This is a genomic window from Streptomyces sp. NPDC003248 (genome assembly GCF_055563235.1).
On sequence record NZ_JBVHDT010000005.1, the window covers coordinates 340,344 to 398,014 of the forward strand.

General features: G+C 71.6%; 54 protein-coding genes (2 of these 54 cut by a window edge). 51 read left to right on the plus strand and 3 right to left on the minus strand.

Annotated elements, in window-relative coordinates; genetic code table 11:
• The 18 genes from pgsA to ACZ3KJ_RS15585 form a co-directional block, all read left to right on the plus strand.
• Positions 1-170, plus strand: partial view of a phosphatidylinositol phosphate synthase gene (gene pgsA / locus ACZ3KJ_RS15500; RefSeq protein WP_467527246.1) — the 3' portion only. 583 nt of this gene lie to the left of the window's left edge; 170 of the gene's 753 nt are visible here — the last part of the coding sequence; its start codon lies off the left edge, out of view; its stop codon occupies positions 168-170.
• A complete protein-coding gene (locus tag ACZ3KJ_RS15505; RefSeq protein ID WP_467527248.1) occupies positions 167-1,102 on the plus strand; it encodes a phosphatidylinositol mannoside acyltransferase in 936 nt (311 codons plus the stop codon). The genes pgsA and ACZ3KJ_RS15505 overlap by 4 nt, the downstream gene beginning before the upstream one ends.
• Complete coding sequence (locus ACZ3KJ_RS15510; protein WP_467527250.1) at positions 1,099-2,286, plus strand: glycosyltransferase family 4 protein; 1,188 nt, start codon at positions 1,099-1,101, stop codon at positions 2,284-2,286. Before ACZ3KJ_RS15505 ends, ACZ3KJ_RS15510 begins: the two co-directional genes overlap by 4 nt.
• 254 nt (positions 2,287-2,540) lie before the next feature.
• The gene (locus ACZ3KJ_RS15515) at positions 2,541-3,083 is read left to right on the plus strand and encodes a LemA family protein (RefSeq protein ID WP_389519650.1); all 543 of its coding nucleotides are present in this window, start codon (positions 2,541-2,543) and stop codon (positions 3,081-3,083) included.
• 256 nt (positions 3,084-3,339) lie between these two features.
• Complete coding sequence (gene pdxS, locus ACZ3KJ_RS15520; RefSeq protein WP_389519648.1) at positions 3,340-4,245, plus strand: pyridoxal 5'-phosphate synthase lyase subunit PdxS; 906 nt, start codon at positions 3,340-3,342, stop codon at positions 4,243-4,245.
• Between the two features lie 7 nt (positions 4,246-4,252).
• A complete protein-coding gene (pdxT, locus tag ACZ3KJ_RS15525; RefSeq protein WP_467527252.1) occupies positions 4,253-4,864 on the plus strand; it encodes a pyridoxal 5'-phosphate synthase glutaminase subunit PdxT in 612 nt (203 codons plus the stop codon).
• A 74-nt stretch (positions 4,865-4,938) separates the two neighbouring features.
• Positions 4,939-5,691 carry a YebC/PmpR family DNA-binding transcriptional regulator gene (locus tag ACZ3KJ_RS15530; RefSeq protein ID WP_467527254.1) on the plus strand — a complete coding sequence of 251 codons (753 nt, stop codon included), beginning with the start codon at positions 4,939-4,941 and terminating at the stop codon, positions 5,689-5,691.
• 137 nt (positions 5,692-5,828) lie between these two features.
• Positions 5,829-6,377, plus strand: a complete 549-nt coding sequence (ruvC, locus tag ACZ3KJ_RS15535) for a crossover junction endodeoxyribonuclease RuvC (protein ID WP_467527256.1) — start codon at positions 5,829-5,831, stop codon at positions 6,375-6,377.
• Positions 6,374-6,979 (plus strand): Holliday junction branch migration protein RuvA, encoded by a 606-nt coding sequence (ruvA, locus tag ACZ3KJ_RS15540; RefSeq protein WP_467527258.1) that lies wholly within the window; start codon positions 6,374-6,376, stop codon positions 6,977-6,979. Before ruvC ends, ruvA begins: the two co-directional genes overlap by 4 nt.
• A gap of 52 nt (positions 6,980-7,031) precedes the next feature.
• The gene (gene ruvB / locus ACZ3KJ_RS15545; RefSeq protein WP_467527260.1) at positions 7,032-8,105 is read left to right on the plus strand and encodes a Holliday junction branch migration DNA helicase RuvB; all 1,074 of its coding nucleotides are present in this window, start codon (positions 7,032-7,034) and stop codon (positions 8,103-8,105) included.
• A 242-nt stretch (positions 8,106-8,347) separates the two neighbouring features.
• Complete coding sequence (gene yajC / locus ACZ3KJ_RS15550; RefSeq protein ID WP_389519636.1) at positions 8,348-8,830, plus strand: preprotein translocase subunit YajC; 483 nt, start codon at positions 8,348-8,350, stop codon at positions 8,828-8,830.
• Positions 8,831-8,967: 137 nt separating this feature from the next.
• Positions 8,968-10,749: a protein translocase subunit SecD gene (gene secD, locus ACZ3KJ_RS15555; protein WP_467527262.1), complete on the plus strand. Its 1,782-nt coding sequence runs from the start codon at positions 8,968-8,970 to the stop codon at positions 10,747-10,749.
• A 3-nt stretch (positions 10,750-10,752) separates the two neighbouring features.
• Positions 10,753-11,865, plus strand: a complete 1,113-nt coding sequence (gene secF, locus ACZ3KJ_RS15560; protein ID WP_467527263.1) for a protein translocase subunit SecF — start codon at positions 10,753-10,755, stop codon at positions 11,863-11,865.
• Positions 11,862-12,401, plus strand: a complete 540-nt coding sequence (locus ACZ3KJ_RS15565; RefSeq protein WP_467527265.1) for an adenine phosphoribosyltransferase — start codon at positions 11,862-11,864, stop codon at positions 12,399-12,401. Before secF ends, ACZ3KJ_RS15565 begins: the two co-directional genes overlap by 4 nt.
• 480 nt (positions 12,402-12,881) lie before the next feature.
• Entirely contained in the window at positions 12,882-15,413 is a 2,532-nt protein-coding gene (locus ACZ3KJ_RS15570) for a RelA/SpoT family protein (protein WP_467527267.1), read from the plus strand.
• Positions 15,414-15,503: 90 nt separating this feature from the next.
• Positions 15,504-16,814: a serine/threonine-protein kinase gene (locus ACZ3KJ_RS15575; RefSeq protein WP_467527269.1), complete on the plus strand. Its 1,311-nt coding sequence runs from the start codon at positions 15,504-15,506 to the stop codon at positions 16,812-16,814.
• Positions 16,807-17,232: an effector-associated constant component EACC1 gene (locus ACZ3KJ_RS15580; RefSeq protein ID WP_467527271.1), complete on the plus strand. Its 426-nt coding sequence runs from the start codon at positions 16,807-16,809 to the stop codon at positions 17,230-17,232. Before ACZ3KJ_RS15575 ends, ACZ3KJ_RS15580 begins: the two co-directional genes overlap by 8 nt.
• Positions 17,216-18,358 carry a caspase family protein gene (locus ACZ3KJ_RS15585; RefSeq protein WP_467527273.1) on the plus strand — a complete coding sequence of 381 codons (1,143 nt, stop codon included), beginning with the start codon at positions 17,216-17,218 and terminating at the stop codon, positions 18,356-18,358. Before ACZ3KJ_RS15580 ends, ACZ3KJ_RS15585 begins: the two co-directional genes overlap by 17 nt.
• A gap of 332 nt (positions 18,359-18,690) precedes the next feature.
• On the opposite strand, the gene ACZ3KJ_RS15590 is transcribed toward ACZ3KJ_RS15585, so the two are convergent.
• Together ACZ3KJ_RS15590 and ACZ3KJ_RS15595 are read right to left on the minus strand one after the other, a co-directional pair.
• A complete protein-coding gene (locus ACZ3KJ_RS15590) occupies positions 18,691-19,920 on the minus strand; it encodes a DUF349 domain-containing protein (protein ID WP_467527275.1) in 1,230 nt (409 codons plus the stop codon).
• Between the two features lie 143 nt (positions 19,921-20,063).
• Positions 20,064-20,879, minus strand: a complete 816-nt coding sequence (locus ACZ3KJ_RS15595) for a peptidylprolyl isomerase (RefSeq protein ID WP_467527277.1) — start codon at positions 20,877-20,879, stop codon at positions 20,064-20,066.
• 179 nt (positions 20,880-21,058) lie between these two features.
• On the opposite strand from ACZ3KJ_RS15595, the gene ACZ3KJ_RS15600 reads away from it, so the two are divergent.
• The 18 genes from ACZ3KJ_RS15600 (at position 21,059) to nusB (ending at position 40,295) form a co-directional block, all read left to right on the plus strand.
• Positions 21,059-21,775: an MBL fold metallo-hydrolase gene (locus tag ACZ3KJ_RS15600; protein ID WP_467527279.1), complete on the plus strand. Its 717-nt coding sequence runs from the start codon at positions 21,059-21,061 to the stop codon at positions 21,773-21,775.
• A gap of 13 nt (positions 21,776-21,788) precedes the next feature.
• Positions 21,789-23,051 (plus strand): histidine--tRNA ligase, encoded by a 1,263-nt coding sequence (gene hisS, locus ACZ3KJ_RS15605; protein ID WP_467527280.1) that lies wholly within the window; start codon positions 21,789-21,791, stop codon positions 23,049-23,051.
• A 184-nt stretch (positions 23,052-23,235) separates the two neighbouring features.
• Positions 23,236-23,895 (plus strand): vitamin K epoxide reductase family protein, encoded by a 660-nt coding sequence (locus ACZ3KJ_RS15610; protein ID WP_467527282.1) that lies wholly within the window; start codon positions 23,236-23,238, stop codon positions 23,893-23,895.
• Positions 23,896-24,019: 124 nt separating this feature from the next.
• A complete protein-coding gene (locus tag ACZ3KJ_RS15615) occupies positions 24,020-25,375 on the plus strand; it encodes a replication-associated recombination protein A (RefSeq protein WP_467527284.1) in 1,356 nt (451 codons plus the stop codon).
• Positions 25,376-25,674: 299 nt separating this feature from the next.
• Positions 25,675-26,289 carry a 30S ribosomal protein S4 gene (rpsD, locus tag ACZ3KJ_RS15620; protein WP_129796831.1) on the plus strand — a complete coding sequence of 205 codons (615 nt, stop codon included), beginning with the start codon at positions 25,675-25,677 and terminating at the stop codon, positions 26,287-26,289.
• 389 nt (positions 26,290-26,678) lie between these two features.
• Positions 26,679-27,125: a DUF948 domain-containing protein gene (locus ACZ3KJ_RS15625; protein WP_389519607.1), complete on the plus strand. Its 447-nt coding sequence runs from the start codon at positions 26,679-26,681 to the stop codon at positions 27,123-27,125.
• A gap of 6 nt (positions 27,126-27,131) precedes the next feature.
• Positions 27,132-27,500, plus strand: a complete 369-nt coding sequence (locus tag ACZ3KJ_RS15630; protein ID WP_389519605.1) for a hypothetical protein — start codon at positions 27,132-27,134, stop codon at positions 27,498-27,500.
• The gene (alaS, locus tag ACZ3KJ_RS15635) at positions 27,500-30,172 is read left to right on the plus strand and encodes an alanine--tRNA ligase (RefSeq protein ID WP_467527287.1); all 2,673 of its coding nucleotides are present in this window, start codon (positions 27,500-27,502) and stop codon (positions 30,170-30,172) included. The genes ACZ3KJ_RS15630 and alaS overlap by 1 nt, the downstream gene beginning before the upstream one ends.
• A 35-nt stretch (positions 30,173-30,207) precedes the next feature.
• Entirely contained in the window at positions 30,208-30,672 is a 465-nt protein-coding gene (gene ruvX / locus ACZ3KJ_RS15640; RefSeq protein ID WP_467527444.1) for a Holliday junction resolvase RuvX, read from the plus strand.
• Between the two features lie 124 nt (positions 30,673-30,796).
• Positions 30,797-32,596, plus strand: coding sequence for an endolytic transglycosylase MltG (gene mltG, locus ACZ3KJ_RS15645; RefSeq protein ID WP_467527289.1), 1,800 nt, complete (start codon positions 30,797-30,799; stop codon positions 32,594-32,596).
• A gap of 4 nt (positions 32,597-32,600) precedes the next feature.
• Positions 32,601-33,452, plus strand: a complete 852-nt coding sequence (locus tag ACZ3KJ_RS15650) for a shikimate dehydrogenase (RefSeq protein WP_467527291.1) — start codon at positions 32,601-32,603, stop codon at positions 33,450-33,452.
• A gap of 644 nt (positions 33,453-34,096) precedes the next feature.
• On the plus strand, positions 34,097-35,281 hold the full coding sequence (gene aroC, locus ACZ3KJ_RS15655) for a chorismate synthase (RefSeq protein WP_467527292.1): 1,185 nt from the start codon (positions 34,097-34,099) through the stop codon (positions 35,279-35,281).
• The gene (locus tag ACZ3KJ_RS15660) at positions 35,278-35,793 is read left to right on the plus strand and encodes a shikimate kinase (RefSeq protein WP_467527294.1); all 516 of its coding nucleotides are present in this window, start codon (positions 35,278-35,280) and stop codon (positions 35,791-35,793) included. Before aroC ends, ACZ3KJ_RS15660 begins: the two co-directional genes overlap by 4 nt.
• Positions 35,790-36,881 carry a 3-dehydroquinate synthase gene (gene aroB, locus ACZ3KJ_RS15665; RefSeq protein ID WP_467527295.1) on the plus strand — a complete coding sequence of 364 codons (1,092 nt, stop codon included), beginning with the start codon at positions 35,790-35,792 and terminating at the stop codon, positions 36,879-36,881. Before ACZ3KJ_RS15660 ends, aroB begins: the two co-directional genes overlap by 4 nt.
• 258 nt (positions 36,882-37,139) lie before the next feature.
• Complete coding sequence (locus tag ACZ3KJ_RS15670; RefSeq protein ID WP_467527296.1) at positions 37,140-38,051, plus strand: Pro-rich N-terminal domain-containing protein; 912 nt, start codon at positions 37,140-37,142, stop codon at positions 38,049-38,051.
• Positions 38,052-38,127: 76 nt separating this feature from the next.
• The gene (locus ACZ3KJ_RS15675; RefSeq protein WP_389519589.1) at positions 38,128-39,234 is read left to right on the plus strand and encodes an aminopeptidase P family protein; all 1,107 of its coding nucleotides are present in this window, start codon (positions 38,128-38,130) and stop codon (positions 39,232-39,234) included.
• A 57-nt stretch (positions 39,235-39,291) separates the two neighbouring features.
• Complete coding sequence (gene efp / locus ACZ3KJ_RS15680; RefSeq protein ID WP_020117452.1) at positions 39,292-39,858, plus strand: elongation factor P; 567 nt, start codon at positions 39,292-39,294, stop codon at positions 39,856-39,858.
• Between the two features lie 2 nt (positions 39,859-39,860).
• Complete coding sequence (gene nusB, locus ACZ3KJ_RS15685; protein ID WP_467527299.1) at positions 39,861-40,295, plus strand: transcription antitermination factor NusB; 435 nt, start codon at positions 39,861-39,863, stop codon at positions 40,293-40,295.
• A 222-nt stretch (positions 40,296-40,517) separates the two neighbouring features.
• On the opposite strand, the gene bldD is transcribed toward nusB, so the two are convergent.
• Entirely contained in the window at positions 40,518-41,018 is a 501-nt protein-coding gene (bldD, locus tag ACZ3KJ_RS15690; protein WP_385067049.1) for a transcriptional regulator BldD, read from the minus strand.
• A 251-nt stretch (positions 41,019-41,269) separates the two neighbouring features.
• On the opposite strand from bldD, the gene pyrR reads away from it, so the two are divergent.
• From pyrR to ACZ3KJ_RS15765, 15 genes are all read left to right on the plus strand, one after another.
• Positions 41,270-41,863 (plus strand): bifunctional pyr operon transcriptional regulator/uracil phosphoribosyltransferase PyrR, encoded by a 594-nt coding sequence (gene pyrR, locus ACZ3KJ_RS15695; protein ID WP_389519582.1) that lies wholly within the window; start codon positions 41,270-41,272, stop codon positions 41,861-41,863.
• Positions 41,864-41,945: 82 nt separating this feature from the next.
• Positions 41,946-42,935, plus strand: coding sequence for an aspartate carbamoyltransferase catalytic subunit (locus ACZ3KJ_RS15700; RefSeq protein WP_467527308.1), 990 nt, complete (start codon positions 41,946-41,948; stop codon positions 42,933-42,935).
• A gap of 6 nt (positions 42,936-42,941) precedes the next feature.
• On the plus strand, positions 42,942-44,228 hold the full coding sequence (locus tag ACZ3KJ_RS15705; protein ID WP_467527309.1) for a dihydroorotase: 1,287 nt from the start codon (positions 42,942-42,944) through the stop codon (positions 44,226-44,228).
• Positions 44,225-44,803 carry a PH-like domain-containing protein gene (locus tag ACZ3KJ_RS15710; protein WP_467527310.1) on the plus strand — a complete coding sequence of 193 codons (579 nt, stop codon included), beginning with the start codon at positions 44,225-44,227 and terminating at the stop codon, positions 44,801-44,803. Before ACZ3KJ_RS15705 ends, ACZ3KJ_RS15710 begins: the two co-directional genes overlap by 4 nt.
• Entirely contained in the window at positions 44,800-45,942 is a 1,143-nt protein-coding gene (gene carA / locus ACZ3KJ_RS15715) for a glutamine-hydrolyzing carbamoyl-phosphate synthase small subunit (RefSeq protein ID WP_467527312.1), read from the plus strand. The genes ACZ3KJ_RS15710 and carA overlap by 4 nt, the downstream gene beginning before the upstream one ends.
• Positions 45,935-49,243: a carbamoyl-phosphate synthase large subunit gene (carB, locus tag ACZ3KJ_RS15720; protein ID WP_467527314.1), complete on the plus strand. Its 3,309-nt coding sequence runs from the start codon at positions 45,935-45,937 to the stop codon at positions 49,241-49,243. Before carA ends, carB begins: the two co-directional genes overlap by 8 nt.
• 61 nt (positions 49,244-49,304) lie before the next feature.
• Complete coding sequence (locus ACZ3KJ_RS15725; protein ID WP_467527315.1) at positions 49,305-50,411, plus strand: quinone-dependent dihydroorotate dehydrogenase; 1,107 nt, start codon at positions 49,305-49,307, stop codon at positions 50,409-50,411.
• Complete coding sequence (gene pyrF, locus ACZ3KJ_RS15730) at positions 50,408-51,250, plus strand: orotidine-5'-phosphate decarboxylase (RefSeq protein WP_467527316.1); 843 nt, start codon at positions 50,408-50,410, stop codon at positions 51,248-51,250. Before ACZ3KJ_RS15725 ends, pyrF begins: the two co-directional genes overlap by 4 nt.
• 278 nt (positions 51,251-51,528) lie before the next feature.
• Entirely contained in the window at positions 51,529-51,852 is a 324-nt protein-coding gene (locus ACZ3KJ_RS15735; RefSeq protein WP_130444535.1) for an integration host factor, read from the plus strand.
• Between the two features lie 60 nt (positions 51,853-51,912).
• Positions 51,913-52,470, plus strand: a complete 558-nt coding sequence (gene gmk, locus ACZ3KJ_RS15740; protein ID WP_385067076.1) for a guanylate kinase — start codon at positions 51,913-51,915, stop codon at positions 52,468-52,470.
• Positions 52,471-52,521: 51 nt separating this feature from the next.
• Positions 52,522-52,794, plus strand: a complete 273-nt coding sequence (rpoZ, locus tag ACZ3KJ_RS15745; RefSeq protein WP_003977348.1) for a DNA-directed RNA polymerase subunit omega — start codon at positions 52,522-52,524, stop codon at positions 52,792-52,794.
• A 120-nt stretch (positions 52,795-52,914) separates the two neighbouring features.
• Positions 52,915-54,117 (plus strand): bifunctional phosphopantothenoylcysteine decarboxylase/phosphopantothenate--cysteine ligase CoaBC, encoded by a 1,203-nt coding sequence (gene coaBC / locus ACZ3KJ_RS15750; RefSeq protein ID WP_467527318.1) that lies wholly within the window; start codon positions 52,915-52,917, stop codon positions 54,115-54,117.
• Positions 54,118-54,356: 239 nt separating this feature from the next.
• Entirely contained in the window at positions 54,357-55,565 is a 1,209-nt protein-coding gene (metK, locus tag ACZ3KJ_RS15755) for a methionine adenosyltransferase (RefSeq protein ID WP_389519561.1), read from the plus strand.
• A 301-nt stretch (positions 55,566-55,866) separates the two neighbouring features.
• Positions 55,867-57,495: a nuclease/transposase family protein gene (locus tag ACZ3KJ_RS15760; protein ID WP_467527320.1), complete on the plus strand. Its 1,629-nt coding sequence runs from the start codon at positions 55,867-55,869 to the stop codon at positions 57,493-57,495.
• A gap of 24 nt (positions 57,496-57,519) precedes the next feature.
• On the plus strand, positions 57,520-57,671 hold the 5' portion of the coding sequence (locus tag ACZ3KJ_RS15765) for a primosomal protein N' (protein ID WP_467527322.1). It continues 2,017 nt past the right edge of the window; 152 of the gene's 2,169 nt are visible here — the first part of the coding sequence; the start codon lies at positions 57,520-57,522; the stop codon falls past the right edge of the window.

The window sequence follows — 57,671 nt, forward strand, 5'->3', positions numbered from 1 at the left end:
TCCAGCGCGTCGTCACCGTACGGCGCGAGTCGGCGGAGGCCGAGGCGGCTGCGGCTGCGGCGGCGGAGGCGGAGGCCGGGGCGGGGGCGGAGGCCGGGGCGGCGGACGCCGGGTCCGGGTCCGGGGCCTCCGACCGGCCGGAGACCGAGGGGCACGAGGCGGCCAAGTGAACCCCCGGGACCAGGTCAGCGACGCCCTGTACGGCCTCGGCTGGAGCACCGTCAAGCGGCTCCCCGAGCCCGTGGCGCTCCGCCTCGGCCGCACCATCGCCGACCTCGCCTGGAAACAGCGCGGCAAGGGCGTGCTGCGCCTGGAGAGCAACTACGCGCGCGTGGTGCCCGACGCGAGCCCCGAGCGCCTGGCCGAGCTGTCCCGCGCGGGCATGCGTTCCTACCTGCGGTACTGGATGGAGTCCTTCCGGCTCCCGGCCTTCAGCGCCGAGCGCATCAGGGACGGCTTCGCCGTCAAGGACCTGCACCACCTGACCGACGGACTCGCCGCCGGCCGGGGCGTCGTCCTCGCGCTGCCCCACCTGGCCAACTGGGACCTCGCCGGTGCCTGGGTCACCACCGAGCTGAAGATCCCGTTCACGACGGTCGCCGAGCGGCTGAAGCCGGAAACCCTCTACGACCGTTTCGTCGCCTACCGCGAGGGCCTCGGCATGGAGGTCCTGCCGCACAGCGGCGGCACCGCCTTCGGCACCCTCGCCCGGCGGCTGCGCGACGGAGGCCTGGTCTGCCTGGTCGCCGACCGGGACCTGTCCGCGTCCGGCGTCGAGGTCGACTTCTTCGGCGACACCGCCCGCATGCCCGCGGGACCGGCCCTGCTCGCCCAGCAGACCGGCGCCCTGCTGCTCCCCGTCACGCTCTGGTACGACGACTCGCCCGTCATGCGGGGCCGGATCCATCCCCCGATCGAGGTGCCCGAGGCAGGTAACCGGGCCGAGAAGACGTCTGTCATGACACAGGCGCTGGCGAACGCCTTCGCCACGGGCATCGCCGACCACCCGGAGGACTGGCACATGCTGCAGCGGCTTTGGCTCGCGGACCTCGACCCGGCGCGTCCCGCCCCTCCCTCTCGTCCTTCCGGAGGGGCCGCGTGAGGATCGGCATCGTCTGCCCGTACTCCTGGGACGTGCCGGGCGGCGTCCAGTTCCACATCCGCGACCTCGCCGAGTACTTCATCCGGCTCGGCCACGAGGTCTCCGTCCTGGCCCCGGCCGACGACGACACCCCGGTGCCGCCGTACGTCGTCCCGGCGGGCCGCGCGGTGCCGGTGCCGTACAACGGCTCGGTGGCCCGCCTGAACTTCGGCTTCCTGAGCGCCGCCCGGGTCCGCCGCTGGCTGCACGACGGAGCGTTCGACGTCATCCACATCCACGAGCCGACCTCGCCCTCGCTGGGCCTGCTGGCCTGCTGGGCGGCGCAGGGCCCCATCGTGGCGACCTTCCACACGTCCAACCCGCGCTCGCGCGCGATGATCGCCGCGTACTCGATCCTCCAGGCCGCCCTGGAGAAGATCAGCGCCCGGATCGCGGTGAGCGAGTACGCCCGGCGGACGCTGGTGGAGCACCTCGGCGGGGACGCGGTCGTGATCCCCAACGGCGTCGACGTCGACTTCTTCGCCAAGGCCGAGCCCAGACCCGAGTGGCAGGGCCGGACCATCGGCTTCATGGGCCGCATCGACGAGCCGCGCAAGGGCCTGCCCGTCCTGATGCGGGCGCTGCCGACGATCTTCGCGGAGCGGCCGGAGGCCCGCCTCCTCATCGCCGGGCGCGGCGACGAGGAGGAGGCGGTGGCCGGCCTGCCGGAGGAACTGCGCTCCCGCGTGGAGTTCCTCGGCATGATCAGCGACGAGGACAAGGCCCGCTTCCTGCGCAGCGTCGACCTGTACGTCGCCCCCAACACCGGCGGCGAGAGCTTCGGCATCATCCTGGTCGAGGCACTGTCCGCCGGCGCCCCCGTCCTCGCCTCCGACCTGGACGCCTTCGCCCAGGTGCTGGACCAGGGAGCGGCGGGCGAACTCTTCGCCAACGAGGACGCCGACGCCCTCGCCGACGCCGCCGTACGCCTCCTCGGGGACCCCGCCCGCCTGGCGGAACTGCGGGAACGCGGCAGCGCCCACGTACGGCGCTTCGACTGGTCCACCGTCGGCGCCGACATCCTCTCCGTCTACGAGACGGTGACGGCGGGCGCCGCCGCGGTGGCCGCCGACGAACGCACCCCGGGCGGCGGGGGCGGCGGAAGCGGCGGACTGCGGGCGCGACTGGGGCTGGCGCGGGACTGAGGGGCGGCTGGACGGCACGGGGGCGGTGACAGGGGCGGCCGGGCCGGTTGGCGCGGTGGTGCTGTGACGGGGGCTGTTCCTGGTGCGGTGCCGCCAGTGGCTGGGCGGGAGCCGGGGGACCCGGCGGAAGCCGGAGGCCGGCCCGAAGGCGGAGGCCGGCCCGCAACCGGGGTCCTGGGCGTCGCCTCGCGGGCCGGCGGCCTCGCCGCGGGACCCGGCCGGCCCGCCGGACGTCCCCGGTAGCCTTGCGGCCCGTGACCGCAACCCTCATCTGGATCCTCGTCGTCCTCGTCGCGATCGGCCTGTACCTGAGCTGGACCGCGGGGCGGCTGGACCGGCTGCACGCCCGTATCGACGCCGCCCGCGCCGCGCTGGACGCGCAACTGCTGCGCAGGGCCTCCGTCGCCCAGGAACTGGCCACCTCAGGGGTGCTCGACCCGGCCGCGTCGATCGTGCTGTACGAGGCGGCGCACGCCGCCCGGCAGGCCGAGGAGGAGCAGCGGGAGGTCGCCGAGAGCGAACTCAGCCAGGCGCTGCGCGCCGTCTTCGCCGACCCGCGGCAGGTGGAGGCCGTCCGCGAGGTGCCCGGCGGAGAGGCCGCGGCCCTGGAGCTGACGGAGGCCGTCCGCCGGGTCCCGATGGCCCGCCGCTTCCACAACGACGCCGTGGGCGCGGCCCGCAGACTGCGCGAGCACCGCAAGGTGCGCTGGTTCCGGCTGGCCGGCCACGCCCCGTTCCCGATGGCCTTCGAGATGGACGACGAACCGCCGACGACCTTGACCGACCGCGCGGCGTGAGCCGGGACCGCGCGAGACGGACCGCCTGAGCCGGGACGGCGCGAGACGGACCGCCTGAGCCGGAACCGCGCGAGACGGGACCGCGCGGCGTGAGCCGGAACCGCGCGAGACGGGACCGAGTGAGACGGCGTCCCCCTCGACGGGCCACCGGCCCAAAAGGATCCACCGCCTTCCCATTGGCCCTTGCTGTGGACTGGTCCCATCACGTTTCCTCGGTGCTCGAAGCGAACCCGTCTCCACCCAGTGAGGTCATCCCGTGTCCATCACCGACAACCAGGCTCCCGAGACCGGCACCGCGCGCGTGAAGCGCGGCATGGCCGAGCAGCTCAAGGGCGGCGTGATCATGGACGTCGTCACGCCGGAGCAGGCGAAGATCGCCGAGGACGCCGGAGCCGTGGCCGTCATGGCGCTGGAGCGGGTCCCGGCCGACATCCGCAAGGACGGCGGCGTGGCCCGCATGTCCGACCCGGACATGATCGAGGGCATCATCGAAGCCGTCTCGATCCCGGTCATGGCCAAGTCCCGCATCGGCCACTTCGTCGAGGCCCAGGTCCTCCAGTCCCTCGGCGTCGACTACATCGACGAGTCCGAGGTCCTCACCCCGGCCGACGAGGTCAACCACTCCGACAAGTGGGCGTTCACGACCCCGTTCGTCTGCGGCGCCACCAACCTCGGCGAGGCCCTGCGCCGTATCGCCGAGGGAGCTGCGATGATCCGCTCCAAGGGCGAGGCCGGCACCGGCAACGTCGTCGAGGCCGTCCGTCACCTGCGCCAGATCAAGAACGAGATCGCCAGGCTGCGCGGCTACGACAACCACGAGCTGTACGCCGCCGCCAAGGAGCTGCGCGCCCCGTACGAGCTGGTCAAGGAGGTCGCCGAGCTGGGCAAGCTGCCGGTGGTGCTGTTCTCCGCCGGCGGCGTCGCCACCCCGGCCGACGCCGCCCTGATGCGCCAGCTCGGCGCCGAGGGCGTCTTCGTCGGCTCCGGCATCTTCAAGTCGGGCGACCCGGCCAAGCGCGCCGCCGCCATCGTCAAGGCGACCACCTTCTACGACGACCCGAAGATCATCGCGGACGCGTCCCGCAACCTCGGCGAGGCCATGGTCGGCATCAACTGCGACACCCTCCCCGAGGCCGAGCGCTACGCCAACCGCGGCTGGTAAGCACCCCATGTCCCACGAAGCCCCTGTCATCGGCGTCCTGGCCCTCCAGGGCGACGTACGGGAGCACCTCATCGCCCTGGCCGCGGCCGACGCCGTGGCCAGGCCGGTGCGGCGCCCCGAGGAACTCGCCGGAGTCGACGGCCTCGTCATCCCCGGCGGCGAGTCCACCACCATCTCCAAGCTGGCCGTCCTGTTCGGCGTGATGGAACCGCTCCGCGCGCGCGTGCGCGGCGGCATGCCCGTCTACGGCACCTGCGCGGGCATGATCATGCTCGCCGACAAGATCCTCGACCCGCGCTCGGGCCAGGAGACCGTCGGCGGCATCGACATGATCGTGCGCCGCAACGCCTTCGGACGGCAGAACGAGTCCTTCGAGGCCGCCGTCGACGTCAAGGGCGTCGAGGGCGACCCGGTCGAGGGCGTCTTCATCCGCGCCCCCTGGGTGGAGTCGGTCGGCGCCGGGACCGAGGTGCTCGCCGAGCACGACGGCCACATCGTCGCCGTGCGCCAGGGCGACGCGCTCGCCACGTCGTTCCACCCGGAGCTGACCGGCGACCACCGCGTTCACGCCCTGTTCGTCGAGATGGTGCGCGCGAAGCGGGTGACGGAGTCCTTGTAGGATCTCCTGGGGTCCCCCGGGCTTCAGGGCCGGGGGCGTACGTACCAGATGGGTTACGCGAAGGAGACAGGCAGATGTCCGGCCACTCTAAATGGGCTACGACGAAGCACAAGAAGGCCGTGATCGACGCCAAGCGCGGCAAGCTCTTCGCGAAGCTGATCAAGAACATCGAGGTCGCGGCGCGCATGGGCGGCGTCGACCTGGACGGCAACCCGACGCTCTACGACGCCGTCCAGAAGGCCAAGAAGCAGTCGGTCCCGAACAAGAACATCGACTCCGCGATCAAGCGCGGCGGCGGTCTCGAGGCCGGCGGCGCCGACTACGAGACGATCATGTACGAGGGCTACGGGCCGAACGGCGTCGCGGTGCTCATCGAGTGCCTCACCGACAACCGCAACCGCGCCGCCTCCGACGTCCGCGTCGCCATGACCCGCAACGGCGGCTCCATGGCCGACCCGGGATCCGTGTCGTACCTGTTCAACCGCAAGGGCGTCGTCATCGTCCCCAAGGGCGAGCTGAGCGAGGACGACGTCCTCGGGGCGGTCCTGGACGCGGGTGCCGAGGAAGTCAACGACCTCGGTGAGAACTTCGAGGTCCTCAGCGAGGCCACCGACCTGGTCGCGGTCCGCACCGCCCTCCAGGACGCCGGCATCGACTACGACTCCGCCGAGGCCAACTTCGTCCCGACCATGCAGGTCGAGCTGGACGAGGAGGGCGCCAAGAAGATCTTCAAGCTGATCGACGCGCTGGAGGACAGCGACGACGTGCAGAACGTCTTCGCCAACTTCGACGTCAGCGACGAGGTCATGGAGAAGGTCGACGCGTAACCCCACCGCGGGCCGCACCGGTCGACGGGCCGACGGGACACACCCGTCGGCCCGTCGCCGTGCCGGGCGTCGCCGGCCGTCGTTGTCGGTGGCACCCGATAGCCTGCACGAACAGGCTGTCGACGGGAGGGGCGGGCGTGCGGGTACTCGGGGTGGACCCCGGTCTGACACGGTGCGGTGTCGGTGTGGTCGAGGGGGTCGCGGGCCGTCCGCTCACCATGCTCGGCGTGGGCGTCGTCCGCACGCCGGCCGACGCCGAGCTGGGGCAGCGCCTCGTCGCCGTAGAACAGGGCATCGAGCACTGGCTCGACGAGCACCGGCCCGAGTACGTCGCCGTGGAGCGGGTCTTCAGCCAGCACAACGTCCGGACGGTCATGGGCACCGCCCAGGCCAGCGCCGTCGCCATGCTCTGCGCCGCCCGCCGCGGCATCCCCGTCGCCCTGCACACGCCCAGCGAGGTCAAGGCCGCCGTCACCGGCAGCGGCCGCGCCGACAAGGCACAGGTCGGCGCCATGGTCACCCGCCTGCTGCGGCTCAGCGCGCCGCCCAGGCCCGCCGACGCCGCCGACGCCCTGGCCCTCGCCATCTGCCACATCTGGCGCGCCCCCGCGCAGAACCGCCTCCAGCAGGCCGTCGCCCTGCACACCGCCACCGCACCCACCCCCTCGAAAGGCCGTACGGCATGATCGCCTTCGTGAGCGGCACCGTCGCCGCACTCGCTCCCGACGCCGCCGTGGTCGAGGTGGGCGGGGTCGGCATGGCCGTGCAGTGCACGCCCAACACCCTCTCCACGCTCCGGCTCGGCCAGCCCGCCCGGCTCGCCACCTCCCTCGTCGTCCGCGAGGACTCGCTCACCCTGTACGGCTTCGCCGACGACGACGAGCGGCAGGTCTTCGAACTGCTCCAGACGGCCAGCGGCGTCGGCCCCCGCCTCGCCCAGGCCATGCTCGCCGTGCACACCCCGGACGCCCTGCGCCGGGCCGTCGCCACCGCAGACGAGAAGGCCCTCACCGCGGTCCCCGGCATCGGCAAAAAGGGCGCCCAGAAGCTGCTGCTGGAGCTGAAGGACCGCCTGGGCGAGCCGATCGGCGCCCCCGCGGCCGGCGCCCCGGTCACCCAGGGCTGGCGGGACCAGCTGCACGCCGCCCTGATCGGCCTCGGATACGCGACCCGCGAGGCCGACGAGGCGGTGTCCGCGGTCGCGCCCCAGGCGGAGGCGGCCGAGGGCACACCCCAGGTGGGCCAGTTGCTGAGGGCGGCCCTGCAGACCCTCAACAGGGCGCGCTGAGCCCGGCCGACCCGCCCGCGCCGAACGACCCCGAGACCCCGAGGCACACTTCATGAACTGGGACGACACGACCGACACCGGCGCCGCCGCCGACCGGCTGGTGGGCTCTGTCGCCGACCGCGAGGACCAGGCCGTCGAGGCCGCCCTGCGCCCCAAGGACCTGGGCGAGTTCATCGGCCAGGAGAAGGTCCGCGAACAGCTCGACCTCGTGCTGCGCGCGGCACGCGCGCGCGGCGCCACCGCCGACCACGTGCTGCTCTCCGGCGCCCCCGGCCTCGGCAAGACCACCCTCTCGATGATCATCGCCGCCGAGATGGGCGCCCCGATCCGCATCACGTCCGGCCCCGCCATCCAGCACGCCGGCGACCTCGCCGCGATCCTCTCCTCCCTCCAGGAGGGCGAGGTCCTCTTCCTCGACGAGATCCACCGCATGTCCCGGCCCGCCGAGGAGATGCTCTACATGGCGATGGAGGACTTCCGCGTCGACGTCATCGTCGGCAAGGGCCCCGGCGCCACCGCCATCCCGCTGGAGCTGCCCCCGTTCACCCTGGTCGGCGCCACCACCCGCGCGGGCCTGCTGCCGCCCCCGCTGCGCGACCGCTTCGGCTTCACCGCCCACATGGAGTTCTACGAACCGGCCGAACTCCGCCGCGTCGTCCACCGCTCGGCGAACCTCCTGGACGTCGAGATCGACCCCGACGGCGCCGCCGAGATCGCCGGCCGCTCCCGTGGCACGCCCCGCATCGCCAACCGCCTGCTGCGCCGCGTCCGCGACTACGCGCAGGTCAAGGCGGACGGCGTCATCACACGCGAGATCGCCGCGGCGGCCCTCGCGGTCTACGAGGTCGACGCCCGCGGCCTCGACCGCCTCGACCGCGCGGTCCTGGAGGCCCTGCTGAAACTGTTCGGCGGCGGTCCGGTCGGCCTGTCCACGCTGGCCGTCGCGGTGGGGGAGGAGCGCGAGACCGTCGAGGAGGTCGCCGAACCCTTCCTGGTCCGGGAGGGCCTGCTCGCCCGCACCCCGCGCGGCCGCGTCGCCACCCCCGCGGCCTGGACCCACCTGGGCCTCACCCCGCCCGCCTCCACGACCGGGGGCAACGGACAGCAGAACCTGTTCGGGGGGTGACCCCAGGTGACCCCAGGTGACGGCACGTACGGCGCACCCGGGAGGCGGACCGGCACCCGCCGTAGCCCGGCAGGGTGACGGCCAGGGCATTGGCGGCCGGAGGAACCCAGGTGCCATGCTGAACGTTGTTCCCTGTGCGCGGACTCGCTTAGACTCCGCCGATGCCGCCGTTGTCGGCGGCGCACACACCCCCAACCAGTAGGCCGCTCACCATCGCGGTCGTGCGAAGGAAGTACCGACCCGTGAGTCTCGTGACCCTCCTCCCGTTCATCGTGCTCATCGGGGCCATGTTCCTGATGACCCGGTCGGCCAAGAAGAAGCAGCAGCAGGCCGCCGACATGCGGAACGCCATGCAGCCCGGCAGTGGTGTCCGCACCATCGGGGGCATGTACGCGACCGTCAAGGAGGTCAACGAGGACACGGTCCTCCTCGACGCCGGCCCGGGGGTGGAACTGCTCTTCGCGAAGAACGCCATCGGTGCCGTCCTGACCGACGACGAGTACAACCGCATCGTCCACGGCATCGAGCACGACCTGAAGTCCGACGTCGTCCCGGACGACGCCTCCTCCCTCACCGGGTCCGACGAGACCGCCGACGCTGCCGCCGCCTCCGACGACAAGCCCGTCGACCTCGGCAAGAAGGACGAGACCGAGGAGCGGGCCGCCGACACGGAGACCGACGCGGAGCCGAAGAAGACCGACGGCGACTCCGACGCGAAGAAGTAGCCACGCCCCCCGGGGCACGCGGGTGCGCCCCGCGTGCCCCGGGGCGCGCGCATCTCGCACCAGGGGATCCCGACACCATGTCATGGCCGCCGCCGCGCTGACCCGGCGCGAGGCGGCCCGAGAGGGAGTACGAGAAGGTGGCAGCACCTAAAAAGGGCCGGAGCGCGAGCGCCCAGAGCAAGCCGGGGCGCTCGCTGGCCCTGATCCTGATCGCGATCGTGGCGCTCACCGGAGGCATGTTCCTCTCCGGACACACCACTCCGCGTCTGGGCATCGACCTGGCCGGCGGCACCAGCATCACGCTGGAGGCGAAAGCCGACCAGGGGTCCGCGATCAACAAGGCCAACATGGACACCGCGGTCGAGATCATGAACCGCCGTGTCAACGGTCTGGGCGTCTCCGAGGCGGAGGTGCAGACCCAGGGCGACAGCAACATCATCGTGAACATCCCCAAGGGCACCAACTCCAAGGAAGCCCGGGAACAGGTCGGCACCACCGCCAAGCTGTACTTCCGTCCGGTCCTGGCCAGCGAGGCCAGCGGCACCGCCGCGAGCGCCTCGCCGAGCCCGTCCGCCAGCGGTTCGTCCACCGCCTCGCCGAGCGCGTCCGCGAGCGCCTCCGCGAGTGCCTCCGCCGATGAGGAGGCCTCCTCCTCCGCGTCCCCGTCGGCCTCCGCCACCTCGCAGGGCCGCGCCGTCACCGACGCGCTGAAGGCCGACTCCACCCCGTCGGCCTCCGCCTCCGCGAGCGCCTCCGCCTCCGCGAGCCCGTCGGCCTCCGCGAGCGCCTCCGACACCGACGACGCCGCGCTCGAAGCCGAGTACGCGGACCTGGACTGCTCCAAGGCCTCGGCCCGCGCCACCGCCGGCGAGGGCGCCAAGCCCGCCGACTCCACCGTGGGCTGCGGCCAGATCCAGGGCGTCTGGTACAAGTACCTGCTCGGCCCGGCCGCCGTCGACGGCACCGAGGTCGACAAGGCCCAGGCGGTCTACGACACCCAGACCGCCGCCGGCTGGCAGGTCACGATGGACTTCAACTCCGCGGGCGCCAAGAAGTTCGCCGACATCACCGCGGAGCTCGCCCAGAACAGCGCCCCGCAGAACGAGTTCGGCATCGTCCTCGACGGCGAGGTCGTCTCCAGCCCGTACGTCAGCTCCTCCATCACCGGCGGCCAGGCCCAGATCTCCGGCAGCTTCACGCAGGACGAGGCCCAGAACCTCGCCAACATGCTGTCCTACGGCGCGCTGCCGCTCTCCTTCCAGGAGCAGAGCGTGACCACGGTGACCGCCGCGCTCGGCGGTGACCAGCTGCACGCCGGTCTGCTCGCCGGCGCCATCGGCCTCGCCCTGGTGGTCATCTACCTGGTGGCCTACTACCGCGGCCTGTCCCTCATCGCGATCGCCTCGCTGCTGGTCTCCGCGGCCCTGACCTACGTGCTCATGTCGCTGCTCGGCCCGGCCATCGGCTTCGCGCTGAACCTGCCGGCCGTCTGCGGCGCCATCGTCGCCATCGGCATCACCGCGGACTCGTTCATCGTCTACTTCGAACGCGTCCGGGACGAGATCCGCGAGGGCCGCTCACTGCGTCCCGCGGTCGAGCGGGGCTGGCCGCGCGCCCGGCGCACCATCCTGGTCTCCGACTTCGTGTCCTTCCTCGCCGCCGCGGTGCTTTTCATCGTCTCCGTCGGCAAGGTCCAGGGCTTCGCGTTCACGCTGGGGCTGACCACCGTCCTCGACGTGGTCGTGGTCTTCTTCTTCACCAAGCCGCTGATGACACTGATCGCCCGCCGCAAGTTCTTCGCGAACGGCCACAAGTGGTCCGGCCTCGACCCGAAGAGCCTGGGCGCCAAGCCGCCGCTGCGCCGCACCCGTCGTCCCGCCGGTCCCGCCGCCGGCCCCGCCGAGCCGAAGGAGGCGTGAGCGATGTCGAAACTCGGTAACCTCGGCGCCCGACTGCACCGTGGCGAGATCAGCTACGACTTCATCGGGCACCGCAAGATCTGGTACGGCATCTCGATCCTGATCACCATCACGGCCATCCTCGGCCTGGGCGTCCGCGGCCTGAACATGGGCATCGACTTCCAGGGCGGCGCCGTCTTCACCACCGCGAAGAACAGCTCCGTCTCGGTCTCGCAGGCCGAGACCGCCGCGGAGGAGGCGGCCGGTCACGAGGCGCTCGTGCAGAAGCTCGGCGACGGCTCGCTGCGCATCCAGATCGCCGGCATGGACACCCAGCAGTCCGACAAGGTCAAGAACGCCCTCGCCGAGGACTTCGACGTCGACCCGGAGACCATCGCCGCCGACCTGGTCGGCCCCAGCTGGGGCGACCAGATCGCGAACAAGGCCTGGCAGGGCCTGGCGATCTTCATGGTCCTCGTCGTGATCTACCTGGCGATCGCCTTCGAGTGGCGCATGGCCGTCGCCGCGCTCGTCGCCCTGGTCCACGACATCACCATCACCGTCGGCATCTACGCCCTCGTCGGCTTCGAGGTCACGCCGGGCACGGTGATCGGCCTGCTGACCATCCTCGGCTACTCGCTGTACGACACCGTCGTCGTCTTCGACTCCCTCAAGGAGCAGACGAAGGACCTCACCAAGCAGACCCGCTTCACCTACAGCGAGATCGCCAACCGCTCGATCAACAGCACCCTGGTGCGTTCCATCAACACCACGGTCGTCGCGCTGCTCCCGGTCGCCGGCCTGCTGTTCATCGGCGGCGGCGTGCTCGGCGCGGGCACGCTCAACGACATCTCGCTGTCGCTGTTCGTCGGCCTCGCGGCCGGTGCGTACTCCTCGATCTTCATCGCCACGCCGCTCGTCGCCGACCTCAAGGAGCGCGAGCCGCAGTACAAGGCGCTGAAGAAGCGTGTCCTGGCCAAGCGCGCCCAGGCCTCCGCCGAGGAGGAGTACACCGAGTCCCGCGGCACCGACCTCCGCGAGGACCTGCCGGAGGACGCGGCCGCCGTCGTCGGCCCGCGCACCCAGCCCGCCTCCCGCGGCCGCGGCCGTGGCCGACCCTCGGGGAAGCGCCGATGACCGGCATCGAGGAGCTGCTGCTCAGCCGTATCCGTGACGTGGCCGACTACCCGGAGCCGGGGGTGATGTTCAAGGACATCACCCCGCTGCTCGCGGACCCGGCGGCGTTCACCGCCCTCACCGACACGTTCGCCCAGGTCGCCGAGCGCACCGGCGCCACCAAGATCGTCGGCCTGGAGGCCCGGGGCTTCATCCTCGGCGCCCCCGTCGCCGTCCGCGCCGGCCTCGGCTTCGTCCCCGTGCGCAAGGCGGGCAAGCTCCCCGGAGCCACCCTCGCCCAGGCCTATGACCTGGAGTACGGCTCGGCCGAGATCGAGATCCACGCCGAGGACCTCACCACCGACGACCGCATACTGATCGTCGACGACGTCCTCGCCACCGGCGGCACCGCCGAGGCGTCGATCCAGCTGATCCACCGCGCGGGCGCCGAGGTCGCGGGCGTCGCCGTCCTGATGGAACTCGGCTTCCTGGCCGGCCGGCCCCGCCTGGAGGCGGCACTGCGGGGAGCGCCGCTGGAGGCGCTGCTCACGGTCTAGGGCCTGTTGCGAAAGTCCCGTCGTCCGCCCGGAGGGCGGGCCTGGCGGCGTCAGGTGCGTGCTCTGGGGGTCCCCCCGGCCGAAGGCTGGGGGAGTGCCGGCCCCTGGCCCTCGTACTGGATGTACTTGGGTCAGGGGCCGGTGCGGCGAGTGGGGGTCCCCCCGGCCGGAGGCTGGGGGAGCGTGCATGGCGTCGTCGGGCAGGCGGGACTTGCGCAACAGGCCCTAGGACCGGGCGCCGTCGCCCCGCACCGGGCTGACGGGAAGGACACTCACGGCACCCTCGTACGGCTGTCGTACGGATCAGGGGCGGGCCCGGAGGAATCCGGTGCCCGCCCCTGGTGTTTCCCGGGTACACCCCCGGTGTTTCCCGGGTACACGGCCATCACATCGGCCTGAAGGCGATCCGGGAGCCCGGCATCGCTACGATGGGTGCTCCGGAGCCTGACCGGGGACCCGGATCGCGCACGAGGAGTCCTCTTGCCAGACGAGGCCCAGCACCTGACCGCCGCCAAGCCCGAGTCCGCCTCGGCGCCCGCGGCCAAGCCCGCGTCGGGGACGCAAGCCGACGCCCGCGGGCCGGTCGAGCACGACCGCTCCGCCCCCGTCGACAAGCCGGACGAGCAGCCCCGCCCCAAGCCGGCCCCGCCCGAGCGCTCCGAGACCGCCCCCGCAGCCCGCCCGGCCGCCGCGCAGCCGCCCGCCCGCTCCGGCTCCTCCAACCGCGTCCGCGCCCGTCTCGCCCGCCTCGGCGTCCAGCGCGCCAACCCGTACAACCCGGTCCTGGAGCCGCTGCTGCGGATAGTGCGCAGCAACGACCCCAAGATCGAGACGTCGACGCTGCGCCAGATCGAGCGCGCCTACCAGGTCGCCGAGCGCTGGCACCGCGGCCAGAAGCGCAAGAGCGGCGACCCGTACATCACCCACCCCCTCGCGGTGACCACGATCCTCGCCGAACTCGGCATGGACCCGGCCACCCTCATGGCGGGCCTGCTCCACGACACCGTCGAGGACACCGAGTACGGCCTCGACGACCTGCGCCGCGACTTCGGCGACCAGGTCGCCCTCCTCGTCGACGGCGTCACCAAGCTGGACAAGGTCAAGTTCGGCGAGGCCGCGCAGGCCGAGACCGTGCGCAAGATGGTCGTCGCCATGGCCAAGGATCCGCGCGTCCTGGTCATCAAGCTCGCCGACCGCCTGCACAACATGCGCACCATGCGCTACCTGAAGCGCGAGAAGCAGGAGAAGAAGGCGCGCGAGACCCTCGAGATCTACGCGCCGCTCGCCCACCGCCTGGGCATGAACACCATCAAGTGGGAACTGGAGGACCTCGCCTTCGCGATCCTCTACCCCAAGATGTACGACGAAATCGTCCGCCTCGTCGCCGAGCGCGCCCCCAAGCGCGACGAGTACCTCGCCATAGTGACCGACGAGGTCCAGGCCGACCTGCGGGCCGCCCGTATCAAGGCGACCGTCACGGGCCGGCCGAAGCACTACTACAGCGTCTACCAGAAGATGATCGTCCGCGGCCGTGACTTCGCGGAGATCTACGACCTGGTGGGCATCCGCGTCCTCGTGGACACCGTCCGCGACTGCTACGCGGCCCTCGGCACGGTGCACGCGCGGTGGAACCCGGTCCCCGGCCGGTTCAAGGACTACATCGCGATGCCCAAGTTCAACATGTACCAGTCGCTGCACACGACGGTCATCGGCCCCAACGGCAAGCCGGTCGAGCTCCAGATCCGCACGTTCGACATGCACCGCCGCGCCGAGTACGGCATCGCCGCGCACTGGAAGTACAAGCAGGAGGCGGTCGCCGGCGCCTCCAAGGTCCGCACCGACGCGCCCAGGTCGTCCGGCAAGGGCAAGGACGACCACCTCAACGACATGGCGTGGCTGCGCCAGCTGCTCGACTGGCAGAAGGAGACCGAGGACCCGGGCGAGTTCCTGGAGTCCCTGCGCTTCGACCTCTCCCGCAACGAGGTCTTCGTCTTCACGCCCAAGGGCGACGTCATCGCGCTCCCGGCCGGGGCCACCCCGGTGGACTTCGCCTACGCCGTCCACACGGAGGTCGGCCACCGCACCATAGGAGCCCGGGTCAACGGCAGGCTCGTACCGCTGGAGTCGACCCTGGACAACGGCGACCTGGTGGAGGTCTTCACCTCCAAGGCCCCCGGCGCGGGCCCGTCCCGCGACTGGCTCGGTTTCGTCAAGTCGCCGCGCGCCCGCAACAAGATCCGGGGGTGGTTCTCCAAGGAGCGCCGCGACGAGGCGATCGAGCAGGGCAAGGACGCCATCGCCCGCGCGATGCGCAAGCAGAACCTGCCGATCCAGCGCATCCTCACCGGCGACTCGCTGGTCACCCTGGCGCACGAGATGCGCTACCCGGACATCTCCTCGCTGTACGCGGCGATCGGCGAGGGCCATGTGGCCGCGCAGAACGTCGTGCAGAAGCTGGTGCAGGCCCTCGGCGGCGAGGAGGCCGCGACCGAGGAGATCGACGAGGCGGTCCCGCCGTCCCGCGGCCGCGGCCGCAAGCGGCGCACCAGCAACGACCCCGGTGTCGTGGTCAAGGGCGTCGACGACGTCTGGGTGAAACTGGCCCGCTGTTGTACGCCCGTCCCCGGCGATCCGATCATCGGTTTCGTCACGCGCGGTAGTGGCGTATCGGTTCACCGCAGCGACTGCGTCAACGTGGAGTCACTGTCCCGCGAGCCGGAGCGCATCCTCGGCGTCGAGTGGGCGCCGACGCAGTCCTCGGTCTTCCTGGTCGCCATCCAGGTCGAGGCGCTGGACCGGTCCCGGCTGCTGTCGGACGTCACCCGCGTCCTGTCCGACCAGCACGTCAACATCCTCTCGGCCGCCGTCCAGACCTCCCGGGACCGGGTCGCCACCTCCCGTTTCACCTTCGAGATGGGCGACCCCAAGCACCTCGGACACGTCCTGAAGGCCGTCCGCGGGGTGGAGGGCGTGTACGACGTCTACCGGGTGACGTCGGCGCGGAGACCGTAACCTACGGGATGACCTGAGCGGCGGAGACGGGGGAGCGGGATGGGCGGGCCGGGGCGCGAGGGATTACCGGGCGGGGCGCCGCCGCCCCCGGTGCCGGTCCTGGTCGCCGGCCGCTACCGGCCGGTCCGCTTCCTCGGCCGCGGCGGCATGGGCGTCGTCCACGAGGCGGAGGACACCCGGCTCGACCGGCGCGTCGCCCTGAAGATGCTCACCACCGTCGAGGGGCTGACCGGGGACAGCGAGGCCTGGGACCGCTTCCAGCGCGAGGCCCGCGCCCTGGCCAGGATCGACCACCCCGGCGTCGTCACGCTCTACGACAGCGGCGTGCACGACGGCACCCCCTACCTCGTGATGCAGGTGCTCGACGGCACCACCCTCGCCGACCTGGCGTCGGCGGCGGGGCCGCTGCCGACGACCGTGGTGTGCACGGTGGCCCTGGGCATCACCGAGGCCCTGGAGGCCGCCCACACGGCCGGCGTGCTGCACCGCGACGTCAAGCCCACGAACGTCGGCCTCACCCGGAACGGGCGTGTCGTCCTCCAGGACTTCGGACTGGCCCGGCTGGCCGGCGAGGCCGCGATCACCCGCACCGGAGCCATTGTCGGCACCCCCCAGTTCATGGCCCCCGAGGCCATGCGGGGCGCCCTGCCGGAGCGGGCGGCGGACTGGTACGGCCTGGGCGCCTGCATGTACCTGATGATCACGGGCGAGCTGCCGTTCGGCCCGACCGTCGACTACGGCGCCATCATCCACCGCGCCCTCGGCGACGGTGTCCCGCCGCTCACGGGCCGCCGCCCGGACTGCCCGCCGGACCTGTGCCGGCTCGTCGACGACCTGTGCCGGCAGGACCCCGCCCTGCGCCGCCAGAACGCCGAGTCCCTCCGCGAGACCCTGCTGCCCCTGTCCTACGGCGGCACGGAACGGCTGGTCGACCTGGTGACGGACCGGGCGCGCGACGACGCCGTGCGCGACGCGTGGGTGGTGCCCGACGTCCCCGAGCCGGTGTCCCGCGCCGAGGAGATGCCCGAGTACCTCTGGGACGAGGCGGCCGCCCTGCCCGACCGGCGCGGGCCGGCCACCGACCCCTTCCGGCCCGCCACCCTGAGCGACACCACCCGCCGGATCGTGCTCGGCACCATGACCCCGCAGAGCGCGCTCGCCCGGCAGCGCGAGGCGGTCAACCTGGTGCTGCGCGGCCGGCTGGAGGAGGCCGCGCAGATGCTGTCCGTCGTGGTCCCGGTCTGCCTCACCACACTCGGACCCGACCATCCGACCACCTTGACCAGCCAGTACTGGCATGCCGTGTGCCTGGCCAGGCTCGACGCCGGGCGCCCCGCGCTGGAGCTGTTCTCCAGCGTCAACCGACGTGTGGCACGACGAACGGACGGACACGATGACTGACTCCGGCGCGGGCATCTCGGCCGCCCTGGACCCCACCGGGACCGAGGACGACCTGCGGTCCCTGCTGCGCTGGCTGCGGGAGGACGAGAGCGTCCACCTGCCCGTCCGGCCCGCCGGCGCCGCCCCGCACCCGCCCGGCGGCATGGGCACCGGCTTCGACGTCCTCCAGTTCGCTGTCTCCGGCGGGCTGTCGGCGGCCTCGCTCGTCGTCTCCGTCCTCCAGTGGCAGACCTCCCGGCGCCGCGCCCCGGCCGTCACCCTGCGCCGCGGCGACGTGGAGGTCCTGCTCACCGCCCGCGCGGCCCGCGACGAGGAGACCGTACGCCGTCTCGTCGTCCTCCTCGACGGCGACACCGCGCCCGCCACCCTGCCCGGACCTCGCACCGAAGGAAGCGGAGGCGATGACGGCACTGCCTGACCCGGCGCGCTCGCGGGCCGTCCTCATCGGCACCGCCTCCTACCGCCACCTGCCCCAGCTGCCCGCCGTCGAGACGGGCGTCGTCGACCTCGCCGCCGAACTGTGCGACGCCACCGTCTGGGGGCTGCCCGTACAGCACTGCACGGTCGTCACCGACCCGTTGAGCGCCCACACGATCCTCGACCCCGTCCACCAGGCCGGCGAGGAGGCCACCGACACCCTCCTCGTCTACTTCGCGGGCCACGGCCTGCGCGACGCCGACTCCGCCGACCTCTACCTCGCCCTGGGCGACTCCCGCGAACACCTCGGCTACACGGCCGTCGCCTACCAGCACCTGCGCTCCGCCCTGCGGTCCGCCCGGGCCCGCCGCAAGGTCGTCGTCCTCGACTGCTGTTTCAGCGGCCGCGCCGCCCGCGCCCTGGCCGGAGGCGACGTCCTCGCCGCCGAGGCCGCCGTGGACGGCGCCTATGTCCTCACCGCCTCACCCCGCGACCGGATCGCCCTGGCACCCGACGGCGAGCGCTACACCGCCTTCACCGGCGAACTGCTGGGCGTGCTGCGCCACGGCGTCGACAACGGCCCGGAGCTGCTCGACCTCGACACGCTCTACCGCGTCCTGCTGGAGCGGCTGCGCGCCAAGAACCGCCCGCTGCCCCAGCACTCCCAGGAGAACGGCGTCGGACGCCTCCCCCTGGCCCGCAACAAGGCCCGTGCCGGTCTGCGCGCCCCTGCGGGCCCCGTCCTGCCCGCCGACGTCCGCACCGCCATGGTCTCCACCGGACTGGCCGTCGCCCGGCTCCTGCGCGCCGAGGGCAACACCCGCGACGCCCTGCCCGTCCTGCGCCTCGCCCTCCAGGAACAGCAGACCGCCGGCAGCGAGGGCGACCTGCTCGCCGTCCAGCTCGAACTCTCCGAGCTGCTCGCCGAGACCGGCCAGGTCAAGGAGGCCATCGAGGTACTGGAACTCGCCTTCCACCAGGTCCACAAGGTGTACGGGCCCGAGGCCGTCCTCGTCTGCCGGCGGCTGGCCGACCTGCTCCAGGAGTCCGGCAACCACGTCCAGGCCTGCGAGGTGCTCAAGCACGCCCTGGACATCAGCGAGCGGGGCGCGCCGGGGCCGGCCTGACGCGGGCGCCGCGACCCCAGCCGCCGATCGCGCCACCGCCCGCGTGCAGCCGCCCGCACGGGCCCGCCGAAGTCGCCGGGCCGCCGAAGGCGCGGGGCACCGGAAGGTACGAGGTCACCGGAGCGCGCGAGGTCACCGTAAGCCACTGGCTCACCGGAACGCGCGAGGTCGCCGTAAGCCACTGGCCACCGGAGCGCGCGAGGTCACCGGAAGCCACCGGCTCACCGGAACGTGCGAGTCCCCGGAAGGCACCGGCTCACCGGAACGTGCGACGGCCCGGCCGTGGGGTCTCCCACGGCCGGGCCGCTACGGCATCGACGGGTGTCGGCGGCTCAGCCGCCGAACTCGTGCAGGCCCTTCAGCGCCTGGTCCAGCAGCGCCTGACGGCCCTGGAGCTCCCGCTCCAGCTTGTCGGCCTTGGCGGTGTTGCCCTGGGCACGCGCCTGCTCGATCTGGGACGTCAGCTTGTCCACGGCCGCCTGGAGCTGACCGGTCAGACCCTCGGCACGCGCCCGCGCCTCCGGGTTGGTCCGGCGCCACTCGGCCTCCTCGGCCTCCTGGATCGCCCGCTCCACGGTGTGCATCCGGCCCTCGACCTTCGGCCGGGCGTCCCGCGGCACATGGCCGATGGCCTCCCAGCGCTCGTTGACCGAGCGGAACGCGGCCCGCGCCGCCTTCAGATCCGTGACCGGGAGGATCTTCTCGGCCTCCTCGGCCAGCTCCTCCTTCAGCTTCAGGTTCTCCGCCTGCTCCGCGTCCCGCTCCGCGAAGACCGAGCTGCGGGCCGCGAAGAAGACGTCCTGCGCGCCGCGGAAGCGGTTCCACAGGTCGTCCTCGTGCTCGCGCTGCGCCCGGCCCGCGGCCTTCCACTCCGTCATCAGCTCGCGGTAGCGCGCCGCCGTCGGACCCCAGTCCACCGAGCCCGACAGCGCCTCGGCCTCGGCGACCAGCCGCTCCTTGGCCCGGCGGGCCTCCTCGCGCTGTGCGTCCAGCTGCGCGAAGTGCGCCTTGCGCCGCTTGGAGAACGCCGAGCGCGCGTGCGAGAACCGGTGCCACAGCTCGTCGTCCGACTTGCGGTCCAGACGCGGCAGACCCTTCCAGGTGTCCACCAGCGACCGCAGCCGTTCACCGGCCGCCCGCCACTGGTCGGACTGCGCCAGCTGCTCCGCCTCCGTGACCAGGTCCTCCTTGGCCTTGCGGGCCTCGTCGGACTGCTTGGCGCGCTGCTGCCTGCGCTCCTCGCGGCGCGCCTCGACGGTCGCGACCAGCTTGTCCAGCCGGGCCCGCAACGCGTCCAGGTCGCCGACCGCGTGGTGCGCGTCCACCTGCTCGCGGATGTGGTCGATGGCGACCTGGGCGTCCTTGGCGGACAGGTCCGTGGTCCGGACCCGCTTCTCGAGGAGGCCGATCTCGACCACCAGGCCCTCGTACTTGCGCTCGAAGTAGGCCAGTGCCTCCTCGGGGGAGCCGGCCTGCCAGGAACCGACGACCTGCTCGCCATCGGCCGTCCGCACGTACACGGTCCCCGTCTCGTCGACGCGGCCCCACGGGTCGCTGCTCACAGCGCCTCCTCCACATGATGCCGGCGGGGAGTTTCGGAGCCCCGGGCATCGTCCACAGTTTCGTCACGGCCAACATAGGCGAACGGCGGGTCGCCTGTCCGCATCCAGCGCGACCGAAATTGCGCAGTTGACCGCCCCTGCCGTCAGGACTTGGTGACCGTCGCCTTGTTGATCACGACCGTCGCGTTCGGGGCACCGTCACCGGCGCCCGTGTTCTCACCCGCGGCGGCGATCTTCTTCAGGACCGTCATGCCGTCGGCCGACACCGTACCGAACGGGGTGTAGCTCGGCGGGAGCGAACTGTCCTGGTAGACGAGGAAGAACTGGCTGCCGCCGGTGTCCGCCTCACCGGTGTTGGCCATCGCGACCGTGCCCGCCGGGTAGATGTCGTCCTTCAGGCTCGTGTCCTTCAGGTTCTCGTCAGGGATGGTGTAGCCCGGTCCGCCGCTGCCGCTGCCCGTCGGGTCGCCGCACTGGAGCACGTAGATCCCGTTGGTGGTGAGCCGGTGGCACTTGGTGTGGTCGAAGTAGCCCTTGCCCGCGAGGAAGTCGAAGGAGTTCACGGTGTGCGGGGCCGCCGACGCCTTCAGCGCGATGTCTATGTCGCCGCACGTCGTCGCCAGCGTCATCGTGTACTTCGCCGACTTGTCGATCGTGATCGCCGGCTCCTTCTTCCAGGTCGCCGTCTTGACGGAGCCCGCCGCGGCCTTCTCGCACGGGTCCTCGACCGCGCTGGGAGTGGCGGACGCGGACGCCTCCGCGCTCGCGCTCGCCTTGTCGTCGTCCTTCATGACGCCCGTGGTGTACAGCGCCAGGCTGCCCACCAGGACCACGCCGAGCACCGACGCGATCACCGAGTTGCGCACGCGCGCCTTGCGCCGCGCGGCCGTGCGGCGCTGCTGCTGCCGCAAGAACTTCTCCCGGGCTAGCTGACGCTTGCGCTGTTCCTGGGTGACCACCGGGTTCTCTCCTCATGCGTCTCGTACGACGGCCGGTACGCGAGCGCCCGGTGAGCCGACCGCGCGCGTGTGCCCCGTACCGTATATGGGTTCGCTGAGGAAACGGCAGCGCCGGTAGGCTCTGACGACGGGCGTAGCCGCTCGCAAGCCCTCCCGTACCGACACAACGAAGGACGATCGTGCTCATTGCCGGGTTCCCCGCCGGGGCCTGGGGGACGAACTGTTATCTCGTCGCCCCCGCCGCCGGTGAGGAGTGCGTGATCATCGACCCGGGCCACCAGGCGGCCCCCGGAGTCGAGGAAGCGATCAGGAAGCATCGGCTCAAGCCCGTCGCCGTCGTCCTCACCCACGGCCACATCGACCATGTCGCCTCGGTCGTCCCGGTCTGCGGCGCGCACGACGTGCCGGCCTGGATCCACCCCGAGGACCGCTACATGATGAGCGACCCCGAGAAGGCGCTCGGCCGGTCCCTGGGGATGCCGCTGATGGGCGAGCTGACGGTGGGGGAGCCGGACGACGTCCGGGAGCTGACCGACGGCGCGCGGCTGGACCTGGCCGGTCTGGAGTTCTCCGTCGCGCACGCGCCGGGCCATACCAAGGGGTCGGTGACCTTCCGGGTGCCCGAGGCCGCGGACGTTCCGTCCGTCTTCTTCTCGGGCGACCTGCTGTTCGCCGGCTCCGTCGGACGCACCGACCTGCCCGGCGGCGACATGGCCGAGATGCTCGACTCGCTGGCCCGCGTGTGCCTGCCGCTCGACGACTCGACCGTGGTGCTGTCCGGCCACGGCCCCCAGACGACCATCGGCCAGGAGCGCGCCACCAACCCGTACCTGCGGCAACTGGCGGAAGACCGCCAAGGACGCGGCGCCTCCGAGGCTCCCCGACGAGGAATGTGACGAGAGACCTCCCGTGAGCACCTTCAAGGCCCCCAAGGGCACGTACGACCTGATCCCCCCGGACAGCGCCACCTACCTCGCCGTGCGCGAGGCGATCGCCGCCCCGCTGCGCACCTCCGGCTACGGCTACGTCGAGACACCCGGCTTCGAGAGCGTCGAGCTGTTCGCCCGCGGTGTCGGCGAGTCCACCGACATCGTGACCAAGGAGATGTACGCCTTCGAGACGAAGGGCGGCGACCGGCTGGCGCTGCGCCCCGAGGGCACCGCGTCCGTGCTGCGCGCCGCCCTGGAGGCCAACCTCCACAAGGCGGGCAACCTGCCGGTCAAGCTCTGGTACTCGGGCTCGTACTACCGCTACGAGCGTCCCCAGAAGGGCCGCTACCGCCACTTCTCCCAGGTCGGCGCCGAGGCGATCGGCGCCGAGGACCCGGCGCTGGACGCCGAGCTGATCATCCTGGCCGACCAGGCGTACCGCTCGCTCGGTCTGCGAGACTTCCGCATCCTCCTCAACAGCCTCGGCGACAAGGAGTGCCGCCCGGTCTACCGGGCCGCCCTCCAGGACTTCCTGCGCGGCCTCGACCTGGACGAGGACACCCTGCGCCGCGCCGAGATCAACCCCCTGCGGGTCCTCGACGACAAGCGCCAGGACGTGCAGAAGCAGCTCACCGACGCCCCCCTCCTGCGCGACTACCTCTGCGACGCCTGCAAGGCGTACCACGAGGAGGTCCGCGACCTGATCACCGCGGCGGGCGTCGCCTTCGAGGACGACCCCAAGCTGGTCCGCGGCCTGGACTACTACACGCGCACGACCTTCGAGTTCGTCCACGACGGTCTGGGCTCGCAGTCCGCGGTGGGCGGCGGCGGCCGCTACGACGGCCTGTCCGAGATGATCGGCGGCCCCGCCCTGCCGTCGGTCGGCTGGGCCCTCGGCGTCGACCGCACGGTCCTGGCACTGGAGGCGGAGGGCGTCGAGCTAGAACTGCCGTCCTCCACCAGCGTGTTCGCCGTCCCGCTCGGCGAGGAGGCCCGCCGCGTCCTCTTCGCCAAGGTCACCGAACTGCGCAAGCTGGGCGTCGCCGCCGACTTCTCCTACGGCGCCAAGGGCCTCAAGGGCGCCATGAAGAACGCCAACCGCAGCGGCGCCCGCTACACGATCGTCGCCGGTGAACGCGACCTCGCCGAGGGCGTCGTCCAGCTCAAGGACATGGAGTCCGGTGAGCAGACGGCGGTCGGCGTCAACGAGATCGTCGCGGAGCTGGAAGCACGGCTCGGCTGACACGCGCGCGGGGGCGCCGGGTGCCGTACAGGGCGCCCGGCGCCTTCGCCGTACGGGAGAACGGAACACCTGCCCGCCGTGTACCGCTCACCCTTATGCGGAGTGAACGGTCCGCACGCGCCTGGGTGCGGCACAATGGCCCTGCCCGAAGAAGGTCCAACTCTCCAGTGACGGAATCGGCGTGATGAGCAAGACGACAGTTCGAGACGTCTCCACCGAGCCCGATCCGGAGCGTGCCGGGGCGGCCGCACCGGGGACGGCGGGCGGCAGCCGGGCGTTCGCGCTGCTGCTGGTGATCACCGGCGCGGCCGGTCTGCTCGCCGCATGGGTCATCACGATCGACAAGTTCAAGCTGCTCGAGGCCAAGGTCGCGGGCACGACGTTCACCCCCGGGTGCAGCCTGAACCCCGTGGTCTCCTGCGGCAGCGTCATGGAGAGCAAGCAGGCCGCCGCCTTCGGCTTCCCCAACCCGATGCTCGGCCTCGTCGCCTACGGCATCGTCATCTGCGTCGGCATGAGCCTGCTGGCCCGCGCCCGCTTCCCGCGCTGGTACTGGCTCACCTTCAACTTCGGCACGCTCTTCGGCGTCGTCTTCTGCGCCTGGCTCCAGTTCCAGTCCCTGTACCGGATCAACGCCCTGTGCCTGTGGTGCTGCCTGGCCTGGGTCGCGACGATCACCATGTTCTGGTACGTGACCTCGTTCAACGTCCGCAACGGCTTCCTGCCCGCCCCGGGCTGGCTGAAGGGCTTCTTCGGCGAGTTCACCTGGGTCCTGCCCGTGCTGCACATCGGGATCATCGGCATGCTGATCCTGACCCGCTGGTGGGAGTTCTGGACCGGCTGACCCGCCTCCGGGGCCGGCTGCCCCGCCTCCGGGCCGGCTGCCCCGCCTCCGGGCCGGGCTGCCCCGTCCCCGGGCCGGCGACCGTCCCGGCCGGACTGTCGGTGCGGTGATTTAGGGTTTCAGCGTGGAGCCCGACCTGTTCACCGCCGCAGCAGAAGAACGCCAGGAGAAGGACCCCGCCGGCAGCCCCCTGGCGGTCCGGATGCGCCCGCGCACCCTCGACGAGGTCGTGGGCCAGCAGCACCTGCTCAAGCCGGGCTCCCCCCTGCGCCGCCTGGTCGGCGAGGGCGCCAAGGGCCCGGCCGGTCCGTCCTCGGTGATCCTGTGGGGCCCGCCCGGCACCGGCAAGACGACCCTCGCCTACGTCGTCTCCAAGGCCACCAACAAGCGCTTCGTCGAACTGTCCGCGATCACCGCCGGCGTCAAGGAGGTCCGCGCGGTCATCGACGGCGCCCGCCGCGCCACCGGCGGCTTCGGCAAGGAGACCGTCCTCTTCCTCGACGAGATCCACCGCTTCAGCAAGGCCCAGCAGGACTCCCTCCTCCCGGCCGTCGAGAACCGCTGGGTGACCCTGATCGCGGCCACCACCGAGAACCCCTACTTCTCGGTGATCTCCCCCCTGCTCTCCCGCTCCCTGCTGCTCACGCTCGAACCCCTCACCGACGACGACCTGCGCGGCCTCATCCGGCGCGCCCTCACCGACGACCGGGGCCTCAAGGGCGCCGTCACCCTCCCCGAGGACAGCGAGGGCCACCTCCTGCGCATCGCCGGCGGCGACGCCCGCCGGGCCCTGACCGCCCTGGAGGCCGCCGCCGGGGCCGCGCTCGACAAGGACGAGACGGAGATCGCCCTCGCCACCCTGGAGGAGACGGTCGACCGGGCGGCGGTGAAATACGACCGCGACGGCGACCAGCACTACGACGTCGCCAGCGCCCTCATCAAGTCCATCCGCGGCTCCGACGTCGACGCCGCCCTGCACTACCTGGCCCGCATGATCGAGGCCGGTGAGGACCCCCGCTTCATCGCCCGCCGCCTGATGATCTCCGCCAGCGAGGACATCGGCCTCGCCGACCCGAACGCCCTGCCGATCGCGGTCGCCGCCGCCCAGGCCGTCGCCATGATCGGCTTCCCCGAGGCCGCCCTCACCCTCAGCCACGCCACCATCGCCCTCGCCCTGGCCCCCAAGTCCAACGCCGCGACGACCGCGATCGGCGCCGCCCTGGACGACGTGCGCAAGGGCCTGGCCGGGCCCGTGCCGCCGCATCTGCGGGACGGGCACTACAAGGGCGCGGCCAAGCTGGGGCACGCGCAGGGGTACGTGTACCCGCACGACCTGCCCGAGGGGATCGCCGCCCAGCAGTACGCCCCGGACGCCGTCACGGGGCGCGAGTACTACACGCCCACCCGGCACGGCGCCGAGGCCCGGTACGCGGACGCGGTGGACTGGACCAGGAAGCACCTCGGTCGCAAGCGCACGTGAGCACCCTGTAGACTCGCCTGAAGTGCCGCGTCCCGTGCAGTCAGAACGGGACAGCCGGCCGGAGTCGGTCCTTAGGGGACCGGCCCAAGGAGCGTCGCGCACCGTCGAACGGTGTCGCGGGCAGCCCACCACCACCCGGAGTCCCGGGACGGTCGGTGGGCCACTCGCGTGCTGCACGTATGTGCCCAGACCAGGGGAGCGGCTGCCCGGCAGGTCCACCAGTGGACCCGACGGGTTTCCCCGGCTGCGAATGCGACCTCCCCCGACCCTGACAAGCCGACACCAGGAAATGAGAGACAGTGGCGAACCAGTCCCGCCCCAAGGTCAAGAAGTCGCGTGCCCTCGGCATCGCGCTGACCCCGAAGGCCGTCAAGTACTTCGAGGCCCGCCCCTACCCGCCGGGTGAGCACGGCCGCGGCCGCAAGCAGAACTCGGACTACAAGGTCCGTCTGCTGGAGAAGCAGCGCCTGCGCGCGCAGTACGACGTGTCCGAGCGCCAGCTCGTCCGCGCCTACGAGCGTGCCTCCAAGGTTCAGGGCAAGACCGGTGAGGCCCTGATCATCGAGCTGGAGCGCCGCCTCGACGCCCTGGTCCTGCGTTCGGGCATCGCCCGCACGATCTACCAGGCCCGCCAGATGGTCGTCCACGGCCACATCGAGGTCAACGGCCAGAAGGTCGACAAGCCCTCGTTCCGCGTCCGTCCCGACGACGTCGTGATGGTCCGCGAGCGCAGCCGCGAGAAGACCCTCTTCTCGATCGCCCGTGAGGGCGGCTTCGCCCCCGACGGCGAGACCCCGCGCTACCTCCAGGTGAACCTCAAGGCCCTGGCGTTCCGCCTGGACCGCGAGCCGAACCGCAAGGAGATCCCGGTCATCTGCGACGAGCAGCTCGTCGTCGAGTACTACGCCCGCTGATCCCCCGGCGGACGCAGGACCCTGCGCCCGGACCCGCCGTCCCGCCGCCCCTCCCGGGCGGCCGGGGCGGCGGGTTCCCGCGTTCTAGGGCCTGTTGCGAAAGTCCCGTCGTCCGCCCGGAGGGCGGGCCTGGCGGCGTCAGGTGCGTGCTCTCGGCGTGCCGGCCCCTGGCCCTCGTACTGGATGTACTTGGGTCAGGGGCCGGTGCGGCGAGAGTGCGTGCATGGCGTCGTCGGGCAGGCGGGACTTTCGCAACAGGCCCTAGGCCCGTGCTCGCGCGCCCCGGCGGCCCGCACCGGCATATCCGGTTCGGAGCGCCGCTCGCGGCGCGATAGGCTCGGTGCACGACTTTTCCGATGCAGAGGCACGTATCAGGGAGCGGGTGCGCAGTGTCCGGTGGAGAGGTGGCCGGCATCCTGGTGGCCGTGTTCTGGGCGATCCTGGTCTCCTTCCTCGCCGTCGCACTGGCGAGGCTGGCCCAGACGCTCAGGGCCACCACCAAGCTGGTCGCGGACGTGACCGAGCAGGCGGTTCCGCTGCTGGCCGACGCCTCCGCCACGGTGCGCTCGGCGCAGACCCAGATCGACCGGGTCGACGCGATCGCCTCGGACGTCCAGGAGGTCACCTCCAACGCCTCCGCACTGTCCACCACGGTCGCCTCCACCTTCGGCGGCCCCCTGGTGAAGATCGCCGCCTTCGGCTACGGCGTACGCCGGGCCCTCGGCGGGCGCAAGGACGACGTGCCCGCGAAGGAGCCCCGGCGTACCGTGATCGTGGGGCGGACCGTCCCGGCCTCGCGGCGGGCGAAGCGGACCTCCCGTGGAAAGAGGGACTGACGCAGCATGTTCCGCCGTACCTTCTGGTTCACCACGGGCGTCGCCGCCGGTGTGTGGGCCACCACCAAGGTCAACCGCAAGCTGAAGCAGCTGACCCCCGAGAGCCTCGCCGCGACCGCGGCCAACAAGGCCCTCGAGACGGGAGCGCGCCTCAAGGACCGCGCGGTGGGCTTCGCGCTCGACGTCCGCGACAACATGGCCCAGCGGGAGGCCGAGCTGGAGGAGGTCCTCGGGATCCACGAGAACCCCGAGCTCTCCGCACCCCGGCGGTACGCCGCCATCGAGAACCGCACCACACCGAAGAACGCCCGGTACATCGAGAACACGGCGTACCCGCGGGCGAAGCACCCGTACAACCGGAATGAGGACCACTGATGGAGTCGGCTGAGATCCGCCGCCGCTGGCTGAGCTTCTTCGAGGAGCGCGGGCACACCGTCGTCCCTTCGGCGTCGCTCATCGCGGACGACCCGACTCTGCTCCTCGTCCCGGCCGGCATGGTGCCCTTCAAGCCCTACTTCCTGGGCGAGGTCAAGCCGCCCTTCGCGCGCGCCACCAGCGTGCAGAAGTGCGTGCGCACGCCCGACATCGAAGAGGTCGGCAAGACCACGCGCCACGGCACGTTCTTCCAGATGTGCGGCAACTTCTCCTTCGGCGACTACTTCAAGGAAGGCGCCATCAAGCACGCCTGGGAGCTGCTCACCAGCCCCCAGGACAAGGGCGGTTACGGCCTGGAGCCGGAGAAGCTCTGGATCACCGTCTACAAGGACGACGACGAGGCCGAGCGCATCTGGCACGAGGTCGTCGGCGTGCCCAAGGAGCGCATCCAGCGCCTCGGCATGAAGGACAACTACTGGTCCATGGGCGTCCCCGGCCCGTGCGGCCCCTGTTCCGAGATCAACTACGACCGCGGCCCCGAGTTCGGCGTCGAGGGCGGCCCCGCCGTCAACGACGAGCGGTACGTGGAGATCTGGAACCTCGTCTTCATGCAGTACGAGCGCGGCGAGGGCATCGGCAAGGACAACTTCGAGATCCTCGGCGAACTGCCCAGCAAGAACATCGACACGGGCCTCGGCCTGGAGCGCCTCGCCATGATTCTGCAGGGCGTGCAGAACATGTACGAGATCGACACCTCCATGGCCGTCATCAAGAAGGCCACCGAGCTGACCGGTGTCGCCTACGGCGACGCCCACGGCTCGGACGTCTCCCTGCGCGTGGTCACCGACCACATGCGCACCTCCGTGATGCTCATCGGCGACGGCGTCACCCCCGGCAACGAGGGGCGCGGCTACGTGCTGCGCCGCATCATGCGCCGCGCCATCCGCAACATGCGCCTCCTCGGCGCCACCGGTCCGGTCGTCAAGGACCTGATCGACACGGTGATCGAGATGATGGGGCAGCAGTACCCGGAGCTGGTCACCGAACGCGAGCGCATCGAGAAGGTCGCCCTCGCGGAGGAGAACACCTTCCTCAAGACGCTGAAGGCCGGCACCAACATCCTCGACACCGCCGTCACCGAGACCAAGCAGTCCGGCGGCACCGTCCTCGCCGGCGACAAGGCCTTCCTGCTCCACGACACCTGGGGCTTCCCGATCGACCTCACCCTGGAGATGGCCGCCGAACAGGGCCTCTCCGTGGACGAGGACGGTTTCCGCCGCCTGATGAAGGAGCAGCGGGAGCGCGCCAAGGCCGACGCCCAGGCCAAGAAGACCGGCCACGCCGGGGTCGGCGCCTACCGCGAGATCGCCGACAAGGCCGGTGAGACCGACTTCATCGGCTACACCGACACCGACGGCGAGTCCACCATCGTCGGCATCCTCGTCGACGGCGTCTCCTCCCCGGCCGCCTCCGAGGGCGACGAGGTCGAGATCGTCCTCGACCGCACCCCGTTCTACGCCGAGGGCGGCGGCCAGATCGGCGACACCGGCCGCATCAAGGTCGACACGGGTGCCGTCATCGAGATCCGCGACTGCCAGAAGCCGGTCCCGGGCGTCTACGTCCACAAGGGCGTCGTCCAGGTCGGCGAGGTCACCGTCGGCGCCACCGCCCACGCCTCGATCGACTCCCGCCGCCGCACGGCCATCGCCCGAGCCCACTCGGCCACCCACCTCACGCACCAGGCCCTGCGCGACGCGCTCGGCCCGACGGCCGCCCAGGCCGGTTCCGAGAACCAGCCCGGCCGCTTCCGCTTCGACTTCGGCTCGCCGTCCGCCGTTCCGACGGCCGTGATGACCGACGTCGAGCAGAAGATCAACGAGGTGCTCGCCCGCGACCTGGACGTCCGCGCCGACGTCATGGGCATCGACGAGGCCAAGAAGCAGGGCGCCATCGCCGAGTTCGGCGAGAAGTACGGCGAGCGCGTCCGCGTGGTGACCATCGGCGACTTCTCCAAGGAGCTGTGCGGCGGCACGCACGTGCACAACACCTCCCAGCTGGGCCTGGTGAAGCTGCTGGGCGAGTCGTCCATCGGCTCGGGCGTGCGCCGCATCGAGGCCCTCGTCGGTGTCGACGCCTACAACTTCCTCGCCCGCGAGCACACGGTCGTCGCCCAGCTCCAGGAGCTGATCAAGGGCCGTCCGGAGGAGCTCCCGGAGAAGGTCTCCGCCATGCTCGGCAAGCTGAAGGACGCCGAGAAGGAGATCGAGAAGTTCCGCGCCGAGAAGGTGCTCCAGGCCGCCGCCGGTCTCGCCGAGTCCGCCAAGGACGTGCGGGGCGTCGCCCTGGTCACCGGACAGGTCCCGGACGGCACCACCGCCGACGACCTGCGCAGGCTGGTGCTCGACGTCCGCGGCCGCATCCAGGGCGGCCGGGCCGCCGTCGTGGCCCTGTTCGCGGTGGCGAACGGCAAGCCGCTGACGGTCATCGCCACCAACGAGGCCGCCCGTGAGCGCGGCCTCAAGGCCGGCGAGCTGGTCCGTACGGCCGCCAAGACCCTCGGCGGCGGCGGTGGCGGCAAGCCGGACGTCGCCCAGGGCGGTGGCCAGAACCCGGCCGCCGTCGGCGAGGCCGTCGACGCCGTCGAACGGCTCGTGGCGGAAACGGCCAAGTGAACGCCGAGGCACGGACGAGCGGGGACGGCCGGGGCATGCGCCGCGGCCGTCGCCTCGCGCTCGACGTCGGGGACGCCCGGATCGGGGTCGCCTCGTGCGACCCCGACGGGATCCTCGCCACGCCGGTCGAGACGGTCCCCGGCCGGGACCTCCCGGCGGCGCACCGCCGGCTGAGGCAACTGGTCGGGGAGTACGAGCCGATCGAGGTCGTGGTCGGTCTTCCCCGCTCCCTCAAGGGGGGCGAGGGCCCGGCGGCCGTCAAGGTCCGCGGCTTCGCCCAGGAGCTGGCCCGGGGTATCGCGCCGGTCCCGGTCCGGCTCGTCGACGAGCGGATGACGACCGTGACGGCCAGCCAGGGACTGCGCGCCTCGGGCGTGAAATCCAAGAAGGGGCGGTCCGTCATCGACCAGGCAGCCGCCGTGATCATCCTGCAACAGGCGCTGGAATCCGAACGGGTGTCAGGCAGTGCACCGGGCGAGGGCGTCGAAGTGGTCGTCTGATCGCGATACGGTAACGTTCCGCGCGATGCGGCGGTGTTCGAACAGCTGCCGCACAAGAAGAGGCGGAACGGTGGCGGGTCCCGCAGGGCCGCGCGAACCGCCGCCTCGCGGCTCTAGGGGATCGATGACTGAGTATGGCCGGGGCCCAGGCTCCGAACCGTGGCATCCGGAGGACCCGTTGTACGGGGACGGCGGATGGGAAGGGCAGCAGGCCCACGTCGGCCATCAGCCTGCCTACGGCGGCCAGCCGCAGCACTACCCGCAGGAGCCGCAGCAGACGGCGTACGGCCAGTGGGACCACGGCCAGGCGAACGGACCGCAGCAGTACGGTCAGCAGCAGTACGACCAGCAGTCCTACGACGGACAGCAGTACCAGCAGTCCTACGACCAGCAGCAGCACTACCAGCAGTACGCCCATCAGGGTCACCCAGGTCACCCAGGGCATCAGGGCCACCCGGAGCACCAGGGGCACCCGGGGCCGCCAGGGCCCGAACAGGGCTACCAAGAGGGCGGCTGGGACGCCACCGGAACGCACGCGCACGTCCCCTACGCCGCTGATCCGGGTGACCCGTACGGGCAGCAGGCCGCCGCCTACGGTGCCGAGCAGCCCGACTTCTACGGCACGCCGGACGCCTACCCGCCACCGGAGCCACCCGGCCGGAGACGGACCGAGCCGGAACCGGAGCCGGAAGCGGAGGCCGGGGAGCAGCGGCCCGACTGGGACCCGGGCCCCGACCAGGGCGAGCACGCCTTCTTCGCCGGAGGCGCCGACGACGAGGACGACGACGAGCCGGAGGGCCGCGGGGACCGTCGCGGCCGCGGTGGCAAGAGCGCCAAGGGCAAGAAGCGCCGCAATGGATGCGCCTGTCTCGTCGTCGTACTGGTGTTCGGCGGCGGTATCGTCGGGGTGAGCTATTTCGGTTACCAGTTCTACCAGAATCGTTACGGCGTGGCCCCGGATTATGCGGGCGACGGCAACAGCCAGACCGTGAGCGTCGAGGTGCCCAAGGGGGCGGGCGGTGCGGAGATCGGCCGTCTGCTGAAGGAGGCGGGCGTGGTCAAGAGCGTGGACGCCTTCGTGTCCGCGTTCACGAGCGATCCCGACGGGGCCCAGATCCAGGCCGGCGCGTACATCCTCAAGAAGGAGATGTCCGCGAAGAGTGCCGTCGAGATGATGCTGGACCCGAAGAGCCAGGCCAATCTGATCGTCAAACCCGGCCAGCGCACCTATCAGGTCTACAAGGCGATCGACGAGAAACTCGGCCTTTCCTCCGGCACCACCCGCGGTGTCGCCGAGAAGCAGTTCGACGATCTCGGTCTGCCCAGCTGGGCGAACAGCGACAGCGACATCAAGGACCCGCTGGAGGGATTCCTCTACCCGGGCACCTATCCGGCGGCCAAGGGCATGAAGCCCGCGGCGGTGCTGGAGGAGATGGTCCAGCGGGCCAACGAGGCCTACGGCAAGTACGACCTGGAGGCCAAGGCGGCGGCGCTCGACCTGGAGAACCCGTTGCAGGTCATCACGGTCGCCAGCCTCGTCCAGGCCGAGGGCAAGACGGACGACGACTACCGCAAGATGGCGGAGGTCGTCTACAACCGGCTCAAGCCGACGAACACCGAGACCAACCAGTTGCTCCAGTTCGACTCGTCCTTCAACTACCTGAAGAACGAGAGCAACATCCACATCAGCGAGTCCGAGATCAACAGCAATCAGGACCCGTACAACACGTACACCCACAAGGGCCTGCCGCCGGGACCGATCGGAAACCCGGGCGCCAACGCCCTCACGGCGACGCTGAATCCGACGGGCGACGGCTGGATCTACTTCGTCGCGACCGACGGCGAGAACAACACGGAATTCGCGAAGACCTACGCGCAATTCCAGGAGCTCAAGAACAAGTTCAACGAGAGTGCCGGTAACTGAGGCCATGAGTGACACAGCCAGGACGCAGCACGTCCACCGCCACCGGGCAGCCGTGCTCGGCAGCCCCATCGCCCACTCCCTCTCCCCGGTGCTGCACCGCGCCGCGTACCAGGTGATGGAGCTCCCGGACTGGACGTACGACCGCTTCGACGTCGACGAGGCCGCCCTGCCCGCCTTCGTCGACGGACTCGGCCCCGAGTGGGCGGGACTGTCGCTGACCATGCCGCTCAAGCGCGCGGTGATCCCGCTGCTCGACGAGATCAGCGAGACGGCGGCCTCCGTCGAGACGGTCAACACCCTCGTGTTCACCGAGGACGGCCGCCGCGTCGGCGACAACACCGACATCCCCGGCATGGTGGCGGCGCTGCGCGAGCACGGGGTCGAGCAGGTCGACTCGGCGGCGATCCTCGGCGCCGGCGCCACCGCCTCCTCCGCGCTGGCCGCCCTGGCCCGGGTCTGCACCGGCGAGGTCGTCGCGTACGTACGCAGCGAGGCCCGCGCCGCCGAGATGCGGGAGTGGGGCGAGCGCCTCGACGTCGAGGTCCGTACGGCGGACTGGGCGGACGCGGCCGATGCGCTGCGCTTCCCGCTGGTCGTCGCGACGACCCCCGCCGGGACGACGGACGCCCTCGCCGCCTCGGTGCCGGAGCGGCCCGCCACCCTCTTCGACGTGCTGTACGAGCCGTGGCCGACCGAGCTCGCCGCCCGCTGGTCCATGTTCGGCGGTGCCGTCGTCAGCGGACTCGACCTGCTGGTGCACCAGGCGGTGCTCCAGGTGGAGCAGATGACCGGGCGCGGCCCGGCCCCCGTGGACGCCATGCGGAAAGCGGGCGAACACGCGCTCGCCGCGCGCTAGGGCCTGTTGCGAAAGTCCCGCCTGCCCGACGACGCCATGCACGCTCCCCCAGCCTCCGGCCGGGGGGACCCCCACTCGCCGCACCGGCCCCTGACCCAAGTACATCCAGTACGAGGGCCAGGGGCCGGCACTCCCCCAGCCTTCGGCCGGGGGGACCCCCAGAGCACGCACCTGACGCCGCCAGGCCCGCCCTCCGGGCGGACGACGGGACTTTCGCAACAGGCCCTAGGCGCACCGGACCGCCGGGGCTGCGCAGGGGCGCAGCGCAGTCGCGAGGTGAGACCCTCCAGGTCGCCCCCGAAGGCCGTCCCGAGCACGCCCGCCGGCCGGCCCGGCAGCCCCGGCAGCCTGCCCCGGCAGGCCCTCCCGGCCCCGCCGCACCCGATGCCGCCGGGCCGGGAGCCGGGCCGATCGCCGCGCCGACCTCCTCCGCGCCCACGCCCCGCGGCAGCGGCCGGACGGCCCGCGCCGGGCCCCGCTCCGCGCCCCCGGGCGTCCGCCTGATGGACCGGCGGCCGGGCCGGGTCGTGGACGTGGGAGGATCGGAGGTGGCGGACCTGGGTCGCGCACCCGGTCACGCCGTTGCCGTACGCGAGGACACGCGTACGCAGGGCAGTACCAGGCGCGAGCACTGAGGAGCACCGTTGAGCAGGTTGCGCTGGCTGACCGCGGGGGAGTCCCACGGTCCCGCACTCGTGGCGACGCTGGAGGGCCTTCCGGCCGGCGTGCCGATCACCACGGAGATGGTCGCGGACCATCTGGCGAGGCGCCGGCTCGGCTATGGGCGCGGTGCCCGGATGAAGTTCGAGCGGGACGAGGTCACCTTCCTCGGCGGTGTCCGCCACGGTCTCACCCTCGGCTCCCCGGTCGCGGTCATGGTGGGCAACACCGAGTGGCCGAAGTGGGAGCAGGTGATGGCGGCCGACCCGGTCGACCCGGAGGTGCTGGCGGGTTCCGCGCGCAACGCGCCGCTGACCCGCCCCCGCCCGGGCCACGCCGACCTGGCGGGCATGCAGAAGTACGGCTTCGACGAGGCCCGTCCGATCCTGGAGCGCGCCTCCGCGCGGGAGACGGCGGCCCGGGTCGCGCTGGGCGCGGTCGCCCGGTCGTACCTGAAGGAGACGGCCGGCATCGAGATCGTCTCCCACGTGGTGGAGCTGGCGGCGGCGAAGGCGCCGTACGGTGTCTACCCGACGCCCGCGGACGTGGAGCGGCTGGACGCGGACCCGGTGCGGTGTCTGGACGCGGACGCGTCGAAGGCGATGGTCGCGGAGATCGACCAGGCGCACAGGGACGGCGACACCCTCGGGGGTGTGGTGGAGGTGCTGGCGTACGGGGTGCCGGTGGGGCTGGGTTCGCACGTGCACTGGGACCGCAAGCTGGACGCGCGGCTGGCGGGCGCCCTGATGGGCATCCAGGCGATCAAGGGCGTGGAGATCGGCGACGGTTTCGAGCTGGCCCGGGTGCCGGGTTCGAAGGCGCACGACGAGATCGTCGGCACGCCGGAGGGCATCCGCCGCGCCACCGGCCGCTCGGGGGGCACCGAGGGCGGTCTGTCCACGGGTGAGCTGCTGCGGGTGCGTGCGGCGATGAAGCCGATCGCGACCGTGCCGCGTGCCCTGCGGACCGTGGACGTGGCCACCGGCGAGGCGACGCAGGCCCATCACCAGCGTTCGGACGTGTGCGCGGTGCCGGCGGCGGGGATCGTCGCGGAGGCGATGGTGGCGCTGGTCCTCGCGGACGCGGTCGCGGAGAAGTTCGGCGGCGACAGTGTCGCCGAGACCCGCCGCAACGTGCGCTCCTACCTCGACCACCTCCCCGTCCGATGAGCGGGCCGCTGGTCGTCCTGGTCGGGCCGATGGGCGTCGGCAAGTCCACCGTCGGGCAGCAACTGGCCGAACAGCTGAAGGTCGCCTACCGGGACACCGACGACGACATCGTCGCCGAGCAGGGCCGCACCATCGCCGACATCTTCGTCGAGGAGGGCGAGCCCGCCTTCCGCGCCATCGAGAAGGCCGCCGTGCACCGCGCGCTCGCCGACCACGACGGCGTCCTGGCGCTCGGCGGCGGCTCGGTCCTGGACGCGGACACCCGCGCCCTGCTGTCCGGGCTGCGGGTGGTCTACCTGTCGATGGACGTCGAGGAAGCCGTACGGCGCACCGGCCTCAACGCGGCCCGCCCGCTGCTCGCGGTCAACCCGCGCCGGCAGTGGCGCGAGCTGATGGAGGCGCGGCGGCACCTGTACGAAGAGGTCGCCACGGCCGTCGTGGCGACGGACGGCCGCACCCCCGACGAGGTCACCCGAGCCGCCCTGGACGCCCTGGAGTTGAAGGAAGCATGAGTGAGGAAGTGACACGGATCCGGGTCGGCGGCAGCGCGGGCTCCGAGCCGTACGAGGTGCTCATCGGCCGCCGGCTCCTCGGTGAGCTCGGCGGGCTGATCGGGGACCGCGCCCGGCGGGTCGCGGTCATCCACCCGGAGGCCCTCGCCGAGACCGGTGACGCGCTCCGCGCCGACCTGGCCGAGCAGGGCTACGAGGCCGTCGCCATCCAGGTGCCCAACGCCGAGGAGGCGAAGACCGCCGAGGTCGCCGCCTACTGCTGGAAGGCGCTCGGCCAGTCCGGGTTCACGCGCACCGACGTCGTGGTGGGCGTCGGCGGCGGCTCGACGACCGACCTGGCCGGTTTCGTGGCCGCCACCTGGCTGCGCGGGGTGCGCTGGATCGCCGTCCCGACGACGGTGCTGGCCATGGTCGACGCCGCTGTCGGCGGCAAGACCGGCATCAACACCGCCGAGGGCAAGAACCTCGTCGGTTCCTTCCACCCCCCGGCCGGCGTGCTGTGCGACCTGGCCGCGCTGGACTCCCTCCCGGTCAACGACTACGTCTCCGGGCTCGCGGAGATCATCAAGGCCGGCTTCATCGCCGACCCGGCGATCCTCGACCTCGTCGAGTCCGACCCCGAGGCCGCCCGCACCCCGGCCGGCCCGCACACCGCCGAGCTGATCCGGCGGTCCATCCAGGTCAAGGCGGACGTCGTCTCCTCCGACCTGAAGGAGTCGGGCCTGCGGGAGATCCTCAACTACGGCCACACCCTGGCCCACGCCATCGAGAAGAACGAGCGGTACAAGTGGCGCCACGGCGCCGCCGTCTCGGTCGGCATGCACTTCGCCGCCGAACTCGGCCGCCTGGCGGGCCGGCTGGACGACGCCACCGCCGACCGCCACCGCACGATCCTGGAATCGGTCGGGCTGCCGCTGCACTACCGCCACGACCAGTGGCCCAGGCTGCTGGAGACCATGAAGGTCGACAAGAAGTCCCGCGGCGACCTCCTGCGCTTCATCGTCCTCGACGGCCTGGCCAAGCCGACCGTCCTGGAGGGCCCGGACCCGGCGGTCCTGCTCGCCGCGTACGGCGAAGTGGGCCAGTAGGCAACACCGCGGGTCCGCGGGCTCCGCACTCCTCCGCGCCCGTGGACGTCCCGTCCGCCCGATCCCCTTTCCCCGCCGGGCACTTCGGACCGCCCCCGGCCGTTTCACCAAACGGCGGCCGGGGGCGGTACCGTTCAGTGCCGGCGGGGGTCAGCGCCCCCGCGGCCGGGGGCCATCGCCCGCGGCGAGCGAGCCGAAGGGGCCGTGGCGCTCCGGAGGCGAACCGAGCCCGAGAAGAACGAGACGGAGTGGCACCGGATGCAGCACGCAGTGGGTTCTCCGCTGCCGCCGCCCCACCAGCCGGGGCACGGACCGGCCGTCGGCTGGTCACCGGCCGCACAGCACCCGGGTCCGCAGCGGCCCGGCGGCACCCCCCAGCAGAGCGCCCCCGTGCCTCCGCCGCACCGGGCACCGGGCTTCACCGGAGCACCCCCCTCGGGCCCGGTCCCGCCCGCCCCCCAGCCGCCGGTCCCTCCCGTGCCCCACCCCCCGGCCCCGCAGCACGCGCCCGCCCCGCCGGTCCCCGACACCACCGGGCACGTCCCGCTGCCCCCCGGCGGCCCCGTGCCCATGCCCAGCCCGCCCCCCGCCCCGACCGGGCCCGACCCGGCGGCCACCACCCTCGCGGTGCTGCTGATCGGCCCCGCGGGCGCCGGGAAGACGAGCGTCGCCAAGTTCTGGGCCGACCACCGCCGGGTGCCCACCGCCCACATCAGCCTCGACGACGTGCGCGAATGGGTCCGCTCCGGCTTCGCCGACCCGCAGCGCGGCTGGAACGACAACTCCGAGGCCCAGTACCGCCTGGCCCGCCGCACCTGCGGCTTCGCCGCCCGCAACTTCCTGGCCAACGGCATCTCCTGCATCCTCGACGACGCGATCTTCCCCGACCGCCCGGCCGTCGGCCTCGGCGGCTGGAAGCGCCATGTGGGCCCCGGCCTGCTCCCGGTCGTGCTCCTGCCCGGCCTGGAGGTCGTCCTGGAGCGCAACGCCGAACGCTCCGGCAACCGCCGCCTCACCGACGAGGAGGTCGCCCGCATCCACGGCCGCATGGCCGGCTGGTACGGCTCCGGCCTGCCGATCATCGACAACTCCCAGCTCGACGTCCCCGCGACGGCGCGGATCCTGGACGACGTCCTCGCGCGGGCGATCGCCAGCCCGCCCAAGTGGTGACCGGAACCGCGCCCCCGTCACCCCACTCGGCGGCTCCCAACCGGCACAATCCGGTCACCGCTCCTACGCTCGACTCATGTCAGAGGTCTACGCGTCCCGCCGAACCCGCCTTCGGGAGCGCTGCAACGCGTCCGGCAACGCGGCAGCGCTCGTCACCCGTCCCGCCAACGTCCGGTACCTCACGGGCGCCGCGCCCCGCAGCGCCGTCCTGCTGCTGGGCGAACGCGAGGACCTGCTGGTCTGCTCGGGCCCGGTCGAGGACCGGCCGGGCGACGGCCGGCCCGACGAAGCACTGAGGGTGCACACCCTCCCGAGAGCCGGCGGTGACCCCGCGGTGGCCGCCGCCGGCCTCTGCGCGGACCAGGGTGCCGACTCCCTCGCCGCCGAGGAGCACCACCTCACGGTGGCGCGCCACCGCGCCCTGCACTCGGTCGCCCCCCGGCTGCGCCTCGCCGACCTCGGAGGCGCGGTCGAACAGCTCCGGGTCGTCAAGGACGAGGAGGAGATCTCCTGCCTGCGCATCGGCGCCGAGATCGCCGACCAGGCCCTCGGAGAACTGCTCGAGTCCATCCTCGTCGGCCGCACCGAACGCCACCTCGCCCTCGAACTGGAACGCCGTCTCGTCGACCACGGCGCGGACGGGCCCGCGTTCCCCACCTCCGTGGGCACCGGACCGCACTCCGGCCGGCGCGGCCACCGGCCCACCGACCGGCGTGTGGAGGAGGGCGACTTCCTCTCCGTCTGCCTGGGCGCGGTGTACCGGGGCTACCGCTGCGAGATCGGCCGCACCTTCGTCATCGGCACCTCCCCGGCGGACTGGCAGGTCGAGCTGTACGACCTCGTCTTCGCCGCCCAGCGGGCCGGCCGCGAGAGCCTCGCGCCCGGCGTCGCCTACCGTGACGTGGACCGTGCCGCGCGCCAGGTGCTGGACGCCGCGGGGTACACGGAAGGCCTGCCGGTGATGACCGGGCACGGTGTCGGACTCGAAATCGACGAGGACCCGCAGCTGGCCCCCGCGGCCATGGGTAAACTGGACGCTTGCGTGCCGGTCACCGTCGAACCGGGGGTCCACCTCCCGGGCCGGGGCGGTGTCCGGATCGATGACACGCTCGTCGTGCGCCCCGAGGCGGACGGCGGACCCGAGCTACTCACCATCACGACCAAGGAGCTGCTCGCGCTCTAGCCTCGAGCTGTGCGCCCGCCCCGGGTCGTCCACGTCAGTCCAGGAGATTCCGCAACCGTGGCTTCCACGAACGACCTCAAGAACGGCCTGGTGCTCAAGCTCGAAGGCGGCCAGCTCTGGTCCGTCGTCGAGTTCCAGCACGTCAAGCCCGGCAAGGGCCCCGCATTCGTGCGCACCAAGCTCAAGAACGTGCTGTCCGGCAAGGTGGTCGACAAGACCTTCAACGCCGGCGTCAAGGTCGAGACGGCCACTGTCGACAAGCGCGACATGCAGTTCTCGTACATGGACGGCGAGTACTTCGTCTTCATGGACATGGAGACCTACGACCAGCTCATGGTCGACCGCAAGGCCGTGGGCGACGCCGCCAACTTCCTGATCGAGGGCTTCACGGCCACCGTCGCGCAGCACGAGGGCGAGGTGCTCTTCGTCGAGCTCCCGGCCGCCGTCGAACTCGTCGTCCAGGAGACCGAGCCGGGCCTCCAGGGCGACCGCTCCACCGGTGGCACCAAGCCCGCCACGCTGGAGACCGGTCACCAGATCCAGGTCCCGCTCTTCATCACCACCGGTGAGAAGATCAAGGTCGACACCCGCACCAGCGACTACCTCGGCCGGGTGAACAGCTAACCGTGGCCGCCCGCAACACGGCCCGCAAGCGCGCCTTCCAGATCCTCTTCGAGGGCGACCAGCGCGGCGCCGACGTCCTGACGGTCCTCGCGGACTGGATCCGGCTCTCCCGGGCCGACACCCGGCAGCCGCCGGTGAGCGAGTACACGATGCAGCTGGTCGAGGGCTACGCGAAGCACGCGAAGCGCATCGACGAGCTGATCGCGCAGTACTCGGTGGGCTGGACGCTGGACCGGATGCCGGTCGTCGACCGCAACATCCTGCGGCTCGGCGCCCATGAGCTGATCTGGGTGGACGAGACCCCGGATGCCGTCGTCCTCGACGAGATGGTGCAGCTGGCGAAGGAGTTCTCCACGGACGAGTCGCCCTCGTTCGTCAACGGCCTGCTCGGCCGGCTCAAGGAACTCAAGCCCTCGCTGCGGCGCGACGAGGCGTAGCGCGCGGTACGGCCCGCCACCGGAGGGCCCGTGGACATCCCGTCCGCGGGCCCTCCGGTGTGCGTGCACCGGGAGCCCCACGCCGCAGCATGCCGGGAGCCCCACGCCGGGCGGCGCACCCGGGGCGGGAGGCTCCCGGCCGCACGGAAAACGCCGGGGTGGCCGGAACCGTACAGTTCCGGCCACCCCGGCGGCACGTTTCTGCTGAGGCGCCCGGCGCGCTCAGTTCTCCTCGTGGGTGACCGCGCGACGCGCGTCCGCGTCCAGGACGCCCCAGCTGATCAGCTGCTCGGTCAGGACCGACGGCGACTGGTCGTAGATCACGGCGAGCGTGCGCAGGTCGTCCTGGCGGATCGAGAGCACCTTGCCGTTGTAGTCACCGCGCTGCGACTGGATCGTCGCCGCGTACCGCTGGAGGGGACCGGCCTTCTCGACCGGCACGTGGGCCAGCCGCTCCAGGTCCAGGACGAGCTTCGGCGGGGGCTCGGCCGCGCCGCCCGGGGTCGTGCCCGGCAGCAGTTCCTGGACCGGGACGCCGTAGAAGTCGGCCAGCTCCGCAAGACGCTGTACGGTCACGGCACGGTCGCCGCGCTCGTACGAACCGACCACGACCGCCTTCCAGCGTCCCTGGGACTTCTCCTCGACACCGTGGAGGGAAAGGCCCTGCTGGGTGCGGATCGCCCGGAGCTTGGCCCCGAGCTGTTTGGCGTATTCGCTGGACATATGGCTCCCGGCACTGGGTCGACGCGGCCGGCGTTGTTCCCTGCCGCGCGGTTGGTAACTCACTGTGAGGTTACGCAGCGTGATTCTTCTGCGTCAAGCCGAATGGTCCACCCCGACTCTTCCGTGGTATCGATGACTGGTTGCGCCAGGGGGGTGATCCGGGGTGTCGATCCGGCCTGATACCGTGGATGGCGCAATTCCGACGTCCTTTAAGGTCCGTCCCGTGAGGCGGAGAAGGAGGTCCGTTTCTTATGGACAAGCAGGACACCCGGCCCGAGTCGCAGCGCTCCGACGCGCGGCCCGTGCTCGAGGCCCCCGACATCGCGCGGGTGCTGACCCGCATCGCCCACGAGATCGTCGAACGCGCCAAGGGCGCCGACGACGTGGTGCTCCTCGGCATCCCCACCAGGGGCGTCTTCCTCGCCCGCAGGCTGGCCGGCAAGCTGGAGCAGATCACCGACCGCGCCGTCCCGGTCGGCTCCCTCGACATCACCATGTACCGCGACGACCTGCGCATGCACCCGCCGCGTGCGCTGGCCCGCACCGAGATCCCCGGTGACGGCCTCGACGGCAAGCTGGTCGTCCTCGTCGACGACGTGCTCTTCTCCGGCCGCACCATCCGCGCCGCCCTCGACGCCCTGAACGACATCGGGCGCCCGCGCGCGGTGCAGCTCGCGGTCCTGGTCGACAGAGGCCACCGCGAACTGCCCATCCGCGCCGACTACGTCGGCAAGAACCTCCCCACGTCGCTGCGGGAGACGGTCAAGGTCCAGCTCGCCGAGGAGGACGGTCGCGACACCGTGCTGCTCGGTACGAAGCGGACCACCCCGGGCGCGCAGCACTAGCGGTCCGGCGTACGCCCACGCGTGCGTGCCCCTGTGCACCCGCATGCCCGAAAACTCCCGAAAGTCTTACGGAGCCTGACAGATGCAGCGTCATCTCATCTCGGCCGCCGACCTCACCCGCGACGACGCCGTCCACGTCCTCGACACCGCGGAGGAGATGGCCCGGGTCGCCGACCGGCCCATCAAGAAACTGCCGACCCTGCGCGGCCGCACGGTCGTGAACCTCTTCTTCGAGGACTCCACGCGCACCCGGATCTCCTTCGAGGCGGCCGAGAAGCGCCTGTCCGCGGACGTGATCAACTTCTCCGCCAAGGGGTCCAGCGTCTCCAAGGGCGAGTCCCTGAAGGACACCGCCCAGACCCTGGAGGCGATGGGCGTCGACGCCGTCGTCATCCGGCACGGCGCCTCCGGAGCCCCCTACCGCCTGGCCAACTCCGGCTGGATCGACGCCGCCGTCATCAACGCCGGCGACGGCACCCACCAGCACCCCACCCAGGCCCTGCTCGACGCCTTCACCATGCGCCGCCGGCTCGTCGGACGGGACGCCGGGATCGGCCAGGACCTGTCCGGCCGGCGGATCACCATCGTCGGGGACGTCCTGCACAGCCGGGTCGCCCGCTCCAACGTCGACCTGCTGCACACCCTCGGCGCCGAGGTCACCCTCGTCGCCCCGCCCACCCTGGTCCCGGTCGGCGTCGAGACCTGGCCCTGCGCGGTCTCGTACGACCTCGACAGCACGCTGGCCAAGTCCGACGCGGTGATGATGCTGCGCGTGCAGCGCGAGCGGATGAACGCCGCGTTCTTCCCGACCGAGCGCGAGTACTCGCGCCGCTACGGCCTCGACGGCGACCGGATGGCGCGGATGCCCGAGCACGCCATCGTGATGCACCCCGGGCCGATGGTCCGCGGCATGGAGATCACCGCCGAGGTCGCCGACTCCGACCGCTGCACCGTCGTCGAGCAGGTCGCCAACGGCGTGGCCGTCCGCATGGCCGTCCTCTACCTGCTCCTGGGCGGGAACGAACCCGCCGTCAGCCACACCCGTACCACCGGTCCCACCGAGGAGAAGTAAGCGACCATGAGCAAGATCCTGATCCGTGGTGCGAAGGTGCTCGGTGGCGAGCCGCAGGACGTCCTGATCGACGGCGAGGTCATCGAGGCCGTCGGCGCCGGGCTGTCCGCCGACGGCGCCCAGGTCGTCGAGGCCGACGGCAAGGTGCTGCTGCCCGGCCTGGTCGACCTGCACACCCATCTGCGCGAGCCGGGCCGCGAGGACTCCGAGACCGTTCTGACCGGCACCCGGGCGGCCGCCTCCGGCGGTTACACGGCCGTGTTCGCCATGGCCAACACCTTCCCCGTGGCCGACACGGCCGGTGTCGTCGAGCAGGTCTACCGGCTCGGCCGGGAGCACGGCTACTGCGACGTGCAGCCCATCGGCGCCGTCACCGTCGGCCTGGAGGGCAGCAAGCTCGCCGAGCTGGGCGCCATGCACGAGTCGGCGGCCGGCGTCACCGTCTTCTCCGACGACGGCAAGTGCGTCCACGACGCGGTGATCATGCGGCGGGCGCTGGAGTACGTGAAGGCCTTCGACGGCGTCGTCGCCCAGCACGCGCAGGAGCCCCGGCTGACCGAGGGCGCCCAGATGAACGAGGGCGTCGTCTCCTCCGAGCTGGGCCTGGGCGGCTGGCCCGCGGTGGCCGAGGAATCGATCATCGCCCGGGACGTCCTGCTCGCCGAGCACGTCGGCTCCCGCGTCCACATCTGCCACCTCTCCACCGCGGGCTCGGTCGAGATCGTGCGCTGGGCGAAGTCCCGCGGCATCCGGGTCACCGCCGAGGTCACCCCGCACCACCTGCTGCTCACCGACGAACTGGTGCGCACCTACAACCCGGTCTACAAGGTCAACCCGCCGCTGCGCACCGAGCGCGACGTGCACGCCCTGCGCGAGGCGCTCGCCGACGGCACGATCGACATCGTCGCCACCGACCACGCCCCGCACCCGCACGAGGACAAGGACTGCGAGTGGGCCGCGGCCGCCATGGGCATGGTCGGCCTGGAGACCGCGCTGTCAGTGGTCCAGGAGACGATGGTGGAGACCGGGCTCCTCGACTGGGCCGGGGTCGCCGACCGCATGTCCGCCACGCCGGCCCGGATCGGGCAGGCGAAGGGCCACGGGCGCCCCGTCTCGGCTGGTGAGCCCGCCAACCTCACGCTCGTCGACACGGCATACCGTGGGTCGGTGGACCCCGCGGGCTTCGCCTCGCGCAGCCGGAACACCCCGTACGAGGGGCGTGAGCTGCCGGGCCGTGTGACGCACACGTGGCTCCGGGGCAAGGCCACGCTCGTCGACGGGAAGCTCACGTGACACCTGTAATCCTGCTCGCGGCCGAGAAGGAATCGGCCGAAGTGACCGACTGGGCCGCCCGGATCGGCTGGGTCGTCGGCCTCGCCCTGTTCGTCGCGCTCGTGTACTGGCTGATGCGCGAGGGCTGGAAGTGGCGCGGCACGCTCCAGGGCGACCTGCCGCCTCTGCCCACCGCGCCGGACGACCCCGGCCCGGCGAGACTGAGCATGAGCGGCCGCTACCACGGCTCCACCACCGCCGGGCAGTGGCTCGACCGCATCGTGGCGCACGGCCTGGGCACCCGCAGCCGGGTGGAGCTCACTCTGACGGACGCGGGACTGGACGTCGTACGCCCCGGCGCGACCGACTTCTTCGTCCCGGCCGGCGCACTGCGCGAGGCCGTGCTCGGCAAGGGCATCGCCGGCAAGGTCCTCACCGAGGGCGGACTGCTCGTGGTGACCTGGGCGCACGGCGACAAGCTGATCGACTCCGGCTTCCGCTCCGACACCGCCGCCGAGCACAACGAGTGGGTCGACACCATCAACGCAATGATCAAAAAGACGGAAACTCAGACGGAAACGGAAGGCGCGCGATGACGACCTCCACCAGGGGAACCGCCAAGGCTCCCGCCGTACTCGTCCTGGAGGACGGCCGTGTCTTCCGCGGCCGTGCCTACGGAGCCGTGGGGGAGACCTTCGGCGAAGCGGTGTTCTCCACCGGCATGACCGGCTACCAGGAGACCCTCACCGACCCGTCGTACGACCGGCAGATCGTCGTCGCGACCGCCCCGCAGATCGGCAACACCGGCTGGAACGACGAGGACGACGAGTCCCGGCGCATCTGGGTCTCCGGCTACGTCGTGCGCGACCCCGCGCGCGTGCCCTCGAACTGGCGCTCCCGGCGGTCGCTCGACGACGAACTGGTCCGGCAGGACGTCGTCGGCATCTCCGGCATCGACACCCGCGCCCTCACCCGCCACCTGCGCGAGCGCGGCTCCATGCGGGCCGGGATCTTCTCCGGCCAGGCCCTCGCCCCCGACGCGGACCTCGTGGCGCGGGTGCAGGCCCAGCCGCACATGAAGGGCGCCAGCCTCTACGAGGAGGTCGCCACCCAGGAGGCGTACGTCGTCCCCGCGGTCGGCGAGAAGCGCTTCACGGTCGCCGCGATCGACCTCGGCATCAAGGGCATGACCCCGCACCGCATGGCCGAGCGCGGCATTGAGGTGCACGTGCTGCCCGCGACGGCCTCCGCGGACGACGTCTACGCCGTCGGCCCCGACGGCGTGTTCTTCTCCAACGGCCCCGGCGACCCGGCCACCGCCGACGGACCGGTCGCGCTGATGAGCGAGGTGCTCCGGCGCAGGACGCCCCTGTTCGGCATCTGCTTCGGCAACCAGATCCTCGGCCGCGCCCTCGGCTTCGGCACCTACAAGCTGAAGTACGGCCACCGCGGCATCAACCAGCCGGTCCAGGACCGCACGACCGGCAAGGTCGAGGTCACCGCGCACAACCACGGCTTCGCCGTGGACGCGCCGCTCGACCGGGTCAGCGAGACCGAGTTCGGCCGCGCCGAGGTCTCCCACGTCTGCCTCAACGACGACGTCGTGGAGGGGCTCCAGCTGCTCGACCAGCCGGCCTTCTCCGTCCAGTACCACCCCGAAGCGGCCGCCGGTCCGCACGACGCCGCCTACCTGTTCGACCGCTTCGTATCCCTGATGGAGGGCCAGCGTGCCTAAGCGCACCGATATCCAGTCCGTCCTGGTCATCGGCTCCGGCCCGATCGTCATCGGCCAGGCCGCCGAGTTCGACTACTCCGGCACCCAGGCGTGCCGCGTCCTGCGCGCCGAGGGGCTCCGGGTCATCCTGGTCAACTCCAACCCGGCGACGATCATGACCGACCCGGAGATCGCCGACGCCACCTACGTCGAGCCGATCACCCCGGAGTTCGTCGAGAAGATCATCGCCAAGGAGCGCCCCGACGCCCTGCTGCCCACCCTGGGCGGCCAGACGGCCCTGAACACCGCCATCTCGCTGCACGAGAACGGCGTCCTGGAGAAGTACGGCGTCGAGCTGATCGGCGCCAACGTCACCGCCATCCACAAGGGCGAGGACCGCGACCAGTTCAAGCTGGTCGTCGAGGAGGTCCGCAAGAAGATCGGGCACGGCGAGTCCGCCCGCTCGGTCATCTGCCACTCCATGGACGACGTCCTCGCCGGCGTCGACGAACTCGGCGGCTACCCGGTCGTCGTCCGCCCCTCCTTCACCATGGGCGGCGCCGGCTCCGGCTTCGCCCACGACGAGGAGGAGCTGCGCCGCATCGCCGGCCAGGGCCTCACGCTCTCCCCGACCACCGAGGTGCTCCTGGAGGAGTCCATCCTCGGCTGGAAGGAGTACGAGCTGGAGCTGATGCGCGACAAGCACGACAACGTCGTGGTCGTCTGCTCCATCGAGAACTTCGACCCCATGGGCGTGCACACCGGCGACTCGATCACCGTCGCGCCCGCGATGACGCTGACCGACCGCGAGTACCAGATCCTGCGCGACATCGGCATCGCCGTCATCCGCGAGGTCGGCGTCGACACCGGCGGCTGCAACATCCAGTTCGCGGTGAACCCCGCCGACGGCCGGGTCATCGTCATCGAGATGAACCCGCGCGTGTCCCGCTCCTCGGCGCTGGCCTCCAAGGCGACCGGCTTCCCCATCGCCAAGATCGCGGCCAAGCTCGCCGTCGGCTACACCCTCGACGAGATCCCCAACGACATCACGCAGGAGACCCCGGCCTCCTTCGAGCCCACGCTCGACTACGTGGTCGTGAAGGCCCCCCGCTTCGCCTTCGAGAAGTTCCCGAGCGCCGACTCCACGCTGACGACGACCATGAAGTCGGTCGGCGAGGCCATGGCCATCGGCCGCAACTTCACCGAGGCCTTCCAGAAGGCGATGCGCTCGCTGGAGAAGAAGGGCAGCCAGTTCACCTTCGTCGGCGAGACCGGTGACAAGGAGGAGCTGCTGCGCGAGGCGGTGCGCCCCACCGACGGCCGGATCAACACCGTCATGCAGGCGATCCGCGCGGGCGCCACCCCGGAGGAGGTCTTCGAGTACACGAAGATCGACCCCTGGTTCGTCGACCAGCTCTTCCTCATCAAGGAGATCGCGGACGACCTCGCCGAGGCGCCGGAGCTCACCTCCGAACTGCTCGCCGAGGCCAAGCGGCACGGCTTCTCCGACCAGCAGATCGCCGAGATCCGCGGGCTGCGCGAGGACGTCGTGCGCGAGGTGCGGCACGCGCTGGGCATCCGCCCGGTCTACAAGACGGTCGACACCTGCGCCGCCGAGTTCGCCGCGAAGACGCCGTACTTCTACTCCTCCTACGACGAGGAGAGCGAGGTCGCGCCGCGCGAGAAGCCGGCCGTCATCATCCTGGGCTCCGGCCCCAACCGCATCGGGCAGGGCATCGAGTTCGACTACTCCTGCGTCCACGCCTCCTTCGCCCTGTCCGACGCCGGGTACGAGACCGTGATGGTCAACTGCAACCCGGAGACCGTCTCCACGGACTACGACACCTCCGACCGCCTGTACTTCGAGCCGCTGACGCTCGAGGACGTGCTGGAGATCGTCCACGCGGAGACCCAGGCCGGCCCGATCGCGGGCGTCGTCGTCCAGCTCGGCGGCCAGACCCCGCTGGGCCTGGCGCAGGCGCTGAAGGACAACGGCGTGCCGATCGTCGGCACCCCGCCCGAGGCGATCCACGCGGCCGAGGACCGGGGCGCCTTCGGGCGGGTGCTCGCCGAGGCGGGCCTGCCCGCCCCGAAGCACGGCACGGCCACCACCTTCACCGAGGCCAAGGCCATCGCCGACGAGATCGGCTACCCGGTCCTCGTCCGGCCGTCGTACGTCCTCGGCGGCCGCGGCATGGAGATCGTCTACGACGAGACCCGGCTGTCCGCCTACATCGCCGAGTCGACCGAGATCAGCCCCACCCGGCCGGTCCTCGTCGACCGCTTCCTCGACGACGCCATCGAGATCGACGTCGACGCCCTCTACGACGGCGAGGAGCTGTACCTCGGCGGTGTCATGGAGCACATCGAGGAGGCCGGCATCCACTCCGGCGACTCGGCGTGCGCCCTGCCCCCGATCACCCTCGGCGGCTTCGACATCAAGCGGCTGCGCGCCTCCACGGAGGCCATCGCCAAGGGCGTCGGCGTCCGCGGCCTGATCAACATCCAGTTCGCGATGGCCGGCGACATCCTGTACGTCCTGGAGGCCAACCCGCGCGCGTCCCGCACCGTGCCCTTCACCTCCAAGGCGACGGCGGTGCCGCTGGCGAAGGCCGCCGCCCGCATCTCGCTCGGCGCGACCGTCGCCGAGCTGCGCGGCGAGGGCCTGCTCCCGGCGACCGGCGACGGCGGCGAGCAGCCGCTGGACGCGCCGATCTCGGTGAAGGAGGCCGTGATGCCCTGGAGCCGCTTCCGGGACACCTCCGGACGCGGCGTCGACACCGTCCTCGGCCCGGAGATGCGCTCCACCGGCGAGGTCATGGGCATCGACTCGGTCTTCGGCACGGCGTACGCCAAGTCGCAGGCGGGCGCCTACGGCCCGCTGCCCACCAAGGGCCGCGCGTTCATCTCGGTCGCCAACCGCGACAAGCGCTCGATGATCTTCCCGGCGCGCGAGCTCGTCGGCCACGGCTTCGAGCTGCTCGCCACCTCCGGCACCGCCGAGGTCCTGCGCCGCAACGGCATCAACGCCACGGTCGTGCGCAAGCAGTCCGAGGGCACCGGCCCGAACGGCGAGAAGACCATCGTCCAGCTGATCCACGACGGGGAGGTCGACCTCATCGTCAACACCCCGTACGGCACCGGCGGCCGCCTCGACGGCTACGAGATCCGCACGGCGGCCGTGGCCCGGTCCGTGCCCTGCCTGACGACGGTCCAGGCGCTCGCCGCCGCCGTCCAGGGCATCGACGCCCTCAACCACGGTGACGTGGGCGTCCGCTCGCTCCAGGAACACGCCGAACACCTGACCGCGGCCCGCGACTAGCCGGCAGCCGACGAGGGGGACACCGGAAACGGTGTCCCCCTCTGTATGAGGACACACCTTCATGTACAAGCTCTTCTTCCACCTGGTCTTCCGGCGGATGGACCCGGAGAAGGCCCATCACCTGGCCTTCCGCTGGATCCGCCTGGCCGTCCGCGTCCCCGTGCTGCGCGTCTTCGCCGCCGCCGTGCTGGCCCCCCGCCACCGGGAACTGCGCACCGAGGCCTTCGGGCTGCGCATGCACGGCCCCTTCGGGCTCGCCGCCGGCTTCGACAAGAACGCCGTCGCGATCGACGGGATGTCCATGCTCGGCTTCGACCACGTCGAGATCGGCACGGTGACGGGGGAGGCGCAGCCGGGCAACCCCAGGAAGCGGCTGTTCCGCCTCGTCGACGACCGGGCGCTGATCAACCGCATGGGCTTCAACAACGAGGGGTCGCTGGCCGTCGCCGCCCGCCTGGCCTCCCGCGAGCCCGTCTTCAGAACCGTCGTCGGCGTCAACATCGGCAAGACCAAGGCCGTCCCCGAGGCCGAGGCCGTCGCCGACTACGTGAAGTCGACCGAGCGGCTCGCGCCGTACGCCGACTACCTGGTAGTGAACGTCTCCTCGCCGAACACGCCCGGTCTGCGCAACCTCCAGGCGACCGAGGCGCTGCGCCCTCTGCTCGGCGCCGTCCGCGAGGCCGCCGACCGCACGGTCGCCGACCGCCGGGTCCCGCTGCTGGTGAAGATCGCGCCGGACCTCGCCGACGAGGACGTGGACGCGGTCGCCGACCTGGCCGTCGAACTCGGCCTGGACGGGATCATCGCCACGAACACCACCATCGCGCGGGACGGGCTCGGTCTGACGTCCGACCCCGCGCTGGTGAAGGAGACGGGCGGGCTGTCCGGCGCCCCGCTCAAGACGCGCTCCCTGGAGGTGCTGCGCCGCCTCTACGCGCGCGTGGGCGACCGCGTCACCCTGGTGGGCGTCGGCGGCATCGAGAACGCCGAGGACGCCTGGCAGCGCATCCTCGCCGGCGCCACGCTGGTCCAGGGCTACAGCGCCTTCATCTACGAGGGGCCCTTCTGGGGCCGCGCCGTCCACAAGGGGCTCGCGGCACGGCTGCGCCAGAGCCCGTACGCCACGCTGGCCGACGCGGTCGGCGCCGACGTGAGGAGCACCGCATGACCCTGGAACCCTTCGGCGCGCGCCTGCGCCGGGCCATGGACGAGCGCGGACCGCTCTGCGTCGGGATCGACCCGCACGCGTCCCTGCTCGCCGAGTGGGGGCTCGGCGACGACGTCGCCGGGCTGGAGCGGTTCGGCCGGACCGTCGTCGAGGCACTGGCCGACCGGGTCGCCGTCATGAAGCCGCAGAGCGCCTTCTTCGAACGCTTCGGCTCCCGCGGCGTCGCCGTCCTGGAGCGGGTCGTCCAGGAGGCGCGCTCGGCCGGGACCCTGGTCGTGATGGACGCCAAGCGCGGCGACATCGGCTCGACCATGGCCGGGTACGCCGAGGCCTACCTGCGCCAGGGCGCCCCGCTGTTCTCCGACGCCCTCACCGTCTCGCCCTACCTCGGCTACGGCTCCCTGAGCCCCGCCGTCGCCCTCGCGCGCGAGAGCGGCACCGGTCTGTTCGTGCTCGCCCTGACGTCGAACCCCGAGGGCGGCGAGGTCCAGCACGCGGTGCGCGCGGACGGCCGCAGCGTCGGCGCGACGATGCTGCGGCACCTGGCCGCCGAGAACGAGGGGGAGGAGCCGCTCGGCTCCTTCGGGGCGGTCGTCGGCGCCACGGTCGGCGACCTGTCCTCGTACGACCTCGCCGTCAACGGCCCGCTGCTCGCCCCCGGCATCGGGGCGCAGGGGGCGACCGCGGCGGATCTGCCCCGGGTCTTCGGGGCCGCGGTGCGCAACGTCGTGCCGAACGTGAGCCGCGGAGTGTTGCGCCACGGTCCCGACGCGGTCGCTCTGCGTGACGCCGCGGACCGGTTCGCCGACGAGGTCAGGGCCGCCGTGGCGGCCGTCTGATCGCCGACAGCCGCCCGACCGGGGATTCGGCCGGGCGGCCGGGGCCGGTTTTGAGTCTGGATACATTCTCAAATCCGGGGCATTATGTCCTCAATGTCCGGCCTGACGGAGGCTGACCAGGACTTTTCCTCTGTTCTCGCTGACTCTGGCGGAGTTGGCCGCTAGTCTCCGACGGAGAGTGAACGGGCAAGCGTGTTGCTCGTGGCTCCCCAGGTGTGGGGCGACTAGGTTCCTCACCGGTCCGTATCCGACAGTTCGACATCCGAGGTGACGTAGGCGTGGCTCTTCCGCCCCTTACCCCCGAACAGCGCGCAGCCGCGCTCGAAAAGGCCGCCGCGGCTCGCCGGGAGCGGGCCGAGGTCAAGAATCGACTGAAGCACTCCGGCGCCTCCCTTCACGAGGTCATCAAGCAGGGCCAGGAGAACGACGTCATCGGCAAGATGAAGGTCTCCGCCCTGCTCGAGTCCCTGCCGGGCGTGGGCAAGGTCCGCGCCAAGCAGATCATGGAGCGACTCGGCATCTCCGAGAGCCGCCGGGTGCGCGGCCTCGGCTCCAACCAGATCGCCTCTCTGGAGCGTGAGTTCGGCGAGACCGCCAAGTGAGTCCGAGGTGCCCCGGGCAGAGGGTCCCGGGCACCGCGGGACAACTGGAATAATCGCTGCATGAGTGAACGTCCGCGGCTGACCGTGCTCTCCGGCCCCTCCGGGGTCGGCAAGAGCACGGTCGTCGCCCATATGCGCAAGGAACACCCCGAGGTCTGGCTCTCGGTGTCGGCGACGACCCGCAAGCCCCGCCCCGGCGAGAAGCACGGGGTCCACTACTTCTTCGTCGCCGACGACGAGATGGACAAGCTGATCGCCAACGGTGAGCTGCTGGAGTGGGCCGAGTTCGCCGGCAACCGCTACGGCACCCCGCGAGCCGCCGTGCTGGAGCGTCTGGAGGCCGGCGAGCCCGTCCTGCTGGAGATCGACCTCCAGGGCGCCCGGCAGGTCCGCGCGTCCATGCCGGAGGCCCAGCTGGTGTTCCTGGCTCCGCCCTCCTGGGAGGAGCTGGTGCGCAGGCTCACCGGGCGGGGCACCGAGCCGCCCGAGGTGATCGAGCGCCGTCTGGAGGCGGCGAAGGTCGAGCTGGCGGCGGAGCCGGAGTTCGACGAGACCCTGGTCAACACCTCCGTCGAGGACGTGGCGCGTGAGCTGCTAGCCTTGACAGACGTTGTGTGATCGAGCCTGATCCTTCAGACTGATCCTTTTCCATCCATCGGAAGGTAGAGCGTGTCCTCTTCCATCTCCGCGCCCGAGGGCATCATCAACCCGCCGATCGACGAGCTCCTCGAGGCCACCGACTCGAAGTACAGCCTCGTGATCTACGCGGCCAAGCGGGCCCGCCAGATCAACGCGTACTACTCGCAGCTCGGCGAGGGCCTCCTCGAGTACGTCGGTCCGCTCGTCGACACCCACGTCCACGAGAAGCCGCTCTCGATCGCCCTCCGCGAGATCAACGCGGGGCTGCTGACGTCCGAGGCCATCGAGGGCCCGGCCCAGTAGCCTTCCAGCTCGCAGTTGGTTGTTCCACAGGCCCGGCAGCACGACTGTCGGGCCTGTGGTGTGTGATGAACCGGTACGCCGGAGCCGCGGCGTGCCCCATCCGAGGTCCGGGGAGAGACGGTGGACAAGCCGAAGGTCGTTCTGGGGGTCAGCGGTGGCATCGCCGCCTACAAGGCGTGCGAGCTGCTGCGCAGGCTGACGGAGTCCGGCCATGACGTACGGGTCGTCCCCACCGCCTCCGCCCTGCACTTCGTCGGCGCCGCGACCTGGTCCGCGCTCTCCGGGAACCCGGTCTCCACCGAGGTCTGGGACGACGTCCACGAGGTGCCCCACGTCCGGATCGGCCAGCGCGCCGACCTGGTGGTCGTCGCCCCCGCCACCGCGGACATGCTCGCGAAGGCCGCCCACGGCCTGGCGGACGACCTGCTCACGAACACCCTGCTCACCGCCCGCTGCCCGGTCGTCTTCGCCCCCGCCATGCACACCGAGATGTGGGAGCACCCGGCCACCCAGGAGAACGTGGCGACGCTGCGCCGCCGCGGCGCGGTCGTCATCGAGCCGGCCGTGGGCCGCCTGACCGGCGTCGACACCGGCAAGGGGCGGCTGCCCGACCCGGCCGAGATCTTCGAGGTGTGCCGCCGCGTGCTGGCCAGGGGGGTGCGCGAGCCCGACCTCGCCGGCCGGCACGTCGTCGTCAGCGCCGGCGGGACCCGCGAACCCCTCGACCCCGTCCGCTTCCTCGGCAACCGCTCCTCCGGCAAGCAGGGCTACGCCCTCGCCCGGACCGCCGCCGCCCGCGGGGCCCGGGTGACGCTGGTCGCCGCCAACACCGGCCTGCCCGACCCCGCCGGCGTGGACGTCGTCCAGGTCGGTACGGCCGTGCAGATGCGCGAGGCGGTGCTGAAGGCGGCCGCCGACGCCGACGCGGTCGTCATGGCCGCCGCCGTCGCCGACTTCCGCCCGGCGGCGTACGCGGCCGGCAAGATCAAGAAGCGGGACGGCCAGGAACCGGAACCCCTGGTCCTCGTGCGTAATCCGGACATCCTCGCGGAGGTCTCGACCGGACGCGCCCATCCGGGTCAAATCGTCGTCGGCTTCGCCGCGGAGACGGACGACGTACTGGCCAACGGCCGCGCGAAGCTCCGGCGCAAGGGCTGTGACCTGCTGGTGGTCAATGAGGTGGGGGAGCTCAAGACCTTCGGCTCCGAGGACAACGAGGCCGTCGTCCTGGGCGCCGACGGCAGCGAGACCGCCGTACCCCACGGCCCCAAGGAGGCCTTGGCCGAAACCGTGTGGGACCTGGTGGCGCGGCGCCTGGGCTGACTGTTTGATGCGCTTCGCCGTTCTGTTACGGCTCGCTCAACCGGGCGTGGCTGATCTGGCCAACAGTGCCGGGCATTCGGCAGAATGCCAGTGCCGCAGGTCACAGCGCTCCCGAGAGGCGAGACGGGTGGGCCGGTGGCGAAGCGCGACCGATAAACTGTTCTCGGACGACGCCGGGCGCAGCTCCCGTCGCGTCCGCCAATGATCAGCCAGCAGCCGCTGCAACCCCAGGGAGCGTTGTGTCCCGTCGCCTGTTCACCTCGGAGTCCGTGACCGAGGGTCACCCCGACAAGATCGCTGACCAGATCAGCGACACCATCCTCGACGCGTTGCTCCGCGAGGACCCCACGTCCCGGGTCGCCGTCGAGACGCTGATCACGACCGGCCTCGTGCACGTGGCCGGAGAGGTCACCACCCAGGCGTACGCGCCGATCCCGCAGCTCGTCCGGGACAAGATCCTCGAGATCGGCTACGACTCCTCCAAGAAGGGCTTCGACGGCGCCTCCTGCGGTGTCTCGGTGTCCATCGGTGCGCAGTCCCCGGACATCGCCCAGGGTGTCGACACGGCGTATGAGACCCGGGTTGAGGGCGACGACGACGAACTGGACCGGCAGGGCGCCGGCGACCAGGGCCTGATGTTCGGCTACGCGTCCGACGAGACGCCGACGCTGATGCCGCTGCCGATCTTCCTGGCCCACCGCCTGTCCAAGCGGCTCTCGGACGTCCGCAAGAACGGGACCATCCCCTACCTGCGCCCCGACGGCAAGACCCAGGTCACCATCGAGTACGACGGCGACAAGGCGGTCCGCCTCGACACCGTCGTCGTCTCCTCGCAGCACGCGTCCGACATCGACCTGGAATCGCTGCTCGCTCCCGACATCCGCGAGTTCGTCGTCGAGCCGGAGCTGAAGGCGCTCCTCGACGAGGGCATCAAGATCGACACCGAGAACTACCGCCTGCTGGTGAACCCCACCGGCCGCTTCGAGATCGGCGGCCCCATGGGCGACGCCGGACTCACCGGCCGCAAGATCATCATCGACACGTACGGCGGCTTCGCCCGCCACGGCGGCGGTGCCTTCTCCGGCAAGGACCCGTCCAAGGTCGACCGTTCCGCGGCGTACGCGATGCGCTGGGTCGCGAAGAACGTCGTCGCCGCCGGCCTGGCCGCGCGCTGCGAGGTCCAGGTCGCCTACGCGATCGGCAAGGCCGAGCCGGTCGGTCTGTTCGTCGAGACCTTCGGCACGCACAAGGTCGACCCGGAGAAGATCGAGAAGGCCATCGACGAGGTCTTCGACCTCCGTCCGGCCGCGATCATCCGCGACCTCGACCTGCTCCGCCCGATCTACGCCCAGACCGCCGCCTACGGCCACTTCGGCCGGGAGCTGCCCGACTTCACGTGGGAGCGCACGGACCGGGTGGAGGCGCTGCGCGAGGCGGCGGGCCTGTAGGACCGGTCGCCACGCCCCGCGGTGAGCGAGGCCCGGTGTCCCTTCGGGGGGCGCCGGGCCTTTCGCGTGCGGGGCGGTGTCCCGGGCGGGCGGGCTCCGCGGTGGGGGCCGTTGTCGGAGGGGTTGCGAGCTGCTGCCGGTTGACTGCGCACAGGTGTGTTCCGGCGTGCATGAGTGAGTGCCCGGGCTGCGGCACGTGCGGCCCTGTGTCAGAGAACGAAAGTTCCCCGGTCGAATGTGTGACCTTTGCCCGTGGGGGTCGTTGAGCGTGGTGAGGGGTTGTCGGCCGACACGGGGCGGGATGAGCGGGCTTCGGGAGATGGCAGCACCGTTCGTCGCCCTCGGCCCGTCGGGAGTCTCGGTCCGTGACCGGCTCAAGCACCTGACTGCCGAGGACGAACAGGTTCTTCGTCTGGTCGGTGACCATCTGGGCATGCTCGCCTCCCGCGATCTGAAAGCCCGCTGCACGGCCGGGCTGGACCATGACACCGGGCAGTGGGCCGAGCGCAAGCGGGCCCTGACGGAGGAGTCCTCCTCGCGGTGGGCGGGGAGCATCTCGAAAGCCACGCACGATCAGTGGGCGCTCGCCCGGCGTGCACAGCTCGCGCACATCCAGAGCCTGGAAGCGGGTGTGCGCACGATCGCGCACCGGCTGTCCCTTCCGGTCGGGGAGAAAGGTGGCAAACGCGCTCTGGGCGGCTACCGCACCCGGCAGGAGTGGCACGCCAAGACCCGCCGTCTGCACGTGCTCGCCGACCGGCTCCAGGCGGCGCGGGCCGACCGTGAGGCCGGAGTCGTGCGTGTGGTACGGGGCGGGAAACGGCTGCTGAACACCCGCCACAACCTGGACGCCGCACACCTCACCGAGGAACAGTGGCGCACACGGTGGCAGGCCGAACGCAGGTTCCTGCACGCGGACGGCGAGAGCGGGAAGCGGTTCGGCAACGAAACCGTTCGCGTCACCCCCGACGGCGAGGTCTCCCTCAAGCTCCCGGCCCCGTTGGCGCATCTGGCGAACGCCCCGCACGGCCGGTATGTGCTCACCGCCCGCGTGGCCTTCGCGCACCGGGGCGAACAGTGGGCCGACCGCATCCAGGCGAACCGGGCCGTCGCCTACCGCATCCATGAAGACACCACACGCGGCCGCTGGTACCTCACGGCATCATGGACGATCCCCCCGGTCAAGACCGTGCCCCTGGCCACGGCCCGCGCTCACGGCGTGGTCGGCGTGGACACCAACGCCGACCACCTGGCCGCCTGGCGGCTGGACCGGCACGGCAACCCCGTCGGCGAACCACACCGGTTCGGCTACGACCTGTCCGGCCGTGCCTCCCACCGCGACGCCCAGGTACGCCACGCCCTGATCCGCCTGCTGCACTGGGCCAAGCGCCACGGGTTGTCCATCGCGATCGAAGACCTCGACTTCACCGCCGACACCACCCGCGAGAAGCACGGCCGCCGCAAACGCTTCCGCAACCTCATCTCCGGCATGCCCACCTCCAGGCTGCGGGCCCGACTGGTATCGATGGCGGCCGAACTCGGCATCCCCATCATCGCCGTCGACCCCGCCTACACCTCCCGGTGGGGCGCCCAGCACTGGCGAAACCCCCTCACCACCACGACCCGCAAGACAACCCGCCACGACGCGGCCGCCGTGGCGATCGGCAGGCGCGCTCTGGGACACCCGATCCGGCGACGGACGACACCGCCCCCACAGCACCGGAGTGATGCAGTGGGGCATCGGACCGCCCAGGCCACACCGGACACCCCAGAACGTGAGGAACCCCGCCCCCGCATCCTCGGACCACGGACCCGATCCGTGCCGCCCGGACGCGGAGCGAACGCGGGGGACCAGGGCGCCCAACACCGTTCGGGGCATCCGGCTGAGCCTGAATCCTGGCAACAGGACTCACTCCCGCTCAGTCTCTAGGAACGGTTTGGTAAGAATGCAAGCGTGAGCAGCGAGAACGGGCACGGGGAAGGCGGCGCCGGTGGCGACGGGGCGCCGCCGGAGCAGCTCGCGCTGATCCGGGAGAGCGTGCGCCGGGCCAAGGTGCCGCGGGCGAAGCCGCGGACGTGGCGGGGGGCCGCCCTGGCCGAGGAGCT

Coding starts and splice junctions, on each gene's coding strand:
- ACZ3KJ_RS15725 (WP_467527315.1), top strand. CDS start 49,305: ATGTACAAGCTCTTCTTCCACCTGGTCTTCCGGCGGATGGACCCGGAG.
- ACZ3KJ_RS15565 (WP_467527265.1), top strand. CDS start 11,862: ATGACCGGCATCGAGGAGCTGCTGCTCAGCCGTATCCGTGACGTGGCC.
- ruvA (WP_467527258.1), top strand. CDS start 6,374: ATGATCGCCTTCGTGAGCGGCACCGTCGCCGCACTCGCTCCCGACGCC.
- ACZ3KJ_RS15675 (WP_389519589.1), top strand. CDS start 38,128: ATGTCAGAGGTCTACGCGTCCCGCCGAACCCGCCTTCGGGAGCGCTGC.
- carA (WP_467527312.1), top strand. CDS start 44,800: ATGACGACCTCCACCAGGGGAACCGCCAAGGCTCCCGCCGTACTCGTC.
- aroB (WP_467527295.1), top strand. CDS start 35,790: ATGAGTGAGGAAGTGACACGGATCCGGGTCGGCGGCAGCGCGGGCTCC.
- ACZ3KJ_RS15760 (WP_467527320.1), top strand. CDS start 55,867: ATGAGCGGGCTTCGGGAGATGGCAGCACCGTTCGTCGCCCTCGGCCCG.
- ACZ3KJ_RS15630 (WP_389519605.1), top strand. CDS start 27,132: ATGTTCCGCCGTACCTTCTGGTTCACCACGGGCGTCGCCGCCGGTGTG.
- ACZ3KJ_RS15660 (WP_467527294.1), top strand. CDS start 35,278: ATGAGCGGGCCGCTGGTCGTCCTGGTCGGGCCGATGGGCGTCGGCAAG.
- ruvX (WP_467527444.1), top strand. CDS start 30,208: ATGCGCCGCGGCCGTCGCCTCGCGCTCGACGTCGGGGACGCCCGGATC.
- ACZ3KJ_RS15650 (WP_467527291.1), top strand. CDS start 32,601: ATGAGTGACACAGCCAGGACGCAGCACGTCCACCGCCACCGGGCAGCC.
- ACZ3KJ_RS15670 (WP_467527296.1), top strand. CDS start 37,140: ATGCAGCACGCAGTGGGTTCTCCGCTGCCGCCGCCCCACCAGCCGGGG.
- pyrR (WP_389519582.1), top strand. CDS start 41,270: ATGGACAAGCAGGACACCCGGCCCGAGTCGCAGCGCTCCGACGCGCGG.
- bldD (WP_385067049.1), bottom strand. CDS start 41,018: ATGTCCAGCGAATACGCCAAACAGCTCGGGGCCAAGCTCCGGGCGATC.
- ACZ3KJ_RS15530 (WP_467527254.1), top strand. CDS start 4,939: ATGTCCGGCCACTCTAAATGGGCTACGACGAAGCACAAGAAGGCCGTG.
- ACZ3KJ_RS15610 (WP_467527282.1), top strand. CDS start 23,236: ATGAGCAAGACGACAGTTCGAGACGTCTCCACCGAGCCCGATCCGGAG.
- pyrF (WP_467527316.1), top strand. CDS start 50,408: ATGACCCTGGAACCCTTCGGCGCGCGCCTGCGCCGGGCCATGGACGAG.
- secF (WP_467527263.1), top strand. CDS start 10,753: ATGTCGAAACTCGGTAACCTCGGCGCCCGACTGCACCGTGGCGAGATC.
- pdxT (WP_467527252.1), top strand. CDS start 4,253: ATGTCCCACGAAGCCCCTGTCATCGGCGTCCTGGCCCTCCAGGGCGAC.
- mltG (WP_467527289.1), top strand. CDS start 30,797: ATGACTGAGTATGGCCGGGGCCCAGGCTCCGAACCGTGGCATCCGGAG.
- ruvB (WP_467527260.1), top strand. CDS start 7,032: ATGAACTGGGACGACACGACCGACACCGGCGCCGCCGCCGACCGGCTG.
- ACZ3KJ_RS15585 (WP_467527273.1), top strand. CDS start 17,216: ATGACGGCACTGCCTGACCCGGCGCGCTCGCGGGCCGTCCTCATCGGC.
- ACZ3KJ_RS15580 (WP_467527271.1), top strand. CDS start 16,807: ATGACTGACTCCGGCGCGGGCATCTCGGCCGCCCTGGACCCCACCGGG.
- gmk (WP_385067076.1), top strand. CDS start 51,913: ATGAGTGAACGTCCGCGGCTGACCGTGCTCTCCGGCCCCTCCGGGGTC.
- ACZ3KJ_RS15700 (WP_467527308.1), top strand. CDS start 41,946: ATGCAGCGTCATCTCATCTCGGCCGCCGACCTCACCCGCGACGACGCC.
- alaS (WP_467527287.1), top strand. CDS start 27,500: ATGGAGTCGGCTGAGATCCGCCGCCGCTGGCTGAGCTTCTTCGAGGAG.
- ACZ3KJ_RS15705 (WP_467527309.1), top strand. CDS start 42,942: ATGAGCAAGATCCTGATCCGTGGTGCGAAGGTGCTCGGTGGCGAGCCG.